We start from the raw sequence: 57,671 nt of genomic DNA on the forward strand, positions 1-57,671 counted from the left end.
CGGTGATCGCTAAAGCTCTGACTTGGGCAATATCACACTGCCAATGCCGTGCTTCCCAGTCAAAAGTAATTTGTTTCTCTTCATAGAGTGCCTTGAGAAACTGAGTCGCAAAAAAGGGATTACCCTTGGTTTTTTGGTATACCAGTTCGGTCAATGGTTGAGCCAGGGAGCGATCGCAATTCAACGTATCCGCCACCAACTGATTCATATCAACTAGACTTAATGATTGCAGCCTAATGGTATTGACCACTGCCCCAGTTTTGACGATCTCATCTACGGTTAGGATAAACGGGTGAGTCGCTGATACTTCATTATCCCGATACGCACCCAAGATTAATAAATGTCCTGTCTGTTCCATCAACAATTGTAGCAATTTCAGCGATGCCGAATCTGCCCATTGCAAATCATCCAAAAATATCACTAATGGATGTTCAAAACTTGTAAAGACTTGGGTAAACTTTTGAAACAATAAATTAAATCTATTTTGTGCCGCACTTCCTGATAATTCTGGAGCAGGTGATTGGATACCAATAATTCTTGATAATTCGGGAATTACTTCCAGAATTACTTGTCCGTTCTCACCTACAGCCTCTAAAATATTGCTTTTCCATTGTTGAATTTTTGCATCGCTTAGAGTTAACAATTGCCCCATCAAATTCCGAAACGCTTGTACAAATGCCGAAAAAGGAATATTTTTCTGAAATTGGTCAAATTTACCTTTGATAAAATAACCGCGTTGACGCACAATCGGTTTATGAACTTCGTTAACTACAACGGTTTTACCAATACCAGAAAAACCCCCAACCAGCATCATTTCTGTTGCACCGATGCTAACTCTTTCAAATGCTTGCAGTAGAATTTCTACTTCTGTTTCTCGTCCATAAAGTTTGTCGGGGATAATAAAGCGATCGCACACATCTCTTTGTGCAATTGGAAAACTCTCAATTTTGCCAGTTGACTGAAGTTGAGTTAAACAAGTTTCTAAATCATATTTTAGTCCTAATGCACTCTGATAGCGTTCTTCAGCATTCTTCGCCATCAATTTCATCACGATATCTGAAATCGATTTAGGAATTTTGAATATCTCCAAAGGAACAGGTTGTTTGGCAATATGACAATGCACCAACTCCATCATATCCTTGGACTGAAAGGGTAACTCTCCTGTGAGTAATTCGTAGAAACTGACACCCAGTGAATAAAAATCAGTCCGGTAGTCAATCCCCCGATTCATTCTTCCTGTTTGTTCTGGGGAAATATAAGCGAGTGTCCCTTCTAACACATTGGGACTGATTAGTGTTTGAGTTTCTCGTGGTAGTAAAGATGCAATACTAAAGTCAATTAATTTAATTTGTTTTGTTTCTGGATTAATTAAAATATTGGCTGGCTTAATATCTTTATGAATAATGCGATCGCGGTACAATATATCTAAGATATTACACAGTGCGATCGCTATCTGTAAAAATTCCGTGATATTTCGTAGACTTTCCCCTGTTCCCCATCCTTTAAGAGAAATCCCCCCAAAATCTTCCATCACTAACGTATAGCCATTTTGATACGGTTCCAGGCTGTAAGTTTGGATGATTAAGGGTGAATTGAGATTTTTAGCAATGGTATACTGATTGCGAAACTGCACCAATTCGCTAAAACTGGGATAAGGATTTTTCAGGAGTTTAATTACTACTCTTAAGGAGTCAGTTTCTCGATACCCACGATAAACTAGGGTTCTCGAACCATTGTATAGTTCTTCACTGATGTGATATCGGGGAATATTGACTCTTGTGCTAACCATGTTGATCAATCCTAACAGTCTCTGGATTTAGTATTCCCAGATATCTAAAGTTATTTACCAAAAAGAACCAAAAATTATACTGGAATTTCAATTAAAAATTTTGTACCTTCACCCAGAACAGAGTTAAAACTCAATTTGCCATTGTGGCTTTCTTTAACAATAGACTTGGTGATCGCTAATCCTAATCCTGTTCCTTTAGCAACGCCTTTAGTGGTAAATAAATGATTAAAAATCTTTTATTTTAATTCTTCATTCTTGCCATTCCTATTATCTGGAATATTAATGATTATTTTTTGCTTGTCATCGCTAATTTGAGTAATAATTGTGATGCAATTAGGATTTGTTTGAATCTCTTCAAAACTGCGTCCAATATTTGATTCATCGAGTACATCAATCCCATTTACCAGAATATTCATAAACACCTGATTTAACTGTCCGGCGAAGCATTCTACTGATGGGATCTAACCATAGTCTTTAATAACTTTAACTTCTGGGCGAGTTTCTATAGCTTTAAGGCGATGTTTGAAAATTAGGATAGTGCTGTCAATGCCATCATGAATATTACAAGAAACGGGGCGATCGCTCAGTCGAATCGCGGCAAGTATTTTTATGATCACTCCTTAAAATTATGAATTGAAAACTCTTGCCTCTGCCAATAGAGATGCAATACTGCTGAATTTTTCAGACTGCCTGATCTAGTTTTCTCAAATCGATAAAGTTATTTACCAAAAAGATCCAAAAATCATACTGGAATTTCAATTAAAAATTCTGTGCCCTGACCCAGAACAGAGTTAAAACTCAATTTGCCATTGTGGGTTTCTTCAACAATAGACTTGGCGATCGCTAATCCTAATCCCGTCCCTTTACCCACACCTTTTGTAGTAAACAAGTGGTCAAAAATCTTTTGTTTTACTGATTCATTCATCCCCTTAGCATTATCAGCAATAGTAATTTTTACACATTCATTTTCTAGGGAGGTTTTAATTATAATTCGGTTAGGATTGACCTTATTTTTCTCAAAATTCTGTCCCATATTTGATTCATCCAGCGCATCAATGGCATTTGCCAGAATATTCATAAATACCTGATTTAATTGCCCAGGGAAACATTTCACCTGAAGCAAATTCCCATAATCAGTTATCACTTCAATTGCGGGACGTTGTTCGTTTGCTTTGAGGCGATGTTTGAGAATTAAAATCGTACTGTCGATACCTTCGTGGATATTAAACGGCACTTTATAATCTTTATCAGCACGGGAAAAAGTGCGGAGACTGGTACTGATATTTTTGAGGCGATCGCACGCCATCACCATTGAATCAATCATCTTGGGTAAGTCTTCTAAGCTATAATTCAAGTCGATTTCTTCGGCATGGTCGATAATTTCATCACCTGGATTGGGTAACATTTCTTGATAGAGTTTCAAGTGTTCAACAATATCCGCAAGGCTGGGTTTAGCTTGTTGAAGGCTGGCAGAAATAAAGCCCAAAGGATTATTCATTTCATGAGCTACCCCTGCAACTAAATTACCCAATGCAGACATTTTCTCACTCTGAACAATTTGTAATTGGGCTTGTTGTAAATCTTCTAAGGCTGTTCCCAGTGCTTGAGATTTTTCTGTTATCACTGACTCGCCTTCTTTGCGATCGCTAATATTAATAGTTGTCCCGACTACGCGATAAACTTTGCCTGTCTCATCTTTTAATGGACTGAGTGTGGTTAACCACCAACTTTTCTGGTCATTAAATGTTAGACATTCTTCATAGGTGACGGGTATTCCGGTTTGGAAACAACGCAGATATGTTTGCTCGATTGTTGCACCTTCATTAGGAGCGATTAATTGTTGCGGAGTTTTACCCAGCACTTCTGAAGCAGGTATACCAAGCGCTAGTTCGCAGGATTTACTCCATCCTGTGTACTCAAACCTACCATTATCCCGGACATCGGTCACAAAGATGAGACAGCCAACACCTTCGTAAATACTATTTAGGAACTTTCCTCGCTCGTGGAGATGATTATATAATTGGGCATTTTCCAAAGAAATTGCAGCTTGAGTGCAGAGGAAATTTACAACAGAAAGGCGATCGCTGGTAAATACTCCTGGAGTCAGTTTATTTTCTAAGTAAATAATACCTATCAAATGTCCTTGATTAATAATCGGGGTACATAATACACTCTGGGGTTTTATTCGGTACATATATTCCCCAATTACACCAGGAATATCTGTTTGCAAGTTATCGATCACAACTGTTTGTTGGGTATTTTTAACGTAATTGATAATTGTTGTGGGAATATCTTGACAAGTATCTAGTGCTTCTGAATTAAGAATGGTTTGTATGTCAATATGAGAATTTGATCCATGATTGATAAAAGTAATTGCGCTAACTTGCCAAGTATCTCCTTGAGGAAGAATTAGTGCAGCTTTTTTGGCGCCAGAGTTTTCTAAGATAATCCGGGTGAGACTGGTAATGAGTTGATCTATTTCCAGAGAACTGGAGATAGCTTGAGAGGCTTTGAGGACAGAGGTAAAATCTAGAACATCGCAAATATTGGTGTTACTAGTGCTAGAAGGCTGAGTAGATGAAAAAGTCCCAGAAAAGCCAATAGTTTCTAGGGGGTTGAGGTTAATTTTTTGCTGTTGTAGGATGGGTTGCAACAGCTTGGGATAGTATTTTGTTAAGTCATCGGTTTTGGCTTTCGCACCCCAGCGAGCATAGCAGTAGTATGCTTCTTGCATATATGCTTGGGCGACTTTTTCTTTACCCCAGTCGAGGTAGAATTTGGCTGCAAGTTCGTTGCTCAGTCCTTCTTCTTGAATGTAGCCGTTTTCTTTAGCAAGAGAAATGGCCAGCTCATAATTTTTCATTGCTTCTAAATATTCACCAATAACTCGATGTCGTTCTGCCTCCACTAGGTAAAATTTGTGTAGATGATTCGTCGGGTTAAAACTTGTCCATTCATGCATCTTTTTCTGATTAGCTGCGACTTTTTGCAGGATATTTTCTTGCTCATATTTAGGATGCTTAGGCAAAACAGTTAACCAAGTCAGAGAAGCATAAAAAGAGAACACAGGAATATTAAACATTCCTTTTCCGCCAGATATATAATGTTTTGCCCGTTCGATATACTTAAATGCTACTTCAAATTCTTGAAACAAATAACACAGAATTAACTTGTTCAAAAAGAAATGCCATAATCCTGTTTTGTCATCTGTCTGCTGATATCCTGCTAAAAGTTCCTGTTCTTTGTCTGCTTCACCAAGCAACAGAGATGGACTTGCCGTTTGACCTAGCAAGTTCAAAATTGACTGTCGATAAAGTTCATTGTAGTTGAGCTGTGTTTGCTGATTAATTTGTGACAATGCCTTGCTATAGGCTGTCATTTCTTGTTCTAGCTCAGATAACTCACAACCCATGAAATAGGCGTGGAAGCCGTAAGCATAAGCTGCATAGCCCAAGGTCATAAAATTTCCACTTTCCCAACCACTGGAGTAAGCATTTCGCAGCAGCTTTAAGGTTTCTCTGACATGAACTTTCCAATGAAATATAAAAGTAGAGGTTACAAATAACACTCTGGCTTCAATCTTTTTTTCTTTGAATTTAGATAATAGATTCAACGCTAATTGACCAAATTCATAGCCCTCGTCAATATCGCCAGCAACAGCACAAAGAAATAATCCGTAGCTAGAGTAGCCTAATGCAGAAATAGGTGCATTTCCATAAGTCATTGACAGATTCATCTGCGTTATGATTATCAATGAATTGAGATTTGGTTTTGTCAAATAAGCAGGGACAGATATGTCATTGAGAATTTGCATAACTGCTAAAATTTCAGGGTTCGTCATCTCTGGCAGATTTAGTAGATCCGTAGGTTTCTTACTACCTAAAAGAGCTTGTGTTTGTTGACTCAACCGTGCAACATCTTCTAAATCTGGTGATTCAGGCAGATCGATCTCAAATTGCTTTAATATCGTCAAGCCAGTGTTGATGGCTTCGAGTAGCTGACCCTGTGATGTGTACGCATTAATTCTCACACCATACACTTTGACTGTATCCAATGCTGTTTTTGCCTGTTGCAGTGCCACTTCTGCAAGCTGTTCCATCTCATCTATATCGGTATTCAGATAGGCTGCCTCTGTTGCTTCTACATATAATGCCAGTGTCAGGTTATACTGAATTTTCCAGCGATCGCCTGCTAAAAGATTGCGCCCAACACCAAAATATTTAACCGCAGCACTATAAGCAGTAGAATTTTTAGCTTTGCGCCCAGCTATTAAATTCAACTTTGCTAATTCCTCTCGTGCTGTCGGCTGTTCAATTAATTCGATAGCAACATTAATTTGATTAACAATCTCAAAAATTCGTTCTTCTTGTTCACTATCAGATGTATTCTTCAGTAACTCTTGACCAATCCGATGATGAGTTGTTTTCTTTTGCTCATCTGGAATCAGAGAATAAGCAGCTTGTTGGACGCGATCGTGCAAAAACTTGTATTTGACAGTCTGAGAAATTTCTTCAGTAACAGCTTGACTTTCTTGCCCGACATAAAATTTATAAATATTACCAGTAGGCAAAATCAACCCTTCTTGTAAGGCTTTCCACAAACAAGCTGCTGTTTCTATCTCTGATTTTTCCGAAACAATAGCCAAAGTTCCTAAATCAAACTGATTACCAATACAAGCAGCTAACTGCAATACATTTTGAGTTGATGGTGGCAGTCTTCGCAATTGAAATGCCATAAAAGCAACAACATCATCTGTCAAAGCTTCCTGAGTCACTCGTGTAATGTCACATTCCCAACAACCTGACTCAAAGCTGAACTCAATCAGTTCATCTTGATGCAATGCTTTGAGAAATTGTGTAGCGAAAAACGGATTACCTTGAGTTTTCTGAGATACTAGTAAAGAAAGAGGCAAAGCTACATTTTCGGAACACTTAAGTGTGTCAGTAACTAAGTAATTCACTTGCACTTGACTCAGTGGTGCTAAAGTAATCGTATTAATCGTGAAGAGTGCTTTTTCGATTTCACTCAAGGTCAACATTAACGGATGTACTGGATTGACTTCGTTATCACGATACGCACCAATGATGAAAAGATGCTCTGTATCAGTCATCAATAGCTGCATTAACTTCAACGATGCTGAATCTGCCCATTGCAAATCGTCTAAAAATATTACTAATGGATGTTCGGCAATAGTAAAGACTTGAGTGAATTTTTGGAACAATAAATTAAAGCGATTTTGGGCAGCAGTTCCTAATAATTCGGGTGCTGGTGGTTGGATACCAATAATTATTTTTAATTCCGGAATTACTTCAATAATTACCTGTCCATTTTCCCCGACAGCTTCTAAAAGCCTACTTTTCCATTCCTGGATTTGAGTATCGCTTTCTGTGAGCAATTGCCCCATTAAATCTCGGAATGCTTGCACAAATGCCGAGAAGGGAATATTTCGCTGAAATTGGTCATATTTCCCTTTGATAAAATAACCACGTTGACGAACAATGGGTTTATGAACTTCGTTCACAACCGCAGTTTTACCAATACCCGAAAAACCAGCTACCAGCATCATTTCAGTTGCACCTTTGCTTACTCGCTCAAATGCTTGGAGTAGGGTTTCTACTTCTGTTTCTCGTCCATAAAGTTTATCGGGGATAATAAAGCGATCGCACACATCTGTTTGTGCAATTGGAAAACTCTTAATTTTGCCAGTTGACTGAAGTTGAGTTAAACAAGTTTCTAAATCATATTTCAGTCCTAATGCACTCTGATAGCGTTCTTCAGCATTCTTCGCCATCAATTTCATCACGATATCTGAAATCGATTTAGGAATTTTGAATATCTCCAAAGGAACAGGTTGTTTGGCAATATGACAATGCACCAACTCCATCATATCCTTGGACTGAAAGGGTAACTCTCCTGTGAGTAATTCGTAGAAACTGACACCCAGTGAATAAAAATCAGTCCGGTAGTCAATCCCCCGATTCATTCTTCCTGTTTGTTCTGGGGAAATATAAGCGAGTGTCCCTTCTAACACATTGGGACTGATTAGTGTTTGAGTTTCCCGTGGTAGCAAGGATGCAATACTAAAGTCAATTAATTTAATTTGTTTGGTTTCTGGATTAATTAAAATATTCCCGGGTTTAATATCTTTATGAATAATCCGATCGCGGTACAATATATCTAAGGTATTGCACAGGACGATCGCTATCTGTAAAAAGTCTGTGATATTTCGTAGACTTTTCCTTGTTCCCCATTCTTTAAGAGAAATCCCCCCAAAGTCTTCCATCACCAACGCATAACCATTTTGGTATGTTATCAGACTGTAGGTTTGGATGATTAAAGGTGAGTTGAGATTTCTGGCAATGGTGTACTGATTGCGAAACTGCACCAATTCGCTGAAACTGGGATAAGGATTTTTTAGCAGTTTTATCACTACTCTTAAGGAGTCAGTTTCTCGATACCCTCGATAAACTAGGGTTCTCGAACCATTGTATAGTTCTTCGCTAACTTGATATCCGGGAATAGTAAGCATACTGCTAAATCCTGACGATTTCCATATCTAGTATTCCCAGATGAGTAAAAGAATTTATAATTTAAAAGAATACAAAAAATAAATTATCCGATATTCGTAATTGGCGTTACACTTGATCAACGCACCATATCTATCTGATTTCACGATCCGTTACGGCGTTTGGCCTAACGTCTAGATTGGATATTTTTTAATTGGAAGCCCCTAAAAGGATATTTGAAAAGCTAGGGAATGTAGTAAAAAAGCTCACTAAGCGTCAATTGAAATTGTCGAAATCAGTAACTTGCATTTCTAGAGAATTGTTGAGTTTGCTCTGGGCGTTGCGATCGCTTATAGCAATGCTAGCTGAAAACCCCTGAGAAACAGCAACATGGTTGCGTCCAAAGTACTTTAGGCGGTGGATGAAAGCTGTACTTCGACAGGCTCAGTGACCGCAAAAAGCGATTGCGGCTTAAGTCATGTTTAACAACAAACATGATAAGATAAATTAACCAGTACAAGATTTAAAAACCTACCCCCAGACTGGGGGAAGTATACGCCCGAAAAACCTTGAGGAGATATCACCACCCTCTATGACTTGTCCTGAGCGCAGTCGAAGCAGCAAACGTGGTGAGCCTGGGAACCTGTACAAACAGGATATTAAGGCTGCAAGGTCTTAAGAATCTTCGCACCTTTAGGTGCGAAGAGTGTCAAGCTAAATTCAGTCTGATTTGAATTATATTCTGTGGACAGAAACCGCGAACCGTTTATCAGTCTGGCACTCTACCACGCCTTTAAATGGTCGGTCGTCAGCCCCATCCTTCACGCTTACTTTCGGGGTCAAATTTATGGTATGGAAAATGTCCCCCAATCAGGGCCGTTGCTAGTAGTGAGTAATCACGCTAGTTACTTTGACCCACTGATTGTCTCTAACTGTGTACGTCGTCCAGTAGCGTACATGGCTAAGGAAGAGTTATTTAATATTCCCATTTTGGCACAAGCGATTAAATTGTACGGCGCTTACCCGGTGAGTCGGGGAAATGCCGATCGCAATGCCATCCGTTCCGCCCTAGAATGTCTTGATAAGGGTTGGGCTGTCGGTGTTTTTTTGCAAGGTACCCGCACCCCAGATGGTCGAATTACAGACCCCAAAAGAGGTGCATTGCTGGTGGCGGCGAAAGCAAAAGCCCGAATATTGCCGGTAAGTGTCTGGGGTACTGAGGGGATTTTACAAAAAGGATCGTCCCTACCTCACGCAGTTCCCATCACTGTGAGAATTGGTAACTTGATTGATGCTCCCAATTCCACTAATAAACAGGAATTGGAAGTGTTGACCCAAAAGTGTGCCACAGCAATTAACGAGATGCATGATTTAGGACGATAAGTTAGACAAGCTCAGATATATGCTTTAGGGAGGTAGCGACGCCTACGGCGGTAAAGTACGCAACTTAACTTTTGTATCTTTATCAACTTAGTCAATGCTTTTAATCCAAAATCCAAAATCTAAAATCCAAAATTGATATGAGCGGCTTTGAAGCCAAAAATTTTTGGGAGCGATTAAATAATCTGGCGTTAGTCCGCTTTTTGCTTTTGGTTGCTTCTGGCTGGGCATCTGTACAACTTTTAGCTTACTTTGAAGCGGTCATTGTTATTTTTACATTTGCGGCAATTTTAGCTTTTTTACTCAGCTATCCTGTACAATGGCTGCGGCGTTTTTTGCCCCACGGTGTAGCTGTTGGTGTCGTTTTCTTGCTGAGTATTGTGATTATTAGCGGTGTGATAATTACCCTGAGCTTAACAGTTTTATCTCAAGGACAACAATTAATTGACAGTATAACTGGCTTTGTCAATTCTTTAATACCTCTATTAGAGCGACCAGAAGGGTTTTTGCAAAACCGTAATTTGCAGATAGATTTAAGTTTTATTCAAGAACAATTACGAAACCAAGCTGTATCAACTCTTGTTACTAGTTTAGCTATTTTACAAGGGTTTATGACGAACTTTGTGACTTTTATCTTAATTGCAGTTGTGGCTTTCTTCATGCTATTAGATGGAGACAAGCTATGGAATTTTATCATAAAAATAGTACCAAAATAGCGCCGCAATAGATTTACAAATATAATCAGACGCTCATTTCTCGGATTTTTTAGAGGTCAATTATTATTAAGTGTATTTCTGACAAGTACGACTTTCCTAGTTTTTTTAATATTAAAAGTACCTTTTGCTTTGATATTGTCAGTGATAGTGGGAATTGTTGATATCATTCCTGGTATAGGAGCAACATTAGGAGTAAGCACAGTGACTCTATTTGTGTTGTCTCAAGGTGTTTGGTTAGCATTGAAAGTCTTGATAGCTTGTATTGTTCTCCAGCAAATACAAGATAACTTAATTGCGCCTCGAATTATGCAAGATGCGCTGAATCTTAATCCTGTAGTGGTATTTTTTGCTTTGCTAGTAGGCGCTAGAGTCGCAGGATTAATAGGTGTTTTTATATCTATTCCCATCGCTGGAGTAATTGTATCTTTATTTGAAATTGATGAAATGAAATCAGAAGTTTAGTTATTAATCATTGGTCACACAATGAGAGGATTTGAGATTTGAGATTTATTCCACGTAGCTTGCTTCTCGCGGAGCGAGTATAAATTTCTATGCTCTGAGACCTTTTTAAATTTTTGACTTCCTGCGGAACGCTACTTCTCTTCTTAGGCTGCGCCAACGACAAAGCTCAGTACAAGTTAGTCGAACGCTTTTGAATCTTCTCTTCTTAGGCTGCGCCAACAATTCCATTTTCCAAAATTGAAAATCTAAAATTCGGTCAGGAAGTACCTTTTAGTTAATAATGTAAAAATAGCCATTTACAAATAAAGATTGGGGAATGATGTCGGATTTAAGAGCGGAATTAACAGAAATTGTGGATGAGGCAGAGTGGGAGTGGCTAATTCCTCATGTACAACGAGATGCAGTAATTTTGGTGGCACCTGAGTTAAACTTGCTAGATGTTGGAGTAGCGATCGCTAGTGATCACATTCCATCAGTGCAACAGTGGATTGATGAACTATTGATTACCAAACCCACGACAGTACAGGTGGGAGAATGGAATCTTGAGCGCAGTAAGCGATTTAATACTCTCATCGTCCAGCCTTACGTTTTGGTGCAGGAAATATTTGCTGCTTAATTAGTTTCTGTGTTGTTTTCGATGACGGTTGGTGTTGGAATAGTTTCTCAGGAAATATGGTTTGTTGTGTCAGTTATTACTAAAAAACTCTATTTGTTTCAGATATATAGCCGCATGATCTGCTTATATCGAGTCAACAAAACTGTTTAACTTTTTTTGTAGATAAAAACTAAATTGATATGAAAGTATCATAAAATACATAAGTATACAAGCAGATGAAGGGCAAAATAGCTCTCGACTATTGACTAAAGCAAAATTTTCTCTTTTAATATTTGTCCATCTAGGAGCTAGAATTGTTACGATAATTTCAGATTAGATGTTGAAACCTTGATCCAATCTGAAACCTTAGAACTATTAGAATGGCATCGCCTTTGCCAGCACCTTGCCACCTTTGCGGCAACTAAGCTGGGGGCGATAGCGGCGCGTCATCTGAAAATACCCGATTCTCAGAGCCAAAGCGAACAGTTGTTAGAGCAAACAAAAGAAGTCTACCAACTCGAAAGTCACCTGACTACGGGACTATCATTTGAGGGAATTGAAGATATTGGCGATTCCTTAGAACGGGCAGAACGCAGTGCAATTTTGACAGGGGATGAACTGTTAGCGATCGCTACCACCCTGGCTGGTGCTAGAAATTTGCGCCGTATTATTGACAATCAGGAAGATTTGCCCATACTGACTCAGTTGGTTGCCGATTTGCGGACTTATCCAGAACTAGAAAAAGAAATTCACCGGTGTATTGATGAACGGGCCCAGGTAACTGACCGCGCCAGTCAAAAACTGGGAGAAATTCGCACAGATTTGCGGCGACTACGTACTCAGATTACTCAAAAGCTGCAAAATATCTTACAGGCAAAATCTGGGGCAGTTCAGGAACAGCTGATTACGCAACGGAACGATCGCTTTGTCATCCCCGTGAAAGCACCCCAAAAAGATGCCATCCCCGGCATTGTCCACGATACCTCTACCAGTGGTGCGACGCTGTATGTAGAACCGAATTCAGTAGTGCCTCTGGGCAACCAACTACGGCAGATCATCAGGAGAGAGCAAGCTGAAGAAGAAGCGATTCGCCGCGTTTTGACCGAACTTGTAGCCGCAGTTAAACCAGATTTAGAGAGGTTGTTAGCGATCGCTACCACTTTGGATCTGGCAACCGCTAGATCACGATATAGTTACTGGCTAGGAGCAAATCCCCCGCGATTTATCCAGCGTGAAGACAATGAAATTATTACCTTGCGGAACTTACGACATCCTTTGTTAGTTTGGCAGCAACAGCATGAACAAGGGCAACCAGTAGTTCCTGTTGATTTACTGATTAGTCCGCTAATTCGGGTAGTGACGATTACCGGTCCAAATACTGGCGGCAAAACTGTAACCTTAAAAACTTTGGGGTTAGCAGCATTGATGGCGAAAGTGGGTTTATTTGTCCCCGCCCGCGAACCAGTAGAAATACCTTGGTTTGATCAAGTGCTAGCAGATATTGGCGATGAACAATCCTTACAGCAAAGTTTATCCACATTCTCTGGGCATATCCGCCGGATTAGTCGGATTTTGGAAGCATTAGGCAGTGGGGGAGATGAGGGAGATGAGGGAGATGAGAGAGAGTCCAATGCCTCATACCCCATGACGCCACTTGCTTCAAGTCGGCAGAGCCGCCCAACGCAGTGGCTCCCCCATGCCCCATGCCCTATGCCCAATTCCCTAGTTTTACTCGATGAAGTCGGCGCAGGCACCGATCCAGTTGAAGGTAGCGCCTTAGCGATCGCCTTGTTGCAATATTTAGCCAACCATGCCCAGCTAACTATTGCCACCACTCACTTCGGCGAACTCAAAGCCCTGAAATACGAAGATGAGCGGTTTGAAAATGCCTCTGTTGAATTTGATGAAAGTACTCTCTCACCTACTTACCGTCTACTGTGGGGCATCCCCGGACGTTCTAACGCCTTAACCATTGCCCTGCGCTTGGGATTGAAGGCAGAAGTGGTAGAAGAGGCGAAAACCCAAGTGGGAGAGGCCACAGATGAAGTTAACCAGGTGATTGCTGGCTTAGAAGCGCAACGCCGCCGCCAGGAAACCAAAGCTGCCGAAGCACAAAGTTTGTTGTATCAAGCGGAACGTTTATACAAAGAAGTATCCGCAAAAGCCGCAAGTCTGGAGGAGAGGGAAAGCAGTTTGCGGGCTTCACAGGAAGTAGCAGTCCAACAAGCGATCGCCCAGGCAAAAGGTGAAATTGCCCAAGTGATTCGCCGCTTGCAGAAAGGTACGCCCACAGCCCAAGAGGCCCAGCAAGCCACCAATGCTTTGAATCAAATTGGCCAGCAATATCAGCCAGCAACCCCAGCAAAACCAAAAGTTGGGTTTATGCCCAAAGTAGGCGATCGCCTCCGTGTTCCCAAACTGGGACAGACAGCAGAAGTGATCACCGCCCCTAATGAAGATGGGGAGTTAAGCGTTCGGTTTGGGCTAATGAAAATGACTGTGAAGTTGGAAGACGTAGAATCTCTAGATGGTCAAAAACCCGAACCAGTTGTCAAACCCAAACCAGCCCCAGCAGTAGTAACGCCACCACCACCACCGCAAAGTCCCCCAGAAATTCGGACTTCCCGAAATACCGTCGATTTGCGTGGTAAGCGGGTGGCTGATGCCGAATACATTTTAGATAAAGCGATCTCAGAGGCTACAGGGCCACTCTGGATTATTCACGGCTACGGCACTGGTAAACTCCGACAAGGTGTCCACGCCTTTTTGCAACAGCATTCCAGAGTGAACAACTACGAACCAGCAGAACAAGCAGATGGCGGCAGTGGTGTTACCGTTGCTTACATAAAATAAAGTAGCAATAAATGTAACTATAGCGGTTCTCAATTGCATTCAAACGAGAACTGCTATATTTCATCACCCAAAGTTAGGATGAAGCAGAAGTTGCAGAATAAAAACAGTATGAAGACCAAGATTTTACCTTTCATTGCAGCTTTTAGCTTTTTTACTCATAATCTTCGGGAGTAAAATATCACTAACACCAAGCGTATTGCCATTAATCAAGAGAAGGAAATTTGCGATGTTACTTGAACTCAATCAACTAATTGTTAGAGCCGGTCATCAGTTGTTGATTAAAGATGTCTCCTGGTCGGCATACAAACGCATTTTAGCGGAATTGGGAGACAATCGCAGTTCTCGCATCGGTTACAGTCAAGGGGTGTTGGAAATAATGGCTCCATTACCAGAGCATGAAGTAGCTAAAGTTATAATTGGCGACTTGGTAAAAGTATTATTAGAAGAACTCGAACTGGAATTTTGGAGTTTGGGTTCTACGACTTTTGATAAGGAAAATATGGATGCTGGAGTAGAACCCGATGATTGTTTCTATATCCAAAATGAAGCTATAATTAGAGGCAAAGATAGAATCAATTTAGAAACCGACCCGCCTCCAGATTTAGCTATTGAAATTGATATTACCTCCAGGACTCGTTTTAATAATTATCAAGCTTTGAGAGTACCGGAACTGTGGCGATGGAATGGAAGCAAGTTGGAAATCAACCTGCTGTTCGATGGTAAATATATAGAATCAAATACTAGTTCTCTTTTTCCCAATATCCCAATTTTCCAAGCGATTCCCAAATATTTGATGCAGAGTAAAAGCAATGGCAGAAATGCGACAATGAAAGCATTTCGTGCGTGGATAAGACAGAAAATTAGTAGCCCCCTTTAGTTGAAATTGTCATAAATGGCTACTCAAAAAGGTTGTGACGCCCTTGTTCTGCATCTCCGTTGACAATTTTGATTAATTGCTTTTTGAGCAATACTTGTTTTTTATTCAGGATAAAAGCTACACCTACAGCCAGCAAAATTCCACCCGCACCCTGATGTTCGGGAACAGAAGTAGAGGGTGCGCTAAATCCATACTTTGCCAAAATTTCTTGCCCTGATGGTGACAGGATATATTCAGCTAATTTTTCCCCATCAGGATCGGCATTTTTCAGTGTAGTCAATCCATAATTAGCTTTCGTTGCTAAATAGTCGGGTAATTCTACTATTTGGAGATTGTCACCACCTACTATTGCTTGGGCAGCCTTCCCACTGGTGTAATAAGCTAAAAAGATGTCTGCCTGCTTTGTTTCTTCTAGAAAGTAGACTAAATTATTTTTACCATTAGGAACTATAGGAGCATTAGGATTACCACCTACTAATTGCAAAGCTTTATCCTTCAGAATTTTAGAGCTACCAGGTTTAACCTGATTAGTCTTATCAAATATCTGCCATGCATAGTCACCAGATGGATCTGCTACAGGTGTGGAGGTTGCCACCTTGATTTCAGGTTTTAGCAAAAAATCCAACAAATTATCTGATGTGATACCAAGTCCTGATCTGACAACAGCAGTCATGCGGTTGCTAGTGAAGTTCACTACAGGTTCACTTAAACCTTCCTCAAACAATGTCTGAGGGTTATCAATATCTGCACTGGCAAAAACATCTGCGGATTTTCCGGTTTCGGATAATTCTTGTTCTATAAGTTCTCGTGTTGAACCAGACGGGCCAAATCGCGTTTATACTGGAATCCCATATTTCTCGTTAAAAGATTCACCTACTTGTGTGAGGCTATCACGCAAACTACCAGCACCATATAGCTTAACCGCGAACGCCTGAGTTGGCAAAGTCACACCGACAGCACAAGCTATCAGTGAAAAGGCAAAAAAATGCTTTTTCATACTTTTTCATAATTGTTATTTATATTGTTGCGTTGCTATTACTACTCAATGAATTTTCTGTAAGTCTTATTTAAGTGTTAGTTTTAGATAAACGTAGAAATAATTACTTTTTTTCATCAAGTTTTTCAATGAGTTCTCAGATATACGTGGTTTGCGGCTAGAGGTATAATACCAACTAAATTGGAAAAAATGAATAGCCCAACATCTTCAAATGCTAACTTGATCAAACTTTTAAGTTTGTCCTCAGTTTCATGGAGGCATCAATCGTCCTGATGTTGCCCAGTCTGTGCTGAAATAACAGGCTGCACACAAGTGAAACTGAGGTGGGATGATGACCAGCAGCAAGAAGCGCCTTTAGCAAACAGGCAAAAAATCTGTATAGTAATTATGTATAGATTAATACTAATTAATAAAACATCAAGAAATTTCAAAATTTAAAACTGCAAATAAATTAGGACGTATTCTAAATAATTATTTAGCGATAATTGGCTGTTACCATTCTTAACATTGTTTATTTATACTATTGTATGGAGCTAGTAGCGAAAGTCGGGTAAACCTTAACTGGAATTGAAAATTTTCTACTTTGTCGAAAATAAATTTTCATCTAGAGTAGGACAGAGATACCTGCTGTTTACACATACAAAAAATCTAGCTGAAGCCTCTGGCTTATAGCTATGGGAAACCAAGCTTGACGCTTGAGAGTCTGGTTTCAAAATGGGTAACAGCAACATCCCCTATCAGCTTGATCACCTATGCTAAAAGTTATGCACTCGGCCACCAACTCAGCCACTCCAAATTCCCAGTGGGAGGATTTAATCAAGCTTCCAGCCCCAAACACAGTTCAATGGGATAATATCAAAACCCAATTAGACTTGGTGCTGTTGGCGCTAGAAACCTTAACTGGGATTGGTTCAGAGGCTATGCTTTCGGCGGCAACTGATCTGAATTTAGAGTCAAGAGTGCCAGACCGCGTAGCTTTATGGCGACTGCGCCAATCAAATCCCCTACGCAAAGGTCAAGGAGGGCGAAAAAAGCTAGATGTCGAAGAAGCGCGATCGCTTGTTCTGATCACCTGCTACCTAGCCAAACAGCACCAGGAATTGATTCGCCGCGCTGTCGGTCTGTTGGAACAAATGGCAGAAAATAACCGGGAACCTTACCAGGCTGCTTTACTTGGAGATTATATTGATGCTTTTTGCAACACTTACCAAGAGCGGATGGAAGAGGACGAGCAAATCTCAACGGATTTACTAACTAACCTGGCACTAAAACTGCTTGTAGATTTACTTTTTTACAGTGCTCCTGGTGGGCATCGCCGTCTCTGGCTAGCACTTATAGACCGTTCAACAAAATTTTAGATTAAAGAATTGAAATTCCTCAACCAAAATTCGCTCATTAAAGTTTGCTAGGTAAAGATTCCTTTTTGATGGTCGTTAGCCCTTGGGCGATGCACTATCAGCACTGCTTCCTCCTTGCACACCAGTTTGGATAACGGAAGGAACCTGACAAAGTTCTGAGTGGAGGAATCCGCCGTTTCAACTTTTCTTTTTTTGCAAAATTCCAAATAGTCTTCCTCGCAGTTCCTGCCATGCCTCTATCAAATTCTGTCATTCGTTGCTACACACCCCCGACTTGCACGCTAGAAGTATTCGCGCAAAGCTCACCTCTATCCCGTTGGATGGGGAAAACTGTCCTGAAGCACCTGAGCTTTGAGCTGCGTTTTGATGATCCCCGACTACCAGAAGAAAACAGAGTTCCAATTCGGGGCGATCGCGATCAACTCGAAGCCTTATGTGATGCAGTCACCAGCTACGTACAACAATTCCTCCAACAGTCTCCAGAAAGCTTTTGGGTCAGTTTCTCCGGTACCCAGGAGTCAAGCACAGCACTGGATGAGCCGGAATTAAAGTCCTCAACAAAAACATTAAATTCTTTTAGCACCCAGATTTCAGGGGCAAATATCCACTTAGAACCAAGCAGCTATTTAACTCACAACTTATTTCTCGGTTCTCTCGCCAATCACTCATCTGGGCCGATAATTAAACTCAGTCTGCTGCAACTATTTGATTTGGCAAGTGCTTTAGATGAATACTCGACTGATGTCATGTCACTTCCAACTCTCAACAGCACCACTTCGAGTCTGAGGTTCCCTACTTGGGCGCCTGTTGCCGCAGTATTAGTATTAGGCGTAGGTTTGTTACCAGTTACTTGGCAATATGCTAACAACATTAGAGAAAAGCAACAGCAAACAGCCAAAACAGCAGATCCAGCAGCGATCAAGACTGCTTTAGAACCTTCACTAAACTTTCCCACGCCTGAACCCGGACTCAGCAGTCGCTCAGATAACTTACTAGGTTCCACTCCTCCACTTCCCACATCCAGTTTGCCCCCAGCACCTTTAATAGCCCCTAGTTCCACTTTCTCTACACCGCCACCTCTATTTCCAAATAATGCACTGGGTATACCTCAGAAAACGATTTCAACGCTTCCCAGCAATCGAGCGATGCCTTCTGGGAGCTTCTCTAACGCACCATCTAGCAAAATTCCAGGCCAGGAAATAGCCATATTACCAAATCTGGGACAGAACCTTACAGGGTCAAGTCCCCAAGCTGATGCTCTTCCTCAAAGGCGGAATTTGCCACCCAGACTATCTTCTACCACGGGCAGCTTACCAACTAATATCTCAGCAGTTCCCCCGTCTGTTGACACCATACCCAATAATAATGGTGGCAATACCCTTACTCAACCCTCTTCAATAAACTCAGAAGAGCAGCTAGAGGAAAGAATGAATTCCCTACAGGCATCTTCTGCTGGAGAAAAACCTGCTTCAAAACTTCCCACCTCTAGAACTGCGGATAATAATCCTTTCATCGATCAATTAGGAGATGGACGCAAAACCCCCACATCCACAGAAGTGGCAACTAACAGCACATTATTTGACACACCTCAAATAGCAGAAGCTAGAGAATACCTAAAAAAGCGTTGGCAACCACCTACTGGACTAGCACAAACATTAGAGTACAGTTTGATAGTCAGTGTTGATGGCAAAGTGGAACGAATTTTTCCCCTGAATAAGGCAGCAAGAGAATTCATTGATAGCGCTGGGATGCCTGAAGTCGGTAAACCTTTTGTTTCCGCCAATAGACGCGGACAAAATGTCAGAATTCGAGTTGTTCTCAGCCCTGATGGCAAGGTACAGACTTTTCCAGATGAATAATTGAAGAAGAATTCATAAGCGGAGCTTGGGATTGCTCTACGGCTTGGTGTCATAATCAAGACGCTCTCAAAGAAATCTTTGAGCAGTTGTGATAGAAGCTGTTTAATTCCCCGCTCATAAATTCCAGTTACGGCAAAAATGGAAGAAGCCTTCTAAAAACTCTTGCAAAGCAATATTGCTATTTAACCTCTGCTTACTCCACTCTCTTGCAGTTTGTTCCAGAATTTCTGAGAAACTAGGATAGACGGGAGATAGATTTGCTAAATCTTTGACTTTAATTTTTTGTGACATTGTTAAAGCAATCAAATTAATCAACTCTCCAGCTTCTGCCCCCAATATCGAAGCTCCCAAAATTTCCCCGTTGCGTAGCACAATTAATTTACACATACCAGTGGTTTCGTCCCGAAGTTGGGCTGCTGCCATTGTTTTAAAATACTGTCGCAAAACTAAGACTTCATCTCGACCAAATTGGGGTTTTGCCTGCGCCTCTGTTAAACCCACTTGCGCCAGCATCGGCACAGAAAACATCGCCCAAGGAATGGAGTGATAATTTACTCGTAACCTGGGGAAAAAGAGTGCATTGTTCAGCGCAATTTTTGCCTCATAATTAGCGATATTGGCAAAGTCGTAACCACCAATTACATCACCACAAGCGTAAATGCGGTGGTTAGTGGTTTGCAGTTTATCATTCACCACTAAGCTACGCCGATGCCATTTCACACCTACTGTTGCCAAATTTAAAGATTCAAGATTCGGCTGATGTCCAGTCGCCACTAAAATTTCATCAGTTTCAATTGCCTTGTCTCCTGCTTGAATCCACTTTTTATCCTCAATTAGCCTCACCTGAGTTACTGATTTTTTGGTGAGTACGCGCACACCTTCGATTTCCAACTGCCCCTGAAGCAGCATGGCTATCTCAGGGTCTAGATATGGGAGAATATAGGGATGCTTGACTACCAGGGTCACACTGCAACCAAACCGCGCCAAAGTTTGAGCGATTTCAATGCTTTGGGGAATCCCGCCGATAATGACCCAATTTTTGGGTAATATCGCTCCCTTTAAGGATTGCCAAATATTAGATAGGGTTAGGTAGCCAGTGGCTTGCAATCCGTCAATCTCTGGAATTTCTGGACGCGAACCACTGGCCAGTAAATAGGCACGGGCGCGTAGTAGGCGATTATTAACGACAAAAGTCAGTTGGGGCGAAGATTGAAATTGACCACTGCCAACGATAACATCGACTCCCCGCGCGGCTAGGATGGCTAGAGAATGCTGTTCTTTGAGATTTGAGGCGACGCATTGAGCATACAGCATCGCTTCTGTCCATGCCATAGATATGTGGCATTCTTCTGAGGTATGAGTGTGTTTGGCATGAATACCAAAACTAGGGGCATCATTTAACTTTTTTGCCAGTTTACCAATTTCAGTAAGAGCATGGTGATAACTAAACCCGTAGTCTACTTTGGGTTCCACTAGGGCAACTGTAGCACGTAGTTGGGTTGCAGCAAGGGCAGCGTAGTATCCAGCAAGACTGCCGCCAATAATTACGACATCATAATCAATAGTCATTTGTCATTTGTCATTTGTCATTGGGCATTGGGCATTGGGCATTGGGCATTGGGCATTGGGCATTGGGCATTGGGCATGGGGCATGAGGAAGAATGAAAATTACCTCTTTCACCTCTGCTCCCTGTTCCCTCATTTCCCCTACTCCCTACTCCCCACTCTCCACTCCCCATTACCCCTTATCCCCAGAGGGGGCCCCACCTTCCCCACTCAGCGCTGTTAATAAGCGTTGGTTATCGGACTCTTCACGTACAGCAACCCGGAAAAAGCGATCGCCTAGTTCTTTAAAGCTAAGGCAATCGCGGATTAAAATCTGGTGATACTTGAGTAATTGTTGCTGTAACAGCGAAGTAGACTTTTGGGACTCAACCAGTAAAAAGTTAGCAGCACTTGCTTGGGGTTGCAATCCTGGGATTTCAGCTAAACCCTGAAAGAGTTGGTTTCGTGCAGGTGGTAGCCATGCCCAGGTTTGCTGCTGAAACTCCGTATCTTGGAGTGCCGCAATTGCCGCCGCCGCCGCTAACGTGTTTACGGGCCAGGGGTCACGCCATAGCTGCCATCTAGCTAGGCAGTCAGGGTGTGCGATCGCATATCCTAATCGCAGTCCTGGGAGACTGTAAAATTTGGTCAGCGATCGCAATACTACTAAATTCGGATATTCCTGTACCACCGGAATCAGGCTTTGTTCCTGATTGGGCGGCACAAAATCCATAAATGCTTCATCTACCACAACCAAAGCAAATTGCTCAAGATAGGGCAAAATACAGTCCCGCGAAAATAGCTTTCCCGTTGGGTTGTGGGGATTATTCAGAAGCAGTCCTTTCTCCTTTGTCAAAGACCAATCACCAATCACCAATACTTCGGCAAAGCTTAGTACAAGTGACCAATCACCAATACTTCGGCAAAGCTCAGTACAAGTGACCAATGACAAAGGACACTCCAGCACTTTAGCGTTGTACGCCCTTAGGGTTCGGTAGTAGTCGCCAAAGGCTGGAGTTATTAAAGTTGTCGCGGCTAATTGAGCTAATTCCCTACCGATTAAAGTAAGTAATTCTGCGGAGCCGTTACCCGGCAGAATCCACTCAGGCGGCAGTTGATGAAAGTGACTGAGAGCTAGTCTCAGTTCACTATAATTTGGATCTGGATAGTGCTTAAGATTACCAATTTGGGACTTAATAGCAGCGATCGCGCTATTTGGAGGCCCCAACGGGCTGATGCTAGCAGAAAAATCCAGAATAGCGTCAGGGGGACAGCCAGCCAGTGCTGCTGCCCAGGCTAAATTTCCCCCGTGTGCAGGTTGCCGCATTAAAAAAGGGTTCCCGAAGACAGAACCTATGCTTTTGGGGGTGCTACCTTTTCTCTAAACAGTTTTCCTGCCGAGAAAGCAGGAACCCTTGTCGCTGGGATTTCCATCTTTTCATTTGTTTTTGGGTTGCGACCTTCGCGGGCTTTACGTTCCCGTGATTCAAAGGAGCCAAATCCCACCAACGTTACCTTATCACCAGAGGAAACCGCTTCAATAATCGTTTCCAAAGCGGCAGTTAAGACTGCATCCGCTTGTTTCTTGGTAACACTAGCTTTTTCAGCTACGGCATCAACTAATTCACCCTTGTTCATATCAAACTCCTGAAGGTTTACTTGAGATTCTTTACGGATGCACCTTGACACATCTGTACTGAAATCTCTGTTCGCGGAAATACAAAAATCATCCTTTAGGAGTACCTTTACTCAAAATGGCTGTACATCCCATCGGCTCGACTTTTCAATGAATCATTCTAAGGTGTTGTAGCCTGATGTGGATAGATGAAACCATTAATTTATATAGATTTCAGGATGTTTTGTAATATTAGGGTAGTTGTTCCCCGAAAAATCACCCCAAAAGTAGGAAAAAATACCTAGTAAATACCGCGATCGCGAGGCAAACAGGGGAGTGAGGAGGTGGGAGATGGTTACTAATTGTTGGGATTAATTACCGATGTTGAAGAGTTATTGCTGAGATTAACCAATTTTTATGAAAATCGAAGCCTTTACGATTTGTGACATTGCCACAAATCAGCCAAAGGATTTTTCATTCCCTACCAGAAATTTCCTGTTGCACCCAAGCCCGAAAAGCGCGGGTGGTAGCAATTTCCCCATTTTTTTTAGCTTCTTGGATAAACCGAGGAATCTCTTTCACCGACACAGGCGCAAAAGTAGGGCTGGTTTGGACTTCTGAGTATTGCCCACCTGCAAGTGTGTAAACTCGCAACACACTGCCGTTATAACGCCAGAATTCGGGGACTCCCATCGCAGCATAAAGCCTCAGCTTGTCTATTGCAGACCTGGAATATTCCACCTCTAGCACCAGGTCTGGGGGTGGGTCGATGGCTATATCAATATTTTCTTGATCTCGAACTAACGCTTCATTTTGGATATAGTAGCTACTATCTGGCTCTGCTCCCTGCTCTAAATCATCTCGCGTTAAAGTTAGCGAACCAGCACGTTTAATTTCCCAACTCAACTCTTCGCACAACACACCAACTAAGCCTTCAATTACACGATTTGAGTTTTCGTGCGGCATTTGTGGGATTATAATTTCTACAGTTCCATTGTCATAAGCAAATAGGGAGTTTCGCTCTGAACCCATTTCAGCCAGCATGGTTTTAAATGTTTGCCAGCTGATGTTTTGGAGTAAAACCCTATTTTTTGCGGATGTTGTTATCGCCACCATAGTTTAGTTCTCCGCAACAAACCTTTTCCAGTACTGTACCCCTTAATATTACAGTTAAGAATAAATATGCTAATGGGGAATGACGACAAGTTCAAATTCCTTAAAGTCCGCCTGCGCGAACTTCTCTGCAAGACGCTGTTCGCGTTCGTTTGTGTAGCCGTGATTTCTAATCGCTAGGTATATTTTCTAGACGCTGTAGGGGCAATTAATGAATTGCGCCTACGTTACTTTTACCAAATTCGTTGTATGTTGAGTACAAAACCAGGTAAAACATTTTCCCCGGAAATAGTTTGAGGAAATTTTAAAACTTCTACATCTTGACCTGGACGATAAATTTGTACTTCCTGTTTTTTTCGGTTGATCAACTAACCTAGACGACAACCATTTTCGATATACTCTTGCATCTTCTTCTGAGTTTTTTTCAAGTTGTCATTAGGTGAAAGTATCTCGATCACAAAATCAGGACATAGGGGAATAAATTTTTCTTTTTGTTCTTTAGTCAAAGCATCCCAGCGAGATTTTTCCACCCAAGAAACATCTGGAGAACGGTCAGCCCCTGAAGGTGAAGTAAATCCAGTTGATGAATCAAAAACTTCGCCCAATTGATTTTGATCGTTCCAGAACCATATTTGAGCGTTAATAGTAGAATTACTTTTTCCTGTTTCCCCCCCCTTGGTGGCATTAGAATCAACTCTCCTTGGGCATTGCGTTCTAATTTTAAATCGGGGTTTTCTTCACACAATTGATAAAACTGCTCTCTTGTCAGTTTAATTACAGAATTGAGGTTTAATGTAAGTGCAGTCATAGGAGTATCTCCCGTTTTTGTTCGCTAACTGGGCTACAAAAACCTAATACAGTTCAGTTAAAGTTTTTTGATGAAAATTCTAAATCACAAAAACGCAATAAATCGTCCTCTTTATATTACAGTTACTACTTCTATTCTGATTAGGTATTTTTATTCTAGAATGACATTTAATCGTCAACAAGAAGATGTCCGACTTCTTAAAAAAGTCGGGCATCTGAGGCTTTGCCATAGGTAACTTACCTACCGATTATCTTTATTACCTGCTAGGAAGCTTTAAGCCTCGACGCTCAAGGATTTGCCTCACTTCTGGGCTGGGATTGTAGTTATAGCCGTAGGAGGAGTTTTGAGAGTCATCCATGATTTGAGGTGTGAGTAACACAATCACCTCATTGCGCTGGTTGGATCTGTTTGTACTTCTAAACAGCGCACCAATCAGTGGGAGATCACCCAAAATAGGAATCTTGGAGATAGTTGTTCGGTCTTGGTCTTGAATGATGCCTGAGAGAATTAGCGTTTGACCATCTCGTAAGCGAATTAAGCCAGAAGTAAGGGAGCGTTGAGACACTAAAACAATTTGTCCGTTTCCTGTATCTGCTGTGCCTGAAGGAGCGCTGACAGTAGGAGCAACTGATAGAGAAACGAAACCATTATCGTCAATCCGCTCAATTCTTACATTCAAAGTTAAGCCAACGTTTTGCTTCGTAATTGTTCTATCTGTTCTAGAACCACCCGAAGTATCCGTTGTTTGGAGGGTTATATTTCCTACTACTTCTTGAGTCAGGTTGATAAGAGCCTGTTGACCTTCTTGCACAATTAAGGTTGGATCAGTCAAAATCTTGGCATTGCCATTTGTGACTTGAGCTTGCAAGCTAGTAAGAAGACGTTTAGGAAATTGGTAAATAGACGGCAAGCTATATGTATATTGAGCAGGGGTCTGACCAGTCACCTGATTACTGTATTGAGTCGCTACACCAGTAATTGGGTCAAACTGAGTTGGTACAGCTGTAATTGTTCCTGGAGTTGCTGGGGTAAATGATGAAAGTCCTGGTTGCGTTGGGTTAGAGTTTACACCAGCACTAACTGCTCCTGTGGTTGGATTTTGTGGGTTAAGAAAAATATTTGCGCTACTAAGTGGATTAGTGGTTGTAGGTGTATTAGTCACACTGGTTCTCGCTTCAACACTAGTAACTGGCCTCGAACCGCCAAAATTTAGAGTTGCTGCACCGCCATCATTGCTAAAGTAATTGTTGCCGATCCCAAAAGAAAAGCTAGTGTTATAGTCCTGGGTGTTATTGAGATTAACATCGATAATCTTGACGTTAACTACCACTTGACGACGACGGATATCAAGCTGAGTTAGTTGAGCGATCGCCATCTCAACTAGCCGAGGAGAGCCAATTAAGGTAATGGAATTGGTGCGTTCCTCTCCTAATGCCTGTAAACCTCTCAGTAATGGGCTAGAGTCTGTAAAATTAACGCGTTGAGTTTCAACTCTGTTTTCCGTGGTCGTCTGAGTTTGGGTGATAGCCGCAGCTGCATTACCCACAGGTACGGCACTAACGCTGGTAACTTGCCGTTCGCGGCTGACCGCACTTTCTGCGCCCAAGCCGACCAAAAAGTTCAAGGCCACTCCCACTGATACTTGATTAAGTCGCAGGCTACGCATAACCATGTCACGGGTCGCATTAGGTAGTTTAGCCCCTACAAAAACTGTACGACCACTGCGATTAGCTTCTAGACCACTCAAGCGCAAGACATAGTTAAATACATCTTGCACTGGCTCATTTTCTATATCTAAAGAGATTGTTTGAGAGGTTGCTTGTGCAGCACCAGCTTGCTCACCTCCCACATAAGCCAAGTTCAAACCAGCAGCACGGGCAAGCAATGACAAAACCTCACGCACCGGGGCATCTCGCAATACTAAGCGGGGTACACGTTCCTGAGTTGCTAAGTCAATGGTGCTAGGAGAAGCATCGGTAGCGGAAATAGCAATATCTCCCACTGGTGGGGCGATCGCTCTAGGTAAGAAAGGTGGACCCTGACTCACAGGTTGACCTGGCCCAGCAGGTTGTGCAGGTTGTCCGTCAATGGTGATTTGCGGGTTGGGCACGAGAACATCTGGCTTTTGACCAGGTTGGACTGGAGTAGTAGCAGGGGGTGCTGTGGATGTTGGTGTTGTTGGCGTTGGTACTGATACTATAGTGCCTGCCGATGGGCTAAAGCTGAGTATAATTCCATTTAGCGATCGCACCACGGGTTGATTGCTAGGTGTGTTATTGCTGCCAGTTACCGTCACCCGGACGCTATTGGCATCAAGCTGACTAACCTCAACAGACGCAATTCCTGGTGCTGGGCTATCTTGACGAAAACTCTTACCTTGTGGTAATCGTAATTGAGTATTGATAATATCTGCAACTAAAGCCTTGCCTGTTTTTGTCGTGAAAACTTGGGGGCGTGACCCTGAAGAAGTTTTCAAAACAACCTTAATTCCACCATCAACTGGATTTAACTGGACATCAGTAATTTGACTAATTTGTGCCCAAACTGGTTGAGCTGCCAAAAATACAAAAGCGGTAGCACCCAATATAAAACTATTACCGTGAAGCTGTTTCACACTTCATTCCTCACACTATAAAACCTTGTTTACAAATAATTTTGATTTCACTCTGATCTGGAAAACCTTACTTCCATTCCTCTCTCCTTAGAGGAAAGAGGCTTTGAATTCTCCTCCTTCCCTATTCGGGAAGGGGGCTGGGGGGTTAGGTTTTCCATATGACGTGAAAAGTCAGACACAGGCAAAACCCACGGAGGTGATTTCAAACCCTCAACTTTTCCTTAGTTCGCCTCCGCAGACTTTGCCTGCGTAGCTGCGAATTCCATTCACCCTGTCTTTGCTATTCACTATTACTTTTTCGGGGCAGCTTTAGCTGCTGCTGCGGCTATTTCTTCTGGACTAAGTGGCATCAATACCTGTAATTGGAATGATGTATTAATTGCTGCTGGTCCTACCGGCATCGGCGTTTTATCTAATGGGGATCTTGACTCTACTGGAGCCAAAGTTACTTGATAATCTTTAATTATTAACAAAGGCTGCAAACGCTCAATGTTACGAATTATCGATTGTGTTTGTTCATAAGTTCCTGTAATTTCGGCATTGATATTGCTGCGTTGCAGCTTGCCGTCAACCAGTAGTCCTAGACTTCCATCGATAATCGGTTCTGGTTTTAGGGAAACTGGCACAAATTTCTTCAGCTTCGCTCTAACTGCATTAATAAAAGTTGGAGTATTGCCAGACTCAATCAAGCGGTTCAGATCCAACAGCAATGTATCCAAGGTTTTTTCGTCAGCAAATAAACCTAAAACTTGAACTTTTTGCTGCTTTGCCTTTACTAACTCGTCTTTAACTTGATCAATCTGTTTGATACTGGCTTTTTTTTGCTCAACTTGCGCTTGCAGTTCGGAGTTTTTGGCTTGCTGCTGCTGATAGCTTTCCCAAGCTGGCATCAGCAGGTTTAAAAATATATAACCTGCTCCCGCTAAACCAATTACCCCCACCAGTATCCCAATAATTTTTGGTGTGAGGGCAATACCAAAGATCACCGGAGAGGCTGGCGTTGCCTCCTCGAATTCCCCACCATGTTCGGCAAAATTTAAATCATCACTCAGCGTCATTTTGAAATGACTCCTGTTTGTTGCATACTACGAATTCGAGTTACTAACCCCACTGTGCCTTTTTTTTCCAACTCCCGGATTAATTCCGAAGCTGGAACATCGCTCATACTGGATTGAATAGTGTATTTTACTACTTGGGGTGGCTTAATTATTACACCAGTATTAGGTTGACCTACACCTGGTGTTAAGGGAGCATCTACTAACGTTGCCGTCAGAATTCTGCTTTCTGTAGACTTCAAAAACTGAGACTGTTGTAAAATTAATAAGAAATCATTGACATCGTTAAAGGAACGAGCTAATCCGGTAATTTCTAAACCCCCGGCGGGATTGTTTGCTGGCTGACCTGCCACTGCCGCAATGGGTGGGATTTGCTTGATGGTCTCGATTTGTACTGCTGCTGGAGTGCGATCGCGCAAATCTTGCAGCATTGCTGACCAAGGACGAATCTGGTCAAATACACTGACTAAAGCTTGGGTTTCCTTTTTAATTGCATTCGTCTCGGCTTTGATTTTGCTAATATTTCCGATTTCTGTATCTAACCTCTTGCTTTCTTGGTCTAATTGTGCTCCTGTCCCCTGTAATTCCGTAATCTTCCCTTGCAAAAACCACCAACTAACTCCCAATAAAGCTGGAAGACCTACACCTAATCCAACTCCTACATACAGTGGTATTAAATTACCCGCAGGAAAGTTTAGGGCTATTCCTCTCTTTCTTTCAGGCTTTTTCTGGTATGCTGGGCGGTCTTTAAGAAAGTTAACATCTAGGCTGTACATTCTGTTACACCTCCCGCATTCCTAGACCAAGTACAATCGCCAAGCCAGAACGTTGTACCTGTGGATATTTATCAGTGTCAACTTCTAAAGACAAAGCCCCGATTGGATCTATTTGAGTAGTTGGCAAGCTCAATCGTTGGGTAAACAATTCATCTAGCTGTTGAAGTCCACCTCCGGGCCCAGCTAATAAAATCTGCGCTACCTCCAAATTTTCACTTTGATTAAGATAAAAATCGATGGAACGCCGCAGTTCATCTGTTAGTTCTCCCAATACTCTCAATATGGCTGCCATACCAGGATCGAGTTCGGTAACGCCGGTTTTGCCGCCGTCTATGGGAGTTGGGGGAATAATCATTCCATATAACAGATCCATATCTCGTGACGTGGGTAAGCTCATTGTCCTTGCTAAGGCAGTTTGTATTTGATAAGTACCGATTGGGACTGTGCGCGAAAATTGCGGCACTCCGTTAACAATGATCGCGATTTCTGTACTATCGAACTCTATATCAACTAGTACTGCTGCTTCTTGCGGCCCAAATTGTCGAAGTTGATCGCGAATAGTCCGAATCAGAGCAAAACTATTAATTTCTAAAACATCGAGTTGTAATCCTGCCTGCTCGAATGTACTTATATAGGTATCTGTTATCTCCTTGCGGGTGGCAACTAGGAGTACGTGTACTTTTTCAATGCCATCCTCATCTACAAAGTAGTCAAGTTTCTGATAATCTACATCAGCTTCTTCACGAGGATAGGGTAAATACAAACCTGCTTCATGGTTTAGCACCATTTCTCGCAGTTCTTTGTCATCTAACTCCGTTGGCATGGGTATTATCCGAACGATGGAATCTCGCCCCGGTACAGCAGTGGCAACGCGAGAAGTTTTGATTTTGCTCTCAGATAGCGCCTGCTGGATTAATTGGGCCATTGCCGCAGGGTCGCTGATTTGACCATCGGTAACTATGCCTTCTGGAACTGCTACCGATGTAAAGGTTTCTAGTTTCAAGCCTTGACCGTGCTTACGTAGCTGAACTACATTTACCCGTTCGGGAGCAAGTTCAATGCCAACTCCTTTATTTGATTTGCCAAACAGACCCTTGAAGTTTTTTACCAGAAGTTCAATGCCGGCCCTTTTATTTGATTTGTCAAACAGACTAGTGAAGCTTTTTACCACAGTTGTGCCCGCTGGACTACTAAATTGAAAATTTAAATGATACTAAAAGATGGATTTTGTGCTAAGTAATTTATTTAGCCGATAACCTCGACAATTCTGCCTAAGCTTTTCACACTGAGCAAGCGTAAAAATACTGGGAAAATGATTCAATTACGAAAATTTAAACAACTTGTTGCTTTCGCACTACTTGGCTTATTAATCAGTTGGATTGTAAGTTGTAGCACAGGTAATGTTGGTACAAGTACGAAACAGGCTACTTCAGGAGCGGCAACTGTTGAGTTTTGGACAATGCAACTCCAACCTCAATTTACCGACTACTTCAAAAGCCTAATTGCGAATTTTGAATCGCAAAACCCAGGTATAAAGGTTAACTGGGTTGATGTACCTTGGGCGGCGATGGAGAACAAAATTTTAACAGCTGTCTCAGCAAAAACGCCACCTGATGTAGTTAACCTCAATCCGGGTTTTGCTTCCCAACTTGCGGGACGAAATGCCTGGTTAGATTTAGATCCGAAAGTCCCAAACGATGTCCGTTCCTCCTATCTACCGAATATCTGGAAAGCAAGCACGCTAAATGGCAAGAGTTTTGGGATTCCTTGGTATCTCACCACGCGGTTAACCATTTATAACATCGATTTATTAAAACAGGCCGGTATCAATAAACCACCCGCAACCTACGCAGAATTGGCACAAGCAGCCCAACAAATTAAAGATAAGACGGGGAAATATGCTTTTTTTGTGACTTTCGTACCGCAAGATTCCGGAGAAGTGCTGGAATCTTTCGTACAAATGGGGGTCACTTTAATAGATGCTGAGGGTAAAGCGGCGTTTAATTCAGCACAAGGTAAGGCAGCATTTCAGTATTGGGTGGACTTGTATAAAAAAGGGCTGCTTCCTAAAGAAGTTTTGACGCAAGGACATCGCCATGCGATCGATTTATACCAATCTGGAGAGACTGCGTTTCTAGCTTCTGGGCCAGAGTTTCTGAAAACGATCGCTAATAATGCCCCGAAAATCGCTCAAGCTTCGGGAATAGCACCTCAACTAACTGGTGATACAGGCAAGAAAAATGTCGCGGTGATGAATATAGTTATTCCCCGCGACACTAAACAACCAGACGGCGCTGTGAAATTTGCTTTATTTGTCACCAATGACGAAAACCAGTTAGCCTTTGCTAAAGCTGCAAATGTCTTACCTTCTACAGTCAAAGCATTGTCTGATAGTTATTTTAAAGATGTTTCAGCTAATGCTTCAACAATAGAAAAAGCGCGAGTTTTGAGTGCTAAAGAACTGCCACAGGCAGAAATATTAACCCCTACTTTGAAGGATTTCAACAAATTGCAAAAGGCAGTTTACGAAAACTTGCAAGCAGCAATGTTAGGGGTAAAGACTGTAGATAAAGCTGTAGAGGATGCGGCGCAAGAGTGGGATCAAAGATAAATTAGGGGAATGGGGAGTGGGGAGTGGGGAGTGGGGAGTGGTGAATATTAAAATTCCCTACTCCCTATTCCCTATTCCCTATTCCCTATTCCCATTTGCAAAAAATCTCCGACTAAATAAAGGGAACCACATAAAACGATTAAATCGTCTGTGGTAGCGGTTGAGGTTGCGGCTTCTAGTGCTGTGAATAAATCTGGATGTATTTGACGATCGCTTAATTCTGGACAGAGGCTGTAAGCTAGGTTTGCTAATTCCTGTAGATTAGCGGAAGTTCTACCTGGCCAAGGTTCTACTGGTATTGGTACTAAAAAAAGGCGATCGCCTGGGCGCAGTAAGGCGGCAAAAATATCAGTATGATCCTTATCAGAAAACATTCCCATAACCCAATTGACGGGCTTGTGGTTAACTACGTCTAAGCTATCGACATACTGGCGAAGAACTTGGGCGGCGGCGGTATTATGAGCGCCATCAAGTAATAATTTATGGTTTTTCCAAGTAGTCCATTGCATCCGCCCTGGCCATTTAGTTTTTGCCATGCCGTTAATTATGGCTTCTTCAGAAATCTGCCAACCCTGTTGTTGGAGAATTTCTAAAGCAGCTAAAGCCAAAGCTGAATTAGTTAATTGAATCTGTCCCACTAACGGTAAAGGATATTTAATTAATTTTGAATTTTGAATTGTTTTACACTCTGCCCATCCTGATGCTATTTCACCGGCGGGTTGAGGCGTAAAAATCGGACATTGTAATTCTAAGGCACGCGATCGCACAACTTTCTCTGCCTCTGGTGGCAATGGCCCAACCACAACGGCACATCCAGGTTTGAGAATACCTGCTTTTTCCCTAGCAATGTCAGCGAGGGTAGGGCCAAGTTGCTGCCAGTGTTCCCGGCTAATGGAAGTGATGATCGTAACCAGAGGTTGCAAACAGACATTCGTAGCATCTAAGCGCCCTCCTAGTCCGACTTCTACCACAGCTACATCAACTTGCTGCTGGGCAAAATATAACCAAGCAGCCGCCGTAATTACCTCAAATTGGGTTGCCGATTCGTCCTCAGCACGAATAGCCGCTTGGACTTTTTCTAATAATTGGCTCAATTCTTCAGAGGAAATGGGCTGTTCATTCAGACAAATACGTTCCGTCCAATCAACTAAATGGGGGGAAGTGTACCGTCCTGTACGATAACCAGCCTCACTAAGTACTGAGGAAAGATAGGCACAGACTGAACCTTTGCCATTAGTGCCAGCAACGTGAATTACCGAGACTTGGTGATGGGGATTGCCGACATTTGCCAATAGATTGACAATGCGATCAAGTCCCAAATGGACACCAAAGCGTTGAAGAGGTTGTATTACAGAATCGATATCCAAGGAAGGGAGTGGGGAGTGGGGAGTCGGGGGATGAGGGGTAATGGGGAGTCAGGGGGATGAGGAGACAAGGGGGACAAGGGGGACAAGGGGGACTATTAAACTCAATGCCCCATGCCCAATGCCCCATGCCCTATTAATCGTTATGAATAAAACCGACTGTGCCTGTGAACAGAAACAGCCGGTTGAAGAGTAATGATATTCAGCCGAATTTAGGCTTCCTTATCGAAAAAGCCTTGAATTTGTCTTAAAGCCGCAGCGCCAATATTAAACACTGCCCAGCTAGCAGCAATAGCTACTGGTGCTAAAACGATTGCTATACGGAAATCGATAGAATCCATATCTAGAACCCCTGTTTGAAGTAGAAATTAAAGTTTTATCAACTGCTGCTATACAAAACTTGACCTGACTTATTTAAAGCTAGTCATTCAACTAAAGTTTCCTTTAGAGGGTCTGCTTCTTGCTTCAACCAAGGAAGACGGCTTTTCTTGTCCACAAGCGTAAATTCGGGTGTAGCCCACCCTATGTTTTAAACGAGTAGTTTTTTTGAAGCTTTTAGTCATTGTTCAACCATTATTTTCAGCAGATTTAACAAAGAGTGGACTCCCATTTGACCTTTTTAGAGGCTTGCTAGTAATGAACGCGACTGTGGTTTACAAACCACAAAGGTTTAGCTTTGGTTTTCGGTATTAACTTGAGTATACCAGATGCAGAAAACACAATACATCGAAAAAACTTACTGAATTTTTATAACTTTGACTAAGCTCGATAAGGTTTATGACTATTAGACATCTGGTGAAATTAAATATGCGTTATCTAGAACCCTTGTAGAGACGCGAAATTTCGCGTCTCTACATTCTTTTTCGGAGATGACTATTTAGTAACTCTCTCATTTTTATTTTTAGCTGAAGTGGGCAATTTTTTTCACCCAATATGTAAAGAATATTTAAATTACAGCTTGAATTTTGAATTGATTTCTCCCCACTCCCTAAGCTTTGCTAAAGCCAAGATCAGTACCCTTGCCAGCATGAACTAAAGCTAATTTTTGGTAACGTTTGGCGTGTTCAATCAGTTCTGCGGCTTCAACTTCTGTTACTTCTCGTAACACTTTGCCAGGAATACCGACAACTAGGGATAAAGGCGGTATATTTTTAGTTACCACTGCGCCAGCACCAATAATGCTACCAGCGCCCACTCGTACCCCATCCAAAATCACCGCCCCAATGCCAATCAAACTTCCACGCTCAATGTAAGCCGAATGTACTACAGCACGATGCCCTACGGTAACATGATCTTCTAAAATTGTCGGAAAACCAGGATCACCATGTAGAATTGCCCCATCTTGAATATTTGTGCATTCGCCAATTTCAATGCGTTCAACATCTCCCCTAACCACTGCTCCATACCAAATGCTCACCCCTGCTGCTATATTTACCGAACCTATAACAACAGCGTTGGCTGCGATGAAGGCAGCTTGAGAAAAATCGGGAGATGTCCAGTAAGAAGCGGTAGACACGATAGAATATGAATATGGTACTCAGGAACACTGGAGAAACTCTAACCTTTGAGGCTGGTTGCACAACCAGGATATCACAGCGTCAAGCCTCTACGCTGAGGAAAACACTAGTAAACAATGTTGCTGCCGCAACTCTGTGTCTATGCAGCAGGGAGCAAGTAACCCAAAGTGGTTGAGCCGAAGTGTATAATCCAACCCACTAGTGCTGGTGAAGACAAAATTATCTTTGTACGCACTTCATGATGAATCCAGGTTTGCAGTATCCGATGTTTGGGCCTGAAATACAGTGTCCCCATTGTCGCCAGACTATTCCGGCGCTGACACTGACAGATACCTATTTGTGTCCGCGTCATGGCGCCTTTGAAGTTAATCCTAATAATGGAGAGTTAATCCATTTGCAATCGGGGCGTCATTGGCGGAGGTGGAATAATGAATGGTATAGACAGCATACTCATCCCGATGGTATTCGCTTTGAAATTCACGAAGCATTAGACAAGCTTTATACCCAAGGGTATCGAGCAACACGAGTGATTATTGCTCGACGCTATCAGGAATTGATGAGTGGCTATTTAGAACGCAGTACGCCTTGGCGTTCTGGACAACCAGAAGCTACGGCTGCGCGTTTGTACGGCTTACCCGTGGAGTTTAGCCCCGATGCCTCAGAAGATCCCTGTTGGGAAGTGATTAATTTTGACTTGGAAAAAGAGCCTGGCGTCCCTGTGCGCTACCCTTATTTCAGGTTATTTGAGTAATGGTCATTAGTCATTAGTCATTGGTCATTTGACAAATGACTAATGACAACTGACAAAGGACAAATTATGCACCACGCTTCGATTCGGACTGCGAATATTCATCGAGCGATCGCTTTCTACGAACATTTAGGGTTTACAATTTCGGAACGCTTTACTACAGGCTACACCCTAGCTTGCTGGATGGAAGGATTGGGCGGCAGAATTGAACTAATTCAAATTCCTGAACCAAAACCTGCCCCAGATGCGTTTGCTGACGAACATTATGTAGGGTACTATCATCTCTCGTTTGATTTAACTGAGATTACACCAGATTTATCTAACTGGTTGACAAGTTTGCAAGAGCGTGTATTGTTGGCGTCTGAGAGTCAAGCAGAAGAATTACAACCTTTGAAGGTACTCTTAGAGCCAACACAACAGCAAATAGGCGATCGCATTTACGAAGTGGCTTTCATCGCCGATACTGATGGTTTACCTTTGGAATTCATTCGGGTTTTACCAAAACTGCGATAATTTAGCTTTTTTATGACCTTTGTTGCTAATATAGTGTTTTTCTTTATTGTTAACCGAAGTAACAGATTTTTTAATTAAATTATGGTCATCCTCAAAATAATTATGTAACTTACAGCGATTTTCAGCAAAATAGACCATGCTGTAGGGGCAGAGCATTATTCATACGTGTTAACTTAAGGTGAAAACCAGCCTAGAACCAGCTTTTAGAGATTGTCTTGTTCCTAGTTTCAAACTGGGAATGCCCATTGGCAGCCTCCGCCTCCAGAATTAGCGGCAGAGCCGCAATTGAAGAGCATTTCCAGCCAGAGGCTCTTAACGAGGTTTTAAAGGAGTTTTAGCTTAAGTTGACACCAATGAGCATTGCTGTGCCCGCACGACAGATGTAGTTAAAATAAATAAAAACTATGGATTTTCCAGATTTTATAAATATCCCTTGCTGTTATTACTTTTAAGTTTATGGCTAGTAGCGGTTTTTTTACTGAGCGATCAACCTGCTCATAGCCAATATGCAATTACATCTAAACAAAGAAAAATATCACTCAACCTTGCTAGCAAAAAGAATAATGTCCTCAACACTGACAGAAAATGTCCGCAAGACAGTGCTGGAGAATGGTCTAACTGTCCTGACAAAGGAAGTGCATACTGCACCAGTGGTGACGGTGCAGGTGTGGTACAAGGTTGGCTCAGGCAATGAAGAACCGGGCGTGAATGGCATTGCCCACCAGTTAGAACACATGATGTTTAAAGGTACAAAAAATCGTCCGATTCAATTTGGACGTTTGTTTAGTGCTTTAGGTAGTGATTCCAATGCTTTCACCAGCTATGACCAAACTGCATATTATGGTACTGTGGAACGAAACAAGCTGAAAGCGCTCTTAGTGCTGGAAGCTGACAGAATGCAAAATTGTCAGATTGAGCCAGAACAACTGGCAAGTGAAAAACGGGTAGTAATTTCCGAGTTGCAGGGTTACGAAAATAGTCCAGAATATCGCCTCAACCGTGCCGTCATCCAGGCAGTGTTTCCCAATCATGCTTATGGGTTGCCTGTAGGTGGCACCAAAGCTGATGTCGAGAAATTTCAAGTTGAGCAGGTACAGAAATATTACCGCAATTTTTACAGTCCCGATAATGCCGTCTTAGTGATTGTTGGAGATTTTCAAACTGCAAATACCCTCGAAACAATTAAAGAGGTGTTTGGCAAACTAGCCAAGAGAGTGAGGAGTGAGGAGTTAACTGACTTTTCACGCGTGGAAAAACCAACGCGAAACCTAACCCCCCAACCCCCTTCCCTACCAGGGAAGGGGGAGAATTCAAAGCCTCTCTCTTTGCAGGAGAGAGGTTTTCCAGATCCCGTGAAGAAAAGTCAGGAGGAGTTAGGAGTAAGGAGTAAAAATACTTTTACCCCCTCAACCTCACTTAGTACTCCTATAGTATTGCGAGAACCAGGAGCAGGGCGACTGTTACAAGTTGTGTATCCGCTACCGGATGCAAATCAACCGGATGTCCCGGCGCTGGATGTGATGGATTACATCTTTACAGAGGGACGGAATTCTAGACTTTATCAAGCATTGGTAGAATCAGGTTTAGCTAGTGAAATTACAGCATCTGTTACCAGTTTGCGAGAATCTGGCTGGTATGAAGTATTAGTGACGGCTGGATCTAAATACGATTTGAAAAAAATTGACTCAGTGTTGAGTAGTGCGATCGCTAATGTAGCAGAAAAAGGCGTGACATCTGAGGAAGTAGAACGAGCCAAAACCCAATTAACAGCAGATGTAATTTTGAGTAACCGTGATATCACCTCTCAAGCAATGCGATTGGGCAATGATCAGACAACTACTGGTGATTATCGTTACACAGACCGCTATTTGGCAGCTGTCCGTCTGGTGAAGCCGACGGATGTTGTCGCTGTAATCAACAAATACTTGACAAAAGAAGCCCGGACAGTAGGTTTTTTTGAACCAACCCAGAAGCAGATAACAGAAGTTGGTGACAAACCAGACTCAGCCCATACTACAGAAAATTTCTCACCTGGCGCACCTGTGCTTCTTTCTGAGGTGGTCAAGTACTTACCGCCTGTGGATTTGGCTACAGATGCGTTGCTTGCCGTCGTTGGCATTAGAGAAGCGGTAGCGAGTCTTCTGCCAAGGGGAGACGCTTTAGCGCAAGGAACGTCAGCCTCTGGTAGAGAAGACATCGCCCAAGTATTACCACAGGGATTTAAATTTACCAATGGACTGCGGATATTACTGTTACCTGATAATAGTACTCCCACCGTTACCCTGAGCGGTCACATTCAAGCCGGGACGGAATTTGATCCAGATAATCAAGCTGGACTGGCTGCTTTTGTGGCAGATAATTTGCTAAATGGCACCAATAGTAAGGATGTCTTAACTATTGCCAAAGTCTTGGCAGAACGAGGGGCAAGTTTAGACTTTGAAGCCTATCGTGAAGGTGTGCATATCGAAGGTGATAGTTTAGCAGAGGATTTGCCGATACTCCTGGAGACATTGGCAGATGTTGTGAAAAATAGTACTTTTCCAGTCAAAGAATTGGAACTGTATCGCCAACAAACTTTAACTGATCTGCAACAGGAATTAGATGAGCCATCAGAAGTAGCTAGAAGAATATTTGTTCAGTCAATTTACCCGAAAAAACATCCCTTACACACCTTTCCCACAGAGGAGAGTTTACAGCAGATTCAGCGCCAGGATGTGATTGATTTCAAAGCTAAACATTATCGTCCAGACACGACAGTGCTAGCGCTGGTGGGAGATTTTGATCTGGACAAAGTGCGATCGCTGATTAAAAATAAGTTTGGAGACTGGGAAGTTAGCGGCCAAGCACCCACATTAAAATATCCCACGGTATCAAGGCCGGAGAAAATAGTCAGTGTCAACCCAGTTTTACCAGGTAAAGCCCAAGCTGTTACATATATGGGTTACACAGGTATTAACTGTTATGATCCTCGGTTTCACCCAGCTTTAGTATTGAATCAGATTTTGGGAGGCGATACCCTATCCAGTAGACTAGGTGCAGAAGTGCGCGATCGCCAAGGTTTAAGTTATGGAATTTATAGCTACTTCCAAGCCGGTAAAAATGCAGGGACATTTTTGATTGAGATGCAAACTAGTCCAGAAGATAGCACCAAAGCGATCGCTAGCACCCGGCAAATACTACAGCAAATCCATCAACAAGGTGTCACCGCACTGGAAGTAGAAACAGCTAAACGCACCCTTATTAGCAACTACAACGTTTCCCTGGCAAACCCAGAAGAATTAACAGATAGAATTCTGATGAATGAGGTGTACGGACTAGATAAAGTAGAATTGCACTCCTTCACTGATAAAATCCATCAAGTCACTCTTGACCAAGTTAATCAAGCGGCTCGTGAGTTACTCCACCCAGATCAAATTGTCGTCGTTACTGCTGGGCCATCAGTATAAGGAGGTAAACCCACAACTACTACACCCACTGCTACACCTTCTCTAGAGGCAATTCTGGCGAAAGTAGACAAAATTAATTATAGACGCTAAACTAGATGAAGTCCTGGGGGAGTTTGAAAGGCGGTTGGTTAGCAAATTTTAGACAAGATGAGAGACAGTCACCGCCAGAAGAATTAATAGAAGATAGACAAGTTATTGAAAAAAAATAGACCAGAGACTAGACCAGATAATCTGGCAACGCGCGATCATCAGGCAATGCGCGATCGCATTTTAAAATCTCTGACTACAGGGCGTGGGAGCAACGCTCTAAACTGAGATTGGGTTTTAATTCTCAATTACATAGCTAAATTATCAACAAACTCAGGTATTTTAGTTGCGCTGCCTGCGGCTAGCTATGCTTAGGTATCCGAAAATAAGATATCTACGTCCCAGATTTTAGCACCTTACTTTTTCACGTCGCTCCCCTTTAACTTTGGCTTTTGCTTTTACCTTTGGCTTCATCATAAGGGCGACTATACCTACTGCTATTGAGCCACCAGTAGTCATAGGTTCGGGGATAGTAGAGAATCCAAATGTCTGAAACACGGGTGACGCTTGAGAGGTGGTCAGAAAGAAGTTGAAGTCCCTAGCTGCGTCTAGGTTTTGAGTTTGTTGGAGTACAGCAGAGCCATAAACAATCGGAGAGTAAGAGTTGATAGGCGGAGTGTATACAATTTTGACTTTATCAAGTGCTGTTAGAGCGTCTGTGGTGTAAACAACGCCCGCATCTATCATATCATTACTGGCGCTTGACACTTTATCTAGTACATCACGCACACTCGATCCGAAGACAAGTTTGGATTGGATTTGGTCCGATATCCCGGAATTGGTAAATAATTGCTGGGCGAATCCTCCTGCTGGAACAACCGCAGGATTACCAATAGCCACTTGACGCACCTCTGGCTTTAATAGGTCTTGAACGCTTGATATAGATATGGTTGAATTTATCGGCGTGATTATAGCCAAGGTGTTGGTTAGTACGTTTTCCCTAGTTCCTTCTATTACTTTGTTGTTATTTTCCAGAGTATTTAACGGTGCTTGGGATACTGAGAAGAAGATATCTACTGGATTTGGATTTGTTCCCATTACGATTTGATTAGCGAGAGTACCAGAAGCCCCAAAGGTATTGATAAAGGTGACGTTGGGGTTGCTTAGCTGGTAAAGTGCCTCAACCTGGGGTAGGGTGTCGGTCAAGCTGGCAGCAGCATAGATGTAAAGCGGACCACTAAGTGTGGCAGCTTGTGCTGGTTTAGCTTGGATTACACTAAAACCCAAAGCAATGCTAGCAGTTGCCACTGCTAATTTGTATTTTTTATTCATGAAATACTTCCTGTAGAGTTAATGTGCGAGTTACTACAATTTTTGAAATTCTAAATCTTGCACCAGTATTGAAAGTTTGCTTTTTACTCCAGCCAGAAGATAGGGTAAAAAGAAATCGTAGCTGGTTAGCAATCTTTGCTACTTCATGTATTTAAACGTACTTTAAACTCCAAAGACTTACAACTAGTTTTCAAGCATCTTTATATAAGAAATACACTAGCCTATGTACTTATACCGCCATAAAATAGCTTCAATACCAGGAAAGTAGGTTAATGCATCTGTACTATTGGGAAAATTTTGTATAAAGTTATTTTAAAAATCTAATTTTTCTATTTAACCCAAGTTGCGGGTTATCAAATACAAATTTACTTCTCAACTGTCACTGCATGATATCTACCTGTCGATTGCTAGTCTGCTTCAACTTGATAGCAACCATCACTACATAGATGAGGTCAAAGACAAATATTGCAGTGTATAGAAACAGCAACAGCAGCGACCCCCGTCGTGTAGGAGTGGCAATATAAAAACCAATGGAAGCGAATGCAGTTCCGATCATTTTAGATAGGGCAATGAAGATTGATTGACCTAAAAGGGTGTTGCCTCTGAGCAACATGTCAATAAAGAGAATGGACATCATCAGATTTTGTCCAAAAGCTGTATAAGCACCGTTCCAATCGTTAAACTCATAGGTGATAAAAAATATACAACAAAAGCTTGTCACTAAGGTCAACATAAACATAGGGTAAAACAATTTCTGCCGCTTCCTCGCAAACAGAGAATGTCCAAAATATAGAAATTGAAACAAAATAATTAAATCAAGACTGAACCAGATAATATTGACCCATAGCTGTGGTGGGGAGTCGGGATGAACAAATGAGAAAATGAATTCCCATGAAATATTGGCACACAGAGCAACCAATGGCATTCCGCAAGTTTTATCTTGAAAGCCACGTTTAATCAGTAGAACATAGGTGAGTGACCAGAACACGCCACTTGCAAGCAGTAAGTAGGTTCCCATATTCATCATTACCTGTTTAGGACTACTATTTTATTTAAGGTTTCACGTAGCGCGATCACCACAAACAATCCTTTCTTTAAAATTGTACGAGTCGCTTGTACTGATCACTTGATTATCTTGATTGAGTGCGATCGCCACTATCCCGACTGCTGAACTGCTTAATCGATGCAAGATATAAGTAAAGTGCTTCCTGTTACCTATTAACTATTCCTGCTTATAGAAGTTCTAGATCAGATGAGGTACATCCTGAAAACTGAAATGCTTGATATCTGAGGTCTAGCCATATCTCGCCAGCATAGGAAGCGTAACACGACCATTACCTTTTTAGGACTACCCATAAAAATGAGCCACTTATTGACGTTAGTTCACAAATATTTATATCCAATCATAATTACATCTGTTAATTTACCAACTATCGTAATTACATCTGTTAATTTACCAACTATTGCTTGGCTGCAAATATTACGGAGAAACTACGTAATAATAACGTTGCTCCTGGGACTAAATTTCATCGTTGCTACTCCAGCAATGGCGGCAAATTTGTCTGAGGATTTACTCAAGCAACCAGCCACAGAAATTAGAGTTAGCTTGGGTAATTCGGCTAACGAACTCAAGCCGGGTGCTGAGGCAGAATGGGTATTTTGCCCCGGAAATCTGGCACTTATGGCTTATGTTGTTCAATACCGGGACATACGGAAGCAGGTATGACTGGAGAAATTGCCATCAAGAATTAAAAATTAAAGATAATTGAGCAGTCGTAAAATTCTCTGCGTGCCTCTGCGCTCCTCTGCGTTAAAATTCCAACCCTGAATTTCCCACGATTTTACGCAAGGCTATACTAAGTTCCATAATGTGCAGCCAAAAATAAGTTAAGGCGATTTTGATTCAAGTCCAACACATCAGGAGTAGGCGAATGTGTTATTCTATATACGTTAGCGGCTAAACTGGAAGAATCTCTATCAGGGATTAAAATTACTTAAATTATAGATACTATTTCTCAAGTAATCTAGAGAAAGCATTGATACTTAAGCGGCAGAGCCACCAGTAATTATTAATTTCCTATGAACATTTTCAGTAACTTACTTTCTCAAACAACTCAGCCTGCAAGTGCGAAAAAACAACGCCGAGGAATTGAAATTAAATCGCCGCGTGAAATTGAAATCATGCGCCAATCAGCGAGAATTGTGGCAACTGTCCTAAAAGAAATTTCTGAGCTAGTAAAGCCAGGAATGACCACGGCTGATTTGGATACTTATGCAGAAAAACGTATCCGTGAAATGGGTGCAACACCGAGTTTTAAAGGATACCACGGTTTTTCCGGTTCTATTTGCTCCAGCATTAACAATGAAGCAGTACATGGTATCCCTAGTCCTAAGAAAGTAATTCGCGTTGGGGATGTATTAAAAGTAGATACGGGCGCTTATTACCAAGGCTTTCATGGTGATTCTTGCATTTCAATTGCTGTCGGTGAAGTGACGCAAGAAGCTGCTAAATTAATTCGCGTAGCAGAAGAAGCTTTATATAAGGGCATTGAACAAGTAAAGGCTGGTGTATACCTGCTTGACTTAGCTGGAGCAATTGAAGACCATGTGAAAGCTAACGGTTTTAGTATAGTCGAAGAGTTCACGGGACACGGTGTCGGTCGTAACCTGCACGAAGAACCTTCAGTATTCAACTACCGGACTCGCGAGATGCCGAATGTTAAACTGCGTGCGGGGATGACATTGGCAATTGAGCCAATTTTAAATGCGGGTTCTAGACACACGCGGACATTATCTGACCGTTGGACAGCAGTCACTATGGATAATTCTTTGTCGGCTCAGTTTGAGCATACAGTCTTGGTAACAGAGATTGGTTATGAGATTTTGACTGACCGTTCTAAGTTGTAATTGTTAGTTGCAATTATCTGTTGTGAAGAGAGGTGAAGCGTCAAAAAAGGGCGATTTGCCTCTTAATTTTTTTACGAAAATCGAAAGGCTCGGATTCGTGACTTCTTAGATAAATCATAAATATCGTAATCATTTTTTAGTTTTGAATTATTTATCTGATCGCCGCATAGTTAGTTTTATAAAGGTTTAGGGATTGTAAAACGAATAATGAATGAGGCTAAATTTGTACAAAAAAATTAGCTTCTATTGCTAGTTTTTGCGCTGACTCTAAGTTTGCTAAGGCTTTCTTTTCAATTAACACTTTTTGACTTATAGATTTATAGTTAATTCGATAGTAAGCCAATTTCTTCTTTGCTTGCTCAGAAACTGATGTTTCATTAGGAATACTATCTAACAAGATTATTGCCTGATGCCATTTGTTTTGTGCTTGTTGCCAGACTTGTAGAGGATGCGGCGGATTTTGAACCAGAGAAGCAGCCTCCATACCAAGTTTTTGAGCAGATTTAAAGTTAGCGATCGCTCTGCCTTCTTGAGTTAAACTTAGATTTATCTGCTGCAATTCTGGACTTTGCTCTTTAATTTTCCAACCACCAAAATCTAAGATTAATAAACTTGAGGCTATTATCAAAGCTGAACAGACTATTTTTTGTGTCGAAAATTTTGGTACTATTTCTACTTTCTGGCTAATAATTGCTTCTTTATTACTTTCTTGGTCAAGCTTTTTTAGGGCTTCTTCTGCTTGTTCCCTTAAAGTGTCACCCTGAATAATTAAAGCAGCAATTTGTTGTTGGAAAAAATCACAATCATTAAGAATATCTGTCAATTCTTGAAATTTACCATCACTCGATATAATTAATTCGTGGTCATCATCTAACCACTCTAAAGCAAAGCCAGATTTACCATAAAAAGCAGACACTCCTAATAAGATATTTAATAAGCTATGACTATTTTTAATAGTATCAAAAATATAACTTAATTTTTGCTGTAATTGTAATAGCTCATTTTGAGAATTGTTGATTGTTTGAATTTGACGCTCTAAAATATTAAAGTTGTTAAAGCCTAAGTTAATATTTAAGCTTTCAGCAATTACCTGAAAATTGGCTGTTATGCTGAAATGATTAATATCAGAATTTAGTTGATTGACCAACTGAACATCACTGAGAATATCAGCAGCAATTGCCTGCAAAAAATAACCCCATTCAATCCAAGCATCAATTTTTGATTGTAAATCGGTTAATGAAATTTTAGTTTCTGAGTGACCAAATTTTTCGGCGATCGCTGGATCTACTAATCCAACATTAGGTATAAACAAACTAGCTACTGTACCTATTCGAGGCAGTGTAGCGATCGCGGAATTTTTAATGTGATCAAATTTCAATTCCTGAGCAATTAATTTTTTAAGATTTCGTAGTTGTTCCTGAGCATTATTGATCAGGATAATTTGTTCGGTGATTTGATTAGAATCGCCAATAGTCAGTTTTAGACTCTGAATCAGTGTTGGCAATTCATTCACAAGTACTTCTAGGTTAGCCATAAATACTTCTTAGGGATTTGTCGAAACGTTTATGCGAAACAATTAAAATGACTTGAGTAAGACCGTAACCACGCCTGTTGCATCTGAGCATCCTAGTTGAGTGACAAATCTCAGTAGCCATAAAATGTATAATTCCCGGAAATACTGCTAAAGTAACAATTTAAGTTTTAAAATCCCAGAGAAAGACAAAATTACCCATTCACTAACGTATGAATGAAGTTGATTTAGCATTTACCCCAGCACTAGAGTTGGCGCAATTAATTCGTCGCCGCGAAGTATCACCGCTAGAGTTGGTGGAAATATATTTAGAACGGATTGGGCAGTTGAATCCGCAATTAGGAAGTTATTTTACGGTGACGGCAGAACTAGCGATCGCAGATGCCAAAGCCAAAACCGAATTACTGACAACTACCTCAGAACTACCGCCATTTTTCGGTGTGCCGATTTCCATTAAAGACCTTAACGCTGTAGCAGGTGTTACCTGTACTTATGGTAATCCGGCATTACTGAACAATATCCCTAATTATGATGATGGGATTGTGACGCGGATTAAGCAAGCTGGATTTACTATTCTTGGTAAAACAGCCACTTCCGAATTAGGCTCATTACCTTACAGCGAACCTACGGGTTTTCCCCCAGCCAGAAATCCGTGGAATTTAGAATACACCCCTGGCGGTTCCAGTGGTGGCGCGGCGGCGGCGGTAGCAGCCGGATTATGTGCGATCGCTCAAGGTTCTGATGGCGGTGGTTCAATTCGGGGGCCTGCGGCTTGTTGTGGTTTGGTCGGACTTAAACCATCTAGGGGCAGGGTGAGTAAAGCACCCGTAGGCGAACGCCTGGCTGGAATTGCCGCCAACGGCCCGATCGCCCGGACTGTCGCTGATGCTGCTGCCCTTTTGGATGCTATCTCTGGTTATGTCACAGGCGATCCTTACTGGTTGCCAGATCCCGAACCATCATTTCTCGCCGCTACTCAGACAAAACTCGGTGCTTTGCGAATTGCCTTTGACACTAACATTTCTCCTTTGGGAGAAGCTGATGCCAACTGTCAGCAAGGTGTCCGCCAAACAGTCCAGTTATTAGAACAACTCGGCCACCAAGTTGAACAGAAATCCCCAGATTTTAGCGGTTTAATTGAACCATTTCAAATCGTCTGGCAAGCTGGGGTAGCTGCGTCGGGACTTCCTGTTGAAGCCTTGCAGCCATTGAATCGCTGGCTATTTGCACGCACAGGTTCTGTTGGTGAGTACCTGCAAGCAGTTTCTCAAATGCAGATAGTGGCACGGCAGATTGTGGCGTTTTTCGATACCGTGGATGTGCTGGTATTGCCAGTTTATCTACATTCACCGATCATGGTTGGGGAATGGGCTTCGCTGAGTCCAGAAGAGACATTGCAAAATATTATTCAATGGATTGCCCCTTGTCCGCCTGCTAATGCAACTGGACAACCTGTGATCGCAATTCCTGTAGGCTTTGATAGTAAGGGTTTACCCATCAGTGTGCAGCTAATTGGTAAACCTGCGGCTGAAGCCACCCTGATCAGCCTAGCAGCACAATTAGAAGCGGCTAACCCTTGGATTGATCATCGTCCAGCCTTTGCAATCTAAGGCTAATTATGCAGGCATCCCTGGAACAACTTTCACAAATTATTGTCTTTGCAGGTTTAGAAACAGCAAACAAAGTAAATTTGCAACCTTACACTCAGGTGCAACACCATAGCAAAAGAGAGATTATTCTGCATGAGGGCGATGTTTTACCAGCAAAACTCTATGCTGTTGTCAGTGGATCAATTCAAGTTACTAAAACAGCAACAACAGGGAAAAAAACGATTTTACGCGCCCTAGCTGCTGGAGAAATTTTTGCAGTTCCTGCTTTGTTGGGAAATGGAATTTCTCCGGTAACTGTTACTGCTGAATCTGATTGTGAGATTCTCACTGTAGAGCGAGATACTTTATTAAAAGCTATTGGAGAAAATCCTAAAACTGCATTACGAATGCTGATAGTTTTTAATAGTCGGATTCAGCAATTACATGAAACAGTCCACGGATTAGTTTCTGAAAGAGCTATTGTTCGCCTTGCCAGATTAATTCAATATTTTGCTGCTGAATCTGGAACTGATCTACTTCACAAGGCGAGTGTTTAAAAGTCAAATTGTCTTATTATTGCATGGCTCGGAGTAGGGGCATTACTTACGAAGAATGTGTGCGGTTAATTAAAAGTCTCAAATCAGTAATTGCTTATATTCGGGGTGGGAAGATGATGATACTTGATGCTGAGAAATTGGATGCATAGTTTACCGCACTTCTCTGCGAGACGCTACACGAACGACGCTGCTCAGTGACCACCGCAGGCATCGCGGATGGTACATTAGCATCTGAACATATTAGCTAATATGCTCTCTAAAAATCCCGGTGGATTTTTGCAAAAAACTACAAGAAAATAGCGATCGCCTGTTTTTAGTTTAAACGCCAGTTGCAAGCTACAATTGCGAATTATATTCCCTTTCTTTTATCTTCTTAGAAAATTGGGATGCTTGCGTGCTTAAACCTAATTTCTTTAGCAAGAAATATTTATATCTTTCCAAGGTAGACACACGAAATGTACTTTTGAATAACCATGCATCATTATCAACTGTAAAGGGAGTACCAACCTTAGCTACAAGAAACGAAGAAGTATTATCTGAAGTTGAGACTAACTCTTCCCAATTAGCTGGCTGTTTTTTTCCCCAATTAAAAATTTCATTTAAACTTACGACTTGTAAAAGTTCCCTTCTAATTAAAGATGCTGAATTTCCGAAATATTGAATGGGATGAGAAAAAACATCACTTCCAAAATAATCTTTACTTGGACCCCACTGTCCCCCAGCACTTGCATCTATATGCATTAAATTTATTGCCATAATATTTTTATCTTCATTAAGAATAGTCAGACCATGTTCCAAGATATTAATACAGTCTTGATGTGTTCCAACTATTTGAATATCGTCATCTAAATGTAAAATATAATCAGATTTACAAAGATTTAGACTAATAAGAATTCCAAAATTACTATGAGGGGGGTGGATCATAGTATTATATCTTACACAATCAAAACGATTGATTTGATTGGATGATTGAAGTAGCTTTATTCCATTTAAATCAGGACTACTATCATCTAAAAATATTTTTTCAGCAAAAGGAAGCTCTAGTACTTTAGCCCAGCTTTGTATAGCACGACGAACAATAAGTGGACGGTAATCACGTAACGACTTAATATATGAGCATGTAGAAAATGATGTTTTTTGCCACAAATCGTTTCTGGAATTTTTGATATTATGCATTTTTTTATACTTTCATACTGTATTTAGAGCAAACGCCATCAACATAATCTTTTGGGAAATTCGATTTTATTACCAATCTGTAAAACAATTGTGGCGCTCTCGTCAACCCCTTCGCTTAATTTAAAGTATGACATTTCGTGCCACCCTATGCACTATCAAAACTCAAAATTCAAAATTAAAAACCTCATAACCCCCTAAAACACCGATAATCAGATAGAAGCAGAGCCTAGCTCAGTAGCGTTAGTAAAAATTTTTGCAATAACTTAGAGATTAGTACAACTTCTAGCCACAGTCGAAACTGTAGGAGTGTTCCTTGGAAGATTAGCGTAAGTCCTAGGATAGATGAAAATAATAAAAGTATTAAGCAAAATGCTATTCAAAAAGTTAATTTATCTAATTAGGCAGTTTTTATGAAAATAGCATATGTAATTTTGGCACATAAATATCCCGAACAATTAGTACGTCTTATTTATAAACTAAACACAGATGATGTTTCCTTTTTTATACATATAGATAAAAAAGTAGATGATAAAATTTATCATCATGTAGTGACTCAACTCAAGGATTTTTCAAATGTCTATTTCATAAAAAGATACCATTTAGCATGGGGAAGTTTTGATATTGTTAGAGCTAGTCTTAAAGGAATAAAATCAATAGTTGAAACAGGTACTTATTTCGATTATGTTATACACTTATCGGGTCAAGACTATTTGATAAAGTCAAATGAACAGATTAAAAAGTTCCTTCAAGAAAATAAAGGTAGAGAATTTATAGAGTATTTCCCACTACCTTGTAAAAAATGGTACAAAGGAGGTTTAACAAGATTAGAATCCTGGCATATCCCTTGGAAAGATAAAAGTTTTTGTATCCCCGAAAAGCGTGAGTTTAAATCTCGCATTAACTCTTTCTTATATTCATTGTTGATTTTGCTTTTACCGAAAAGACATAAATTCCCTGAAGGTTTTGCTCTTTATGGAGGTTCAGCATTTTGGTGTCTAACGGGAGAATCCATAAAATGGATAAATGATTTTGTTAAGCAAAACCCTAAATTTGTTAATCGGTTTAATTACACTTATTGTCCAGATGAATTGTTTTACCAGATCCTAATTTTAAATTCCCCTTTTAAGGAAAAAATTATTAACACCAGCTTGACATATCTAGAGTGGTCTAACGTTAATTCTCTTCACCCAAAAATTTTAGAAAAAAATGATTTTGAGAAACTTAGAGAATCGGAAAAATTATTTGCCAGGAAGTTTGATATGACCATAGACCCAGATATATTAGATATAATTGATAAAATGATGTTGAGTAAATTTTAAGTTGCAAACAAATTTTGAATTTTGGTCGTAGAGAAGAAATAATTAATTGTGAATTGCAAAATAGGGCTGCATATATAGCAGTCCACTTTAATTTTTAAAATTATTTGCGTAGACAGTGAGTAGGGAGTGGGGAAGAAGCCTTTTCGGAGTGTACTGATTTTTTTCAAAAATCAAATAGGAGTCCTATATTTAGATTAATTACTTGGATAATAGTCTTGCACAAAGACACAAACAAGCAAAGTACTTCTTAGCGTTTTTGCGTGAGATTTACAGTGGATTTTATATAAAGAAACCACAGTTAAGTAGGTTGGGCATTACCATACCCACCCTACAAGGGACGAAAAACTTTCGCAACTTTCACTAAATCTACGTTAGCTAGTGGAATGATTAACAAAGTATGTTCAGTTTAATTCCCCTGCCTCTACAGCCACTTCTGTTTTGATGCCTAATTAAAATCCCCGTCACAAAAGGTAATTGCGAATTGCGAATTGGTTTAAGTTGCCCGATCAATTTTTTGCACTTCTTGTTCAGATAGTTTCACATTGATAGCTTGTGCTGAGTCTTCAATGCTGGAAACCTTGCTAGCACCAGGAATTGGCAAAATAGCAGGCGACTTGGAACGCAACCACGCCAAAACGATATTATACACAGACACGCCTTTTTCTTTAGCTAACTGAGCGATCGCAGGGATATCTTGCAAGTCCTGATGACGACGCCTACCACCAAAGGGACTCCAAGGCAAAAAGGTCAATCCTTGCTCTTGGCAATACTTCAACACGCCGTCTTTTTCTGGCTGTCGTTGCCAAGGGCTGTATTGATTTTGCACCGAGACAATATCCACGATATCCCGCGCCCGCTTAATTTGTTCAACGGAAAAGTTAGAAACTCCCACAAACCGAATCAAACCAGCCTCTACTGCTTCTTTAACTGCTGTCAGGGATTCTTCAATGGTGTAATTAGTATCGGGCGAATGGTATTGCCAAACATCGATGGGTTTAGCACCACCCAACGACTCAAAACTGACTCTAATTGTTTCGCGTAAATGTTCTGGGTTGCCGTTGCTTGTCCAGTTGCCATCGGGACGCATCAAACCGCCCTTAGTTGCCACTATTATTTGGCTAATATCACCTTTGTAACTAGTAAGTGCCTTGTGAATTAGCCGCTCATTGTGGTGCTTATCTGACTCATCTTTGCAGTAAGAATCGGCAGTGTCAATAAATGTAATACCCAACTCCAAGGCACGATGAATAACTTGGATTGATTGCGATTCGGGAGGGCGATTAGAAATTGACATGGGCATACCACCCAAACCAATAGCACTCACAAAGATATCAGTTTTTCCTAGCTGTTTGGTTTCCATGTTTCTAGCTATAGCTTTCTGCCCCAATTATCTATCAGTTAGCCAAAGATTTTTTAGCGATCCATCAGAAATCTTCCCTAGTACTTAGACTTGATGATCCGTAAATGAGCGACGAGGGGAATACTCTACTCAGGGGTTAAATATTCTATATACAAGTACAGATGAAAATTATAAAGGAAACCCGTACTAGATTGCAGCTAAAGCATCGACCACTCGAATATTGGTTTAGCGGGTGGTGCATTTTTACTGTCTGTTTAAGCTTTTTGATTTACTGCTTAGTTTTTGATTCTGCTTCAGTTCAAATAACTTGCGCTTGCATCTCCCCAAACCAAGTTAACTGTGAATTGAAGCGGTTTAATTTGCTGGGAAGTATGGAGAAACTCAAAATGTTTGATCTCCAGGAAGCATACATTCTTACAAAGACTGGTAGCAAAGGGAGTAAAACCTATCAAGTTATGATTGTAACTCCATTTGGAGGCTTTGCTCTGCTATCGCATCTTAGCTATCAAGAGAATCAGGAAGTTACCTTTCAAATCAACGATTTTATCAACTCTGGGCAAACTTCCCTATTAGTGCAGCAGAATCAGCGTAATTATCTATTTTTCTTAAGTTTATTTATATTGATTATTATGGCGATGCCTACGGCGGTAAACTACGCTGCTTATTTTCCAACATCACCTGTAACTACCTGCACTTTTTATAAGAGTCTCGTTCAGGTATTTATAGAACGTAAAACTCTGCGTGGTAACAAAATTATAGAACATCGACTAGAAAATATTCTGCGTTTTGATATCCAAGAAAAGCAATATAAATACTCCAAGCTTTATCGGGCTGTAATTGTGCTAAAATCATTCAAGCAAATTCCAATTAACCCACAATACACTGATGAAAAAAGCATCAGATATGTAGTTTCTAGAATACACTTATTTCTAAAATATTAAGGGACTTCCAACAAATAAATTATCCAATCTTGTGGGGTGGACATCTTGTCCGCCCTTGGCTACGGGCTTTCGTGTCGCCCACCTCACAAGAAGTAATTGAGTATTTTTTATTTGGAAGTCCCTAACCAAAATTATTCCCATTACGTGCTACTGTGCCCTGAGACTGAAGTCATAAGCTTACAAATAAAGTCTGCCGAACCAGCATTTTCGGCATTAAGTCCGTGCAGATTATAGCCGCAAATTCAGGATACTGAACTTGTTTGGCTGATTAACACAACCTAGTCAACTACAAATACCCACTTTGTCAGTTTGTCTAGTTAAGCTATGTTTGGTAAATAAAATAAGTAGCCTAGATATCGGCTGTTATTCCACACTTGACATAAAGCATTGTGAGTGCAAAACGTCTGCCAGAAACCATTGCCCATGTTAGAATTACCCGCCAATCCTGGCAAGATGGCTTCCTTGAAGGTGAAGTGAATGCGGGTGAGTTTGAGTGGCATTTCCAGTGGCATTTTCGCCGGGGAGAACTTGCCGTCAAGCCTTCCCAAGGCCGCGCCCTAATCAAAGAACCCCTCGGTCGATTTTTGGAGCAACAAGATTACCAGCTAGAGCCTGGAGGAGACTATGCTTTTACTATTCGGGCGGAACTTTAAAAGTTAGGAGCAATGCCGTGAGCAGTTTGGCAGAGCTACCTGTAACACCTGCCGTACCCTTGCCTACGGGACGCCAGGGGCGAACGGGAAGCAAGCTACGCGCAGCGTCTCCAAGAGTTGGGTTAGGAGTTGTGAAGATATTAATTTCCTAACTCTTCACTCCTCACTCCTCATTGCTGATTTAGTGAGGCGATTTAAGTATCTTTCGATTAAGAGGATAGCAACAATGTCATCTATCGGTCTTGGTGGCTGTCGTAGACCCTTTGGCAATAGTTTTATTAGCCCTTTGGGGGGATACATCTGCCAATAGCGATCGCGGGCTTCTAAGGTTGTGTAGCGCTCATCCACTAAAATAATACTCAGAGGTTCTGTCAATTCCTGATATAATTGCTGTCTCCACTGCTTGGCTGTAGTTTGGTCGCCCATCACCATCAAGGAAATGGGAAACTTTTGACGCAGTGTCTCAATGGTAGCGATCGCCTCTTTTGCCAGCACGACCTGATGATAATGCAGTTGCCGATCCAGTCCCATCACCGCTAAACCACACTTATCTCGACCTGGATCAAACCCCAAGATGACTGGTTGCGTTGGTGAAAATTCACGGAAAGTCATAATAAATTCAAAATTCAAAATTCAAAATTCAAAATTAATAAATACAATTACAGTAAGCATTTTAGCTACTGTTCAAATATGTTTAAATCTTAGTGTACAAATAACTTTTTAAGTACTAAAAATAATTTGTCCGTTGACTATTGCCACTAATTTTACTCTCAATGGCCCGGCTGTATAAGTGTCCTCTGCGGCGATCGCTTTGATCTCCAATGGTTGATTATACTGTCTTAATTGGGTGACAAAGCGCAGAAAAGTGCCGTCTACTTGCACATTTTCGACGATTCCGGCGTTACGGGCACGAAATTGGGAAGCAGAAATCAGTAGTTCCAGGCGCTGCTGTAACTGATAGGATGTCATGGTTTTGGAATCGGTAGTAGTTGTCGCCAGCACTGCGCCTCCCGAAAAAACCAACTGATTCCGGGCTGTATCGGCGAAAAACTCTATTTGCTTTTCTCCCCTGACGTAATTACCAGCTGAAGAAATTCGCATCACGTATTCTTGACCATCGCCAATCTGGTTGCTCAATTGGTCAACCCGATCCTGGGTCACGTGCAGTAGCTTTACATTTGCAGGATTTGCACCCGGCTCACTTAATTCCAGGTTGGCGTTGCGATTGGCTTCTTGTAAAAGTTGTACCACTGCCTGACGAGCAGCACCAGGTTGGGTAACACGAATTACCCCAGCAGACAGAACTTGACCACGAACTAAGGCTAGCTTACCCAAACGCAGGTCGCGATAGGACTGATAATATTTTTCTAGCCTTGCAACTTCCAGTTCTAGTTGCTCCTGTTGTCCTTCCAATTCTTTGAGGCGCGATTCCCGCGTGGCAATCACTTGCTCTCGCGCTGTAATTTCTAGATTACGCTTTTGAATCAGTTGATCGAGTTGGGCAATTTTTTGATCACGCTGTTCTATGACTTCTTGGCGGTTAGCGAGTTCGCGATCGCGTTTTTCAATAGCTGTTTTAGCATCGCCAATGGCTTTTTTAGCTTCAGCATACAGGCGTTGACGTTCTGTCTTCAGTAGCTCAACTGCCGCCTGTAGCTGCTTTCTCTGATTATATACACTTTGGAGTTCAGCTATAGCTTTTTGGTACTGAGTTACAACCTGATCTAGCTGACCTTGAGTGCGTTGGAGTTGAGTTTGAGTTTGGGCTTGTTGACTAATGGTGCGGTTTAACTGAGCTTGTGTTTGGAGTTGTTTGGCATTCGCCGCCTGCAAGGATTGATTAATTACCTGCAAGTCTTGTTGTGCCTTTGCTTGGGCAATTCTTGCTTGATTTAGCTCACTCTCGACCTGACTTTTCTGAGTTTCTGCGGTTTTTAGTTGTTCCCGCTTCTGTCTGAGGTCTGTTTGAATATCCTCTAACTCAAAGACTCCCTTTCGCAAGCCTTCGTCGGCAGCGAATAAAATCCCCAATGTTGATGCTGAAATCAAACCACCCGTAAAAATCGTTACCAGTATAGCAGTGTTTTTCGGACGGAGATTAAAAAGTGAGAGGCGGGCTTTGCCAACTCGTGTGCCGATGCGATCGCCCACGGTGGCAATTACGCCTCCCAGAATTAAAATTGCTGCGATGAGGATGTATCCGGTGGTCATCTTTAGCTACCGAAATCCTTCCAGATACAGCCTACTACTTTTAAGCATTGTCTGTGGAGAAGTGGAAATTGACAATAGCTGAAATTACTCAATTTTAGATTTACCTCTAGCTATTAGTGTCATCTTTCAAAACACAACACGGGCCGACTCCCCTTTCTCCAATTGTTTTTATGTGAACTGCCTACTTAAAGTAACAGGTTTATGCACAGTAATCTTCTTTTTGTGGATAGAAATCATCTTTTTTTCACGCAAATCTCCTAGTAGCCTAGTGACGGTAACACGAGTTGAACCAATTGCCTCTGCGATCGCTTGATGAGATAACTTCAGATCAATTGTGATCCCATCTGCACAAGGAACCCCAAAATCCCGACAAAGAATTAACAAAAAACTTACCAACCTAGAACCCATATCTCGGTGAGCGAGAGTTTCAATCATCATCTCTGTTTGTAAAATGCGCGAAGACAGACCCCGCAGCATTAACATTGATAATTCTGGATTTTCCTTGAGTGCTTGCTCCACCTGTTCAATTGGCGCTGACAGTAATTCCACAGGAGTAAATGCAACCGCATGGTAAAACCGATCAGACTTATTTCCTGTCAGCAATGACAATACACCAAAAACACTATTTTCCCGCAGTAACGCTACCGTTATTTCCTCTCCTGCCTCGTACACCCTGGAAAGTTTAACAGCACCTTTCAAAAGAAAATAAACTCGTTCGGCAGGATCTCCAGGAAAAAAGATCGTTTTATTGCGTTCAAACGTTTCCACAACTGGCGGAAACGCCCCGGTCGCCATCTGACGAAATACATTTGCTAGGGCTTTATCTTGTGTCACGATCATCTCCCTTCCCCTACCCAATGCCGGAAAAACAAAAACTGATTACCTAAGAATACACCCGAAAAAAGAATAAAGCACCGTCAACCTTTCTGTACTTTCCTATACTCAAACTAATCTCTTCATAACTCTTTGTTTATAATGATACATAATTGTTGATCCTTTCAGCTATTAATTGTTGATAAGTAGTTATAATCGCTGTATTTAAAAGGTTTTTTGAAGAACAAATAAAGATATCTTGAGAATATCTTTAGGAAAAATCAAGATTTTTGTCACAGCAAACACTCTTACCAATATTCATTTTTGCAAATCCTGCGTAAAACAAAGACAAAACGTGCCTCAGATTCTAGTATGCTCCTAATGATCGATCGCATTAAGAATTTATATGCTAAATCTGACTGGAAAAAATGCCCTTGTTACAGGTATTGCCAATAACCGCTCGATCGCCTGGGGCATCGCCCAACAGCTGCACAAAGCTGGAGCAAACCTGGGTATTACCTATCTGCCGGATGAACGCGGCAAGATGGAAAAAAAAGTCGCGGAGTTAGTAGAACCCCTCAACCCCAGCTTATTTCTTCCCTGTAATGTCCAAAATGATCAACAGATTCAATCTACCTTTGAAACAATCCGCGCTCAGTGGGGGAAGTTAGACATCCTCATCCATTGTCTGGCCTTTGCCAGCAAAGACGATTTAACTGGAGATTTTAGCCAAACCTCTCGTTCCGGCTTCAACACGGCCTTAGAAATCAGTACCTACTCTCTGGTGCAGTTAAGTAGTGCAGCCAAACCTTTGATGACAGAGGGAGGTAGTATCGTCACCCTCACATTTTTAGGCGGTGTCAAGGCAATCCCTAACTATAATGTTATGGGAGTTGCCAAAGCGGGGTTAGAAATGAGTGTGCGTTACCTGGCTGCTGAACTAGGGCCGCAAAATATCCGCGTCAATGCCATTTCCGCAGGCCCCATCCGCACCTTAGCATCTTCAGCAGTGGGCGGAATTTTGGATATGATTCATCATGTAGAACAAGTAGCTCCCCTACGACGCACCGTCACTCAGTTAGAAGTGGGCAACGCTGCGGCTTTCTTGTGTAGTGATTTGTCCAGTGGCATTACCGGACAAGTTCTATATGTAGATGCAGGATATGAAATTATGGGAATGTAAGATAATTTGGGCATGGGGCATTGGGCATGGGGCATTGAGCATTGAGTATTAGTAAAATTCTTCCCCATTCCTCATTTCCCATGCCCTATGCCCTATGCCCTATGCCCCATTCCCTATGCAAATTAGCAAAGTTAATTCAAACTACGACCAGTCAACTAAAACCCCTCGGATTGCCACTGTTTACCGCACCACTGGTGAAACTGATGTGCAAGTTACCATCAACCTGGATGGTAGAGGAACTTGTACAGCAGCAACAGGTGTTCCGTTTTTGAATCACATGTTGCATCAAATTGCCTCCCACGGGCTGATTGATATAGATGTCCAAGCCAAGGGAGACTGGGAAATTGATGACCATCACACCAATGAAGATGTAGGCATTACCTTAGGGCAAGCTTTGAACCAAGCACTAGGCGACAGAAAAGGCATTGTCCGTTTTGGTAATTTTCTTGCACCACTAGATGAAGCTTTAGTTCAGGTAGCGCTAGACTTTTCTGGACGTCCTCACCTCAGCTACGGTTTACAAATTCCTACTCAACGGGTAGGAACCTATGACACGCAGTTAGTGCGAGAATTCTTTGTGGCACTCGTCAACCATAGCCAAATGACACTGCACATTCGGCAACTGGATGGCATTAATTCCCATCACATTATTGAAGCAACATTTAAGGCGTTTGCGAGGGCAACGCGGCTGGCGGTGGAAATCGACCGCCGTCGTGCTGGCGTGATTCCCAGTTCTAAGGGCGTCTTGTAGAAGGTAAGCAACAGGGGAAGCAGGGGGATATGAGGAAGAGAAAACTCCTAACTCCTAACTCCTAACTCCTACCTCCTAACTTACTCTGTTTGCGATAATTGACACATCAGGTGGTGATGGTTATTATCAACCTACCGGGTAACTTGTAATTAATGCCAAGTTGGTAAATGGTGATTTAACCGAGATGAAGTCTGTTGCAAATGA

46 protein-coding genes and 5 pseudogenes (2 of these 51 cut by a window edge) are annotated in these 57,671 nt (G+C 41.6%); 23 read left to right on the forward strand and 28 right to left on the reverse strand.

Translation table 11 applies throughout. The features are described 5' to 3' along the window. From PUQ00_RS00960 to PUQ00_RS00980, 5 genes are all read right to left on the reverse strand, one after another. Window positions 1-1,789 carry the 5' end (the start) of an ATP-binding sensor histidine kinase gene (locus PUQ00_RS00960; protein WP_300412250.1) on the reverse strand. The gene continues 3,584 nt to the left of window position 1, outside the view, so only the first 1,789 of its 5,373 coding nucleotides appear in the window; it begins with the start codon at window positions 1,787-1,789; the stop codon falls past the left edge of the window. Between the two features lie 74 nt (window positions 1,790-1,863). Further along, complete coding sequence (locus PUQ00_RS00965) at window positions 1,864-2,022, reverse strand: ATP-binding protein (protein WP_300412390.1); 159 nt, start codon at window positions 2,020-2,022, stop codon at window positions 1,864-1,866. A 3-nt stretch (window positions 2,023-2,025) separates the two neighbouring features. Beyond that, window positions 2,026-2,205, reverse strand: coding sequence for a hypothetical protein (locus PUQ00_RS00970; RefSeq protein ID WP_300412252.1), 180 nt, complete (start codon window positions 2,203-2,205; stop codon window positions 2,026-2,028). A 45-nt stretch (window positions 2,206-2,250) separates the two neighbouring features. Then, window positions 2,251-2,406, reverse strand: a complete 156-nt coding sequence (locus tag PUQ00_RS00975) for a hypothetical protein (protein ID WP_300412254.1) — start codon at window positions 2,404-2,406, stop codon at window positions 2,251-2,253. 125 nt (window positions 2,407-2,531) lie between these two features. Further along, complete coding sequence (locus tag PUQ00_RS00980; protein ID WP_300412256.1) at window positions 2,532-8,318, reverse strand: AAA family ATPase; 5,787 nt, start codon at window positions 8,316-8,318, stop codon at window positions 2,532-2,534. Window positions 8,319-9,039: 721 nt separating this feature from the next. Between PUQ00_RS00980 and PUQ00_RS00985 the strand changes: the two genes are divergently transcribed. The 5 genes and pseudogenes from PUQ00_RS00985 (at window position 9,040) to PUQ00_RS01005 (ending at window position 15,178) form a co-directional block, all read left to right on the forward strand. Continuing rightward, window positions 9,040-9,678: a lysophospholipid acyltransferase family protein gene (locus PUQ00_RS00985; RefSeq protein WP_300412258.1), complete on the forward strand. Its 639-nt coding sequence runs from the start codon at window positions 9,040-9,042 to the stop codon at window positions 9,676-9,678. Between the two features lie 137 nt (window positions 9,679-9,815). Continuing rightward, a pseudogene (locus tag PUQ00_RS00990) lies at window positions 9,816-10,853 on the forward strand (AI-2E family transporter). A 319-nt stretch (window positions 10,854-11,172) separates the two neighbouring features. Then, window positions 11,173-11,469, forward strand: a complete 297-nt coding sequence (locus PUQ00_RS00995; protein WP_300412392.1) for a DUF2288 domain-containing protein — start codon at window positions 11,173-11,175, stop codon at window positions 11,467-11,469. Between the two features lie 327 nt (window positions 11,470-11,796). Further along, window positions 11,797-14,301 (forward strand): endonuclease MutS2, encoded by a 2,505-nt coding sequence (locus PUQ00_RS01000; RefSeq protein ID WP_300412260.1) that lies wholly within the window; start codon window positions 11,797-11,799, stop codon window positions 14,299-14,301. Window positions 14,302-14,527: 226 nt separating this feature from the next. Continuing rightward, window positions 14,528-15,178, forward strand: coding sequence for a Uma2 family endonuclease (locus PUQ00_RS01005; protein ID WP_300412262.1), 651 nt, complete (start codon window positions 14,528-14,530; stop codon window positions 15,176-15,178). A gap of 19 nt (window positions 15,179-15,197) precedes the next feature. Here the strand turns inward: PUQ00_RS01005 and PUQ00_RS01010 are convergent. Together PUQ00_RS01010 and PUQ00_RS01015 are read right to left on the reverse strand one after the other, a co-directional pair. Beyond that, window positions 15,198-16,001, reverse strand: a pseudogene (locus PUQ00_RS01010) (molybdate ABC transporter substrate-binding protein); the annotation flags it as partial. A gap of 12 nt (window positions 16,002-16,013) precedes the next feature. Next, a complete protein-coding gene (locus tag PUQ00_RS01015; protein WP_300412264.1) occupies window positions 16,014-16,175 on the reverse strand; it encodes a hypothetical protein in 162 nt (53 codons plus the stop codon). A gap of 752 nt (window positions 16,176-16,927) precedes the next feature. On the opposite strand from PUQ00_RS01015, the gene PUQ00_RS01020 reads away from it, so the two are divergent. Both PUQ00_RS01020 and PUQ00_RS01025 read left to right on the forward strand, forming a co-directional pair. Then, on the forward strand, window positions 16,928-17,533 hold the full coding sequence (locus PUQ00_RS01020; protein WP_300412266.1) for a DUF3038 domain-containing protein: 606 nt from the start codon (window positions 16,928-16,930) through the stop codon (window positions 17,531-17,533). Window positions 17,534-17,763: 230 nt separating this feature from the next. After that, window positions 17,764-19,392, forward strand: coding sequence for a DUF4335 domain-containing protein (locus PUQ00_RS01025; protein WP_300412268.1), 1,629 nt, complete (start codon window positions 17,764-17,766; stop codon window positions 19,390-19,392). A 114-nt stretch (window positions 19,393-19,506) separates the two neighbouring features. Here the strand turns inward: PUQ00_RS01025 and PUQ00_RS01030 are convergent, their stop codons facing one another. From PUQ00_RS01030 to PUQ00_RS01075, 10 genes and pseudogenes are all read right to left on the reverse strand, one after another. Continuing rightward, window positions 19,507-20,961, reverse strand: coding sequence for an NAD(P)/FAD-dependent oxidoreductase (locus tag PUQ00_RS01030; protein WP_300412270.1), 1,455 nt, complete (start codon window positions 20,959-20,961; stop codon window positions 19,507-19,509). A gap of 10 nt (window positions 20,962-20,971) precedes the next feature. After that, complete coding sequence (locus PUQ00_RS01035; protein ID WP_300412272.1) at window positions 20,972-21,094, reverse strand: histidine kinase; 123 nt, start codon at window positions 21,092-21,094, stop codon at window positions 20,972-20,974. Between the two features lie 36 nt (window positions 21,095-21,130). Then, window positions 21,131-22,264, reverse strand: coding sequence for a threonine-phosphate decarboxylase CobD (gene cobD, locus PUQ00_RS01040; RefSeq protein WP_300412274.1), 1,134 nt, complete (start codon window positions 22,262-22,264; stop codon window positions 21,131-21,133). A 26-nt stretch (window positions 22,265-22,290) separates the two neighbouring features. Continuing rightward, a complete protein-coding gene (locus PUQ00_RS01045; protein WP_010998076.1) occupies window positions 22,291-22,575 on the reverse strand; it encodes an HU family DNA-binding protein in 285 nt (94 codons plus the stop codon). A 451-nt stretch (window positions 22,576-23,026) separates the two neighbouring features. Next, window positions 23,027-23,668 (reverse strand): Uma2 family endonuclease, encoded by a 642-nt coding sequence (locus PUQ00_RS01050; RefSeq protein WP_300412283.1) that lies wholly within the window; start codon window positions 23,666-23,668, stop codon window positions 23,027-23,029. Between the two features lie 230 nt (window positions 23,669-23,898). Continuing rightward, a pseudogene (locus tag PUQ00_RS01055) lies at window positions 23,899-24,473 on the reverse strand (Uma2 family endonuclease). A 256-nt stretch (window positions 24,474-24,729) separates the two neighbouring features. Further along, entirely contained in the window at window positions 24,730-27,087 is a 2,358-nt protein-coding gene (locus PUQ00_RS01060; RefSeq protein ID WP_300412285.1) for a type IV pilus secretin family protein, read from the reverse strand. Between the two features lie 290 nt (window positions 27,088-27,377). Continuing rightward, on the reverse strand, window positions 27,378-28,145 hold the full coding sequence (locus tag PUQ00_RS01065; RefSeq protein WP_300412287.1) for a pilus assembly protein PilO: 768 nt from the start codon (window positions 28,143-28,145) through the stop codon (window positions 27,378-27,380). Next, window positions 28,142-28,918, reverse strand: coding sequence for a PilN domain-containing protein (locus PUQ00_RS01070; RefSeq protein ID WP_300412289.1), 777 nt, complete (start codon window positions 28,916-28,918; stop codon window positions 28,142-28,144). The genes PUQ00_RS01065 and PUQ00_RS01070 overlap by 4 nt, the downstream gene beginning before the upstream one ends. Before the next feature lie 4 nt (window positions 28,919-28,922). After that, window positions 28,923-30,029: a pilus assembly protein PilM gene (locus PUQ00_RS01075; protein ID WP_300412394.1), complete on the reverse strand. Its 1,107-nt coding sequence runs from the start codon at window positions 30,027-30,029 to the stop codon at window positions 28,923-28,925. 201 nt (window positions 30,030-30,230) lie between these two features. Here PUQ00_RS01075 and PUQ00_RS01080 point away from each other — a divergent pair, with 201 nt between their 5' ends. Continuing rightward, window positions 30,231-31,529, forward strand: coding sequence for a sugar ABC transporter substrate-binding protein (locus PUQ00_RS01080; RefSeq protein WP_300412291.1), 1,299 nt, complete (start codon window positions 30,231-30,233; stop codon window positions 31,527-31,529). 71 nt (window positions 31,530-31,600) lie between these two features. On the opposite strand, the gene PUQ00_RS01085 is transcribed toward PUQ00_RS01080, so the two are convergent. Next, window positions 31,601-32,896 carry a folylpolyglutamate synthase/dihydrofolate synthase family protein gene (locus PUQ00_RS01085; protein WP_300412293.1) on the reverse strand — a complete coding sequence of 432 codons (1,296 nt, stop codon included), beginning with the start codon at window positions 32,894-32,896 and terminating at the stop codon, window positions 31,601-31,603. A 40-nt stretch (window positions 32,897-32,936) separates the two neighbouring features. Between PUQ00_RS01085 and PUQ00_RS01090 the strand changes: the two genes are divergently transcribed. After that, entirely contained in the window at window positions 32,937-33,089 is a 153-nt protein-coding gene (locus PUQ00_RS01090) for a hypothetical protein (protein WP_300412295.1), read from the forward strand. 16 nt (window positions 33,090-33,105) lie between these two features. Here the strand turns inward: PUQ00_RS01090 and PUQ00_RS01095 are convergent, their stop codons facing one another. Next, complete coding sequence (locus PUQ00_RS01095) at window positions 33,106-33,234, reverse strand: photosystem II protein Y (RefSeq protein WP_300412297.1); 129 nt, start codon at window positions 33,232-33,234, stop codon at window positions 33,106-33,108. Between the two features lie 647 nt (window positions 33,235-33,881). Next, window positions 33,882-34,409: a gamma carbonic anhydrase family protein gene (locus PUQ00_RS01100; protein ID WP_300412299.1), complete on the reverse strand. Its 528-nt coding sequence runs from the start codon at window positions 34,407-34,409 to the stop codon at window positions 33,882-33,884. A 239-nt stretch (window positions 34,410-34,648) separates the two neighbouring features. Between PUQ00_RS01100 and PUQ00_RS01105 the strand changes: the two genes are divergently transcribed. The 3 genes from PUQ00_RS01105 (at window position 34,649) to PUQ00_RS01115 (ending at window position 39,117) form a co-directional block, all read left to right on the forward strand. Next, entirely contained in the window at window positions 34,649-35,161 is a 513-nt protein-coding gene (locus PUQ00_RS01105) for a TIGR02652 family protein (RefSeq protein WP_300412301.1), read from the forward strand. A gap of 66 nt (window positions 35,162-35,227) precedes the next feature. Further along, window positions 35,228-35,671, forward strand: coding sequence for a VOC family protein (locus tag PUQ00_RS01110; protein ID WP_300412396.1), 444 nt, complete (start codon window positions 35,228-35,230; stop codon window positions 35,669-35,671). Window positions 35,672-36,234: 563 nt separating this feature from the next. Then, window positions 36,235-39,117 (forward strand): pitrilysin family protein, encoded by a 2,883-nt coding sequence (locus PUQ00_RS01115; RefSeq protein ID WP_300412303.1) that lies wholly within the window; start codon window positions 36,235-36,237, stop codon window positions 39,115-39,117. Window positions 39,118-39,552: 435 nt separating this feature from the next. Here the strand turns inward: PUQ00_RS01115 and modA are convergent, their stop codons facing one another. Together modA and PUQ00_RS01125 are read right to left on the reverse strand one after the other, a co-directional pair. Further along, window positions 39,553-40,476 carry a molybdate ABC transporter substrate-binding protein gene (modA, locus tag PUQ00_RS01120; RefSeq protein WP_300412305.1) on the reverse strand — a complete coding sequence of 308 codons (924 nt, stop codon included), beginning with the start codon at window positions 40,474-40,476 and terminating at the stop codon, window positions 39,553-39,555. A 379-nt stretch (window positions 40,477-40,855) separates the two neighbouring features. Then, complete coding sequence (locus PUQ00_RS01125; RefSeq protein ID WP_300412307.1) at window positions 40,856-41,494, reverse strand: hypothetical protein; 639 nt, start codon at window positions 41,492-41,494, stop codon at window positions 40,856-40,858. Window positions 41,495-41,938: 444 nt separating this feature from the next. On the opposite strand from PUQ00_RS01125, the pseudogene PUQ00_RS01130 reads away from it, so the two are divergent. Together PUQ00_RS01130 and map are read left to right on the forward strand one after the other, a co-directional pair. Next, window positions 41,939-42,228, forward strand: a pseudogene (locus PUQ00_RS01130) (sulfocyanin-like copper-binding protein). A gap of 327 nt (window positions 42,229-42,555) precedes the next feature. Then, a complete protein-coding gene (map, locus tag PUQ00_RS01135) occupies window positions 42,556-43,383 on the forward strand; it encodes a type I methionyl aminopeptidase (protein WP_300412309.1) in 828 nt (275 codons plus the stop codon). A gap of 217 nt (window positions 43,384-43,600) precedes the next feature. Here the strand turns inward: map and PUQ00_RS01140 are convergent, their stop codons facing one another. Next, window positions 43,601-44,917 (reverse strand): hypothetical protein, encoded by a 1,317-nt coding sequence (locus PUQ00_RS01140; protein WP_300412311.1) that lies wholly within the window; start codon window positions 44,915-44,917, stop codon window positions 43,601-43,603. A 209-nt stretch (window positions 44,918-45,126) separates the two neighbouring features. On the opposite strand from PUQ00_RS01140, the gene PUQ00_RS01145 reads away from it, so the two are divergent. Continuing rightward, window positions 45,127-46,524 (forward strand): amidase, encoded by a 1,398-nt coding sequence (locus PUQ00_RS01145; protein ID WP_300412313.1) that lies wholly within the window; start codon window positions 45,127-45,129, stop codon window positions 46,522-46,524. 8 nt (window positions 46,525-46,532) lie between these two features. After that, window positions 46,533-47,209, forward strand: a pseudogene (locus tag PUQ00_RS01150) (Crp/Fnr family transcriptional regulator). Window positions 47,210-47,396: 187 nt separating this feature from the next. On the opposite strand, the gene PUQ00_RS01155 reads toward PUQ00_RS01150, so the two are convergent. Continuing rightward, window positions 47,397-48,236, reverse strand: coding sequence for a hypothetical protein (locus PUQ00_RS01155; RefSeq protein ID WP_300412315.1), 840 nt, complete (start codon window positions 48,234-48,236; stop codon window positions 47,397-47,399). A gap of 410 nt (window positions 48,237-48,646) precedes the next feature. Here PUQ00_RS01155 and PUQ00_RS01160 point away from each other — a divergent pair, with 410 nt between their 5' ends. Beyond that, window positions 48,647-49,555, forward strand: coding sequence for a beta-1,6-N-acetylglucosaminyltransferase (locus tag PUQ00_RS01160; RefSeq protein WP_300412317.1), 909 nt, complete (start codon window positions 48,647-48,649; stop codon window positions 49,553-49,555). Between the two features lie 493 nt (window positions 49,556-50,048). Here PUQ00_RS01160 and PUQ00_RS01165 read toward each other — a convergent pair whose 3' ends face one another. Then, a complete protein-coding gene (locus PUQ00_RS01165) occupies window positions 50,049-50,915 on the reverse strand; it encodes an aldo/keto reductase (RefSeq protein ID WP_300412319.1) in 867 nt (288 codons plus the stop codon). 386 nt (window positions 50,916-51,301) lie between these two features. Between PUQ00_RS01165 and PUQ00_RS01170 the strand changes: the two genes are divergently transcribed. The 3 genes from PUQ00_RS01170 (at window position 51,302) to PUQ00_RS01180 (ending at window position 52,661) form a co-directional block, all read left to right on the forward strand. After that, complete coding sequence (locus tag PUQ00_RS01170; protein WP_300412321.1) at window positions 51,302-51,856, forward strand: hypothetical protein; 555 nt, start codon at window positions 51,302-51,304, stop codon at window positions 51,854-51,856. 389 nt (window positions 51,857-52,245) lie between these two features. Then, window positions 52,246-52,509 carry a DUF3146 family protein gene (locus PUQ00_RS01175; RefSeq protein WP_300412323.1) on the forward strand — a complete coding sequence of 88 codons (264 nt, stop codon included), beginning with the start codon at window positions 52,246-52,248 and terminating at the stop codon, window positions 52,507-52,509. A gap of 17 nt (window positions 52,510-52,526) precedes the next feature. Beyond that, window positions 52,527-52,661: a hypothetical protein gene (locus PUQ00_RS01180; RefSeq protein ID WP_300412325.1), complete on the forward strand. Its 135-nt coding sequence runs from the start codon at window positions 52,527-52,529 to the stop codon at window positions 52,659-52,661. A gap of 4 nt (window positions 52,662-52,665) precedes the next feature. On the opposite strand, the gene ruvX is transcribed toward PUQ00_RS01180, so the two are convergent. The 3 genes from ruvX to ntcA form a co-directional block, all read right to left on the reverse strand. After that, window positions 52,666-53,121 carry a Holliday junction resolvase RuvX gene (ruvX, locus tag PUQ00_RS01185; protein ID WP_300412327.1) on the reverse strand — a complete coding sequence of 152 codons (456 nt, stop codon included), beginning with the start codon at window positions 53,119-53,121 and terminating at the stop codon, window positions 52,666-52,668. Window positions 53,122-53,229: 108 nt separating this feature from the next. Then, on the reverse strand, window positions 53,230-54,720 hold the full coding sequence (locus tag PUQ00_RS01190) for a DUF3084 domain-containing protein (RefSeq protein ID WP_300412329.1): 1,491 nt from the start codon (window positions 54,718-54,720) through the stop codon (window positions 53,230-53,232). A gap of 168 nt (window positions 54,721-54,888) precedes the next feature. Continuing rightward, entirely contained in the window at window positions 54,889-55,560 is a 672-nt protein-coding gene (gene ntcA / locus PUQ00_RS01195) for a global nitrogen regulator NtcA (RefSeq protein ID WP_010998529.1), read from the reverse strand. Between the two features lie 379 nt (window positions 55,561-55,939). Between ntcA and fabI the strand changes: the two genes are divergently transcribed. The 3 genes from fabI to PUQ00_RS01210 all read left to right on the forward strand — a co-directional run. Then, entirely contained in the window at window positions 55,940-56,716 is a 777-nt protein-coding gene (gene fabI, locus PUQ00_RS01200) for an enoyl-ACP reductase FabI (RefSeq protein WP_300412331.1), read from the forward strand. A gap of 115 nt (window positions 56,717-56,831) precedes the next feature. Next, window positions 56,832-57,467, forward strand: coding sequence for an imidazoleglycerol-phosphate dehydratase HisB (gene hisB / locus PUQ00_RS01205; RefSeq protein WP_300412398.1), 636 nt, complete (start codon window positions 56,832-56,834; stop codon window positions 57,465-57,467). Window positions 57,468-57,651: 184 nt separating this feature from the next. Next, window positions 57,652-57,671: the beginning of an ABC transporter ATP-binding protein gene (locus PUQ00_RS01210; RefSeq protein ID WP_300412333.1), read on the forward strand. The gene runs 964 nt beyond the window's last position; 20 of the gene's 984 nt are visible here — the first part of the coding sequence; it begins with the start codon at window positions 57,652-57,654; the stop codon falls past the right edge of the window.

Origin of the sequence: Nostoc sp. S13, from assembly GCF_029379315.1 — a bacterium.
Taxonomy (GTDB): domain Bacteria; phylum Cyanobacteriota; class Cyanobacteriia; order Cyanobacteriales; family Nostocaceae; genus Nostoc.

Coding starts and splice junctions, on each gene's coding strand:
- PUQ00_RS00970 (WP_300412252.1), bottom strand. CDS start 2,205: ATGAATATTCTGGTAAATGGGATTGATGTACTCGATGAATCAAATATT.
- PUQ00_RS00980 (WP_300412256.1), bottom strand. CDS start 8,318: ATGCTTACTATTCCCGGATATCAAGTTAGCGAAGAACTATACAATGGT.
- PUQ00_RS00995 (WP_300412392.1), top strand. CDS start 11,173: ATGTCGGATTTAAGAGCGGAATTAACAGAAATTGTGGATGAGGCAGAG.
- PUQ00_RS01005 (WP_300412262.1), top strand. CDS start 14,528: ATGTTACTTGAACTCAATCAACTAATTGTTAGAGCCGGTCATCAGTTG.
- PUQ00_RS01015 (WP_300412264.1), bottom strand. CDS start 16,175: ATGAAAAAGCATTTTTTTGCCTTTTCACTGATAGCTTGTGCTGTCGGT.
- PUQ00_RS01020 (WP_300412266.1), top strand. CDS start 16,928: ATGCTAAAAGTTATGCACTCGGCCACCAACTCAGCCACTCCAAATTCC.
- PUQ00_RS01025 (WP_300412268.1), top strand. CDS start 17,764: ATGCCTCTATCAAATTCTGTCATTCGTTGCTACACACCCCCGACTTGC.
- PUQ00_RS01030 (WP_300412270.1), bottom strand. CDS start 20,961: ATGACTATTGATTATGATGTCGTAATTATTGGCGGCAGTCTTGCTGGA.
- PUQ00_RS01035 (WP_300412272.1), bottom strand. CDS start 21,094: ATGAGGGAACAGGGAGCAGAGGTGAAAGAGGTAATTTTCATTCTTCCT.
- cobD (WP_300412274.1), bottom strand. CDS start 22,264: ATGCGGCAACCTGCACACGGGGGAAATTTAGCCTGGGCAGCAGCACTG.
- PUQ00_RS01045 (WP_010998076.1), bottom strand. CDS start 22,575: ATGAACAAGGGTGAATTAGTTGATGCCGTAGCTGAAAAAGCTAGTGTT.
- PUQ00_RS01050 (WP_300412283.1), bottom strand. CDS start 23,668: ATGGTGGCGATAACAACATCCGCAAAAAATAGGGTTTTACTCCAAAAC.
- PUQ00_RS01065 (WP_300412287.1), bottom strand. CDS start 28,145: ATGACGCTGAGTGATGATTTAAATTTTGCCGAACATGGTGGGGAATTC.
- PUQ00_RS01070 (WP_300412289.1), bottom strand. CDS start 28,918: ATGTACAGCCTAGATGTTAACTTTCTTAAAGACCGCCCAGCATACCAG.
- PUQ00_RS01080 (WP_300412291.1), top strand. CDS start 30,231: ATGATTCAATTACGAAAATTTAAACAACTTGTTGCTTTCGCACTACTT.
- PUQ00_RS01090 (WP_300412295.1), top strand. CDS start 32,937: ATGGGGAGTCAGGGGGATGAGGAGACAAGGGGGACAAGGGGGACAAGG.
- PUQ00_RS01095 (WP_300412297.1), bottom strand. CDS start 33,234: ATGGATTCTATCGATTTCCGTATAGCAATCGTTTTAGCACCAGTAGCT.
- PUQ00_RS01105 (WP_300412301.1), top strand. CDS start 34,649: ATGATGAATCCAGGTTTGCAGTATCCGATGTTTGGGCCTGAAATACAG.
- PUQ00_RS01110 (WP_300412396.1), top strand. CDS start 35,228: ATGCACCACGCTTCGATTCGGACTGCGAATATTCATCGAGCGATCGCT.
- PUQ00_RS01115 (WP_300412303.1), top strand. CDS start 36,235: ATGTCCTCAACACTGACAGAAAATGTCCGCAAGACAGTGCTGGAGAAT.
- modA (WP_300412305.1), bottom strand. CDS start 40,476: ATGAATAAAAAATACAAATTAGCAGTGGCAACTGCTAGCATTGCTTTG.
- PUQ00_RS01125 (WP_300412307.1), bottom strand. CDS start 41,494: ATGGGAACCTACTTACTGCTTGCAAGTGGCGTGTTCTGGTCACTCACC.
- map (WP_300412309.1), top strand. CDS start 42,556: ATGAACATTTTCAGTAACTTACTTTCTCAAACAACTCAGCCTGCAAGT.
- PUQ00_RS01140 (WP_300412311.1), bottom strand. CDS start 44,917: ATGGCTAACCTAGAAGTACTTGTGAATGAATTGCCAACACTGATTCAG.
- PUQ00_RS01145 (WP_300412313.1), top strand. CDS start 45,127: ATGAATGAAGTTGATTTAGCATTTACCCCAGCACTAGAGTTGGCGCAA.
- PUQ00_RS01155 (WP_300412315.1), bottom strand. CDS start 48,236: ATGCATAATATCAAAAATTCCAGAAACGATTTGTGGCAAAAAACATCA.
- PUQ00_RS01160 (WP_300412317.1), top strand. CDS start 48,647: ATGAAAATAGCATATGTAATTTTGGCACATAAATATCCCGAACAATTA.
- PUQ00_RS01165 (WP_300412319.1), bottom strand. CDS start 50,915: ATGGAAACCAAACAGCTAGGAAAAACTGATATCTTTGTGAGTGCTATT.
- PUQ00_RS01170 (WP_300412321.1), top strand. CDS start 51,302: ATGTTTGATCTCCAGGAAGCATACATTCTTACAAAGACTGGTAGCAAA.
- ruvX (WP_300412327.1), bottom strand. CDS start 53,121: ATGACTTTCCGTGAATTTTCACCAACGCAACCAGTCATCTTGGGGTTT.
- PUQ00_RS01190 (WP_300412329.1), bottom strand. CDS start 54,720: ATGACCACCGGATACATCCTCATCGCAGCAATTTTAATTCTGGGAGGC.
- ntcA (WP_010998529.1), bottom strand. CDS start 55,560: ATGATCGTGACACAAGATAAAGCCCTAGCAAATGTATTTCGTCAGATG.
- fabI (WP_300412331.1), top strand. CDS start 55,940: ATGCTAAATCTGACTGGAAAAAATGCCCTTGTTACAGGTATTGCCAAT.
- hisB (WP_300412398.1), top strand. CDS start 56,832: ATGCAAATTAGCAAAGTTAATTCAAACTACGACCAGTCAACTAAAACC.